The following is a 56,409-nucleotide window of genomic DNA, read 5'->3' on the forward strand; positions in this document are numbered from 1 at the left end:
TCCAATATGCTTCTTGTCTCGACAACTCGAATCATACCGGGGCGGGCCGTGCCCTCCTTTCTTGCCTGGACGCTATTCCGCTGTCAAAGTGCGCAAGAAATTGTACGTTACCTCCGGCCCCGGCTGCGGAAGCGAGCGGTCGCGCCAAAGCGGCAGCGAGAGGGTGAGCGCCACGGCGATGAGGACCTGGATGCCTCCGAGCACCAAAAAGCCCGTCGACCACGTGGCGCCCGACAGGCATTGCGCCATGACGATGGGCCCCGTGCTCGCCCCGACGCCCCACATGCAATGGAGCCAGCTCATGTGCTGCGACTCGTAGTGCACGGCGACATACGAGTTCAAGGCCGCATCGACCGCCCCGGCGCCGAGACCGTAGGGGACGGCGAGCACGCAGAGCTGCCAAAACTCCTTCGCCAGGGAGAACCCCACGAGGGCCGCCGCGGTCAAGACCACGCTGAGCACGGTGACCCTGCCCGTACCCAGGCGCTCCACCACGCGCACTGACATGAAGCTCGAGAATATGGTCCCCAGCGAGATGATCATGGTGACGGCGCCCACCCAGGAAATCCCCGCATGGAGGTCTCCCGCCATGACGGGCCATGCCGACCCGATGGCCGAATCGGGCAGGCCGAGGCTGATGAACGCGAGATAGATGATGGGGAGCAACCCGACAGGCATGGACGACGGACCTCCTGGCAGACCAAGGCGGCACCGCTGGGAGGCGGCGCGCCCTCGACGTACTCGACGACCCGCATATGATAGCAACATGTCCGCACGCCCCGCACGAAGACTGCCAGAGCGGTCCCAAGGGAGGGTCGCAGGCTCGCGTCGCGGGTATAATGGACAGCATTGCTTTGGGAGCATGATGCCAACCTGGAAGAACCTCGCTCCACTGGGGAGGACTTATGAAAAAGACCGCCTTCATTGCGAACTTCATCGCCTGGGCAGCCGTCGCCATCGGCACGACGGCCTTTCTTGCCTGGTACCACGCGACGGATGCCGAACAGCTCTCCGCGTCCTCGGACGCCTCGACCATGGCGCAGCTCGGCGCGATACTCGCCGCCCCCGTCCTGCTCTATGCGATGGGGGCGGTGCTCGGGCTGCTCTTCGTCTTCTTCAAGAAGATCGAGATGGGCCGCACCTCGCGCCTCGTGCTGCGCTGCGCTTCGATCCTCGCGCTCGCGTTCGTACTGCTTGCCGGCGTGCCCATCGTCGCGCCGTCGCTCGCCGACGCCTTCGCCGTTCCGCTCGTGGTGGTGATCTACGTGTCCCGGACAGCGCCCATCCTCATCATGATGTTCGGCTTCTTCTATGCGCTCGGCATGGCGCCAGCAGACCGCACGAAGCGCGGCGCCTTCGCGAAATACCTGCCAGACGACCACTTCGAGTAGGACGCGCAAGAAGACGTCAGCCCCGTTTCTCGCCGGGACGCCGGATGCGCTCGAACTCCTCCCCGCCGCCCATGCGAAACAGGCGCACCGCGACGGCGGCGAAGACGATCACGCCCACGACGCCGATCGCGACGCCGCCCCCTTGGACCACCATGGTGATGCCGGTGTAGACGGCGCAGAACATGAGAAAGACCGATCCCACATAGCATAGCGCCCGCTTGAGGACGCGGGGGATTCCCGCGGGCTTGGCCGCCTTCGGCGCCGAGGCGCCGCCTCGCTCGACCGCCTTTGAACCGTTGTGCCGCTTCTTCGGCGCCATGGAGCCACTCCTTCAGATCTTTGTCGTCGTCTACGCCTCATTCATGATACCCATAGCCTCCGCCCGAGACAAAGGCGCCCGAGAACGGCCGTGCCCGGCATCGGGGCGGGGCCGCGCGCATCCTGTCGCGCATCGACAAAGGCGGCGCACCCCGCACAGGGCGAGGTGCGCCGCCTGGCTTGCCGCAGGTCGCTGCGCGCTGCAGGAGATGCCCGAAGGCTATGACTCCCGATGCGCCCGACGCGTATAGTAGGTGTCGTCGAGCGGCAGCTTCGTGCGGAAGGTCCCGTCGAAGGCATAGTAGGCCCCGGCGACGGCGGGCGCGGTGGGAATCGTCGCGATCTCGCCGATGCCCTTGGCGCCGTAGGCGACGGGCAGGAGCTCGTCCTTCTCGACGTAGATGGCATGGATGTCCGGGATGTCGGGCGCGCGGAACAGCCCCAGCGTGCCGTACTTCACCTGCGGGACGCCGTCGACGCACGGGAAGTCCTCGGTGAGGGCATAGCCCATGCCCATGAGCACGCCGCCCTCGATCTGGCCCTGGATGGAGATGGGGTTCACCACGCGGCCCGAGTCATGCGCCGCGTAGACCTCCGACACCCTCCCCTCGTCGTCGAGGATCGCCACATGCGTGGCGAAGCCGTAGCACACATGGCTCTTGGGGTTGGGGACCTCCGCGCCCAGCTTGTCGGTCGGCTCGAAGTAGACGTAGCGGAACTCGCAGCCCTCGAGCGCCTCGAGCGCCGCCACGGGATCCTTCGCACGTGCGTCGTCGATCCATCCGGGATTGGCCGTTCCGTCAGCATAGGTCGAGGTCACGCCGTCGCCTTCGGCACACACGGGAGCCGAGGGAGCGGCCTCGCCGCGCTCGATGGCGCACATCGCGTCGCGCATGAGGCGTGCCGCGCCGCGCACCGACTCGCCCGTGATGACCGTCTGGCGCGACCCCGAGGTGGTTCCGGAGTCCGGGGCGTTCTCGGTAGAGCACTCGCCGTTCTGGATGCGGCTGAGCGGGAGCCCGGTCGCCTCCGCCACGTCCTGCAGAAACACCGTGTTGCAGCCCTGGCCGATATCGGACGTCGCCGAATAGACCACGGCAACCCCGTTCTCCACCCGGATGTTGCACCGGCCCTTGTCAGGCAGGCCTACGCCCACGCCGGCGTTCTTCATGGCGCATGCGATGCCCGCATGGCCGGGATGGGCGTCGAAGGCGTCCTTTACGGCCTCGAGCGTCTCCTTGAGCGCGGTGGAGCAGTCGGCGATCTGGCCGTTGGGAAGCACCTTGCCCGGCTCGATGGCGTTGCGATAGCGAATCTCCCAGGGCGAGATGCCCACCTCGTCGGCGAGCAGGTCGATGAGCAGCTCGAGCGCGAACTCGCTCTGGCATACGCCGAACCCGCGGAACGCGCCCGCCGGCGGATTGTTGGTGTACCAGCCGTAGCCGCGTATATCGGTGTTCTGGTAGCAGTACGGGCCCACCGAGTGCGTGCACGCGCGCTCGAGCACCGGTCCGCACAGGCTCGCGTAGGCGCCGGTGTCGAAGTTGATCTCGCAGTCCATGCCGGTGAAGATGCCGTTCTCGTCGCAGGCGAGCGTGAACGTGCCCTCCATGGCGTGGCGCTTGGGATGGAAGTTGATGGACTCCTGGCGGGTGAGCCGGCACTTGACCGGACGCCCCACCTTATAGGCTGCGAGCGCGGCGAGGTGCTGCACCGAGACGTCCTCCTTGCCGCCGAAGCCGCCGCCCACGAGCATGGTCTCGACCACGACGCGCTCGGGCGTGTCGTCCCACCCGAACATGTGGGCGCATTCCTTGCGCGTGTCGTAGGCACCCTGGTCTGTGGAGCAGATCTTCACGCCATCCTTATACGGAAAGGCGACGGCGCACTCGGGCTCCAGGAAGGCGTGCTCGGTCGCGGGGGTCGTAAAGGTCCGCGTCACGACGTGCGCGGCGTTGGCGATGGCCGTCGCGGCGTCTCCTCGCACCACGTGGCGGCTCTGGCAGACGTTGCTGTCAAGCTTCACGCGGTTGCCGAAGGCGAGGAAGCCTTCATGGATGAGCGGCGCGCCCTCACGTCGGGCCTCCTCGATGGAGCGGACGGGCTCGAGCTCCTCATAGGTGATCTTGACGAGCTTCTTTGCCTTCTCGAGGGTCGCGGCGTCCTCTGCCACCACGAGGGCGATGGCGTCGCCCATGCAGCGCGTGATGTCGCCCTCGGCGATCATGACGTCCCAGTCGTAGATGAGGTGCCCCACCTCGTTGACAGGCACGTCGGCGGCGGTGAGCACCGCGAGCACGCCCGGGAGCGCCTCGGCGCGCGTGGCGTCGATCGAGACCACGCGGGCGCGCGGATACTTCGAACGCACCGCGCTCGCATAGGCGAGGTCGGGAAAATCGGTCTCGTCGATGTCGTCGGGATACTTGCCGAAGCCGAGGACCTTGCGGCGGACGTCGACGCGAAACGCGCGCTCCCCCACGCCGTAGTCGTCGCCGCGCTCCAGGTCGGGGTCGATCGCGGCGTCGCCGCGCAGGATCGCCGCGGCGAGCGAGATGCCCTCGATGATCTTCTTGTAGCCGGTGCAGCGGCACACGTTGCCGCGGATGGCCTCTTTGATCTGGTCTTCGGTGGGGTCGCTCACATGATGGACGAGGCCCGCGCCCGCCATGACCATGCCGGGGATGCAGAAGCCGCACTGCACCGCTCCCACGGCGCCGAAGGCGTAGACGAACGCCTCCTGCTCGCGCTCGGGAAGCCCCTCGACCGTCACGATGTCGCGCCCTGCGGCAAGCTCGGTGGTGAGCACGCATGCCTTCACGGCGTGGTCGTCGACGAGGATGGTGCAGGTGCCGCACGCGCCCTCGGAGCATCCGTCCTTGGCGGAATGGATATGCAGGTCGTCGCGCAGATACCGCAGAAGCGGCTTCTTCTCGGTGGTCGAACGCTCCTGTCCGTTCACCGTAAAGGTATAGGTCGCACGTTCCTTTGCCACGGCTCTCCCTCCTTTCTTTCAGCTCTTGGCGAAGATTCCGAGCGTGTCATGAATGACATGCTTGGGACACTTGGTGGCGCACATCCCGCAGGAAATGCACCGCGAATAATCGATCGTCGCCTGCTTGTCGATCACATGCATCGCCCCGCACGGGCAGGCGCGCTCGCACATGCGGCAGCCGATGCAGCCCTCGGGGGCGACCCAAATCTGGTGGCTCTGGTCGCTCATGGTCAATCTCATCTCCGAAAAGCGTCTCGATCCGACGTCGCTCGCCTCGCCCGCAGAGTCTCCGCGGACGAGGACGCGCCGGCGCCGGCAGAAGACGCCGGCGCCGGCGATGCCGGGCCGCGAGGACGCAGTCGCGGCCCGGCAAGAAGGCACCTATCCGATCAGCAGGTAGCCATAGCCGTCGCGCACGGCCTTGATGGTCTTGCGCACCAGCTCGGGCAGGCCGCAGGAGGCGTCGTCCACGTCCACGACGCGGATCTCGCCGCCCAGGCGCACCGAGAACGTGCCGTCAGCAAGCTGCATGAAACCGTCGTTCTCGGAGTTGAGCATGTCATCGCCCGGCCAGAAGAGGGTGAGCTTGTCCTTGTAGGGACGGCCCGTCTCATAGGGGCAGAACACGGCGCAGTTGCCGCACTCGTTGCACATGCCGTCGACGTGGACCACCTGGCGCTTGGCCTCGCCCGGAACCTCGATGGCGACGTTGGCGCGGTTGGGGCACACGTCGCAGCACACCTCGCAAACGGCGGCGCAGCCCAAACAGCGGGTCTTGTCGCAGCTCGCGGAGTCGCAGCACAGGTCGCCCTTCTTGGCGATGGAGGCGGCGACGTCGAGCTGCTCGTTGGCGTCGGCGTAGTGGTTGAAGTCGACGTTCGCGATGGCGCGCGCGACCTCGGCGGCGTCTGCGATGGCCTCGACGACCGTCGCGGGGCCGCGGCGGCAGTCGCCCGCGGCCCACACGCCCTCGACGCCGCAGGCAACGCCGGCAGGACGGCCGCGGCGGTCGACCTCGACGCCCGCGCCCTCGTACAGGGACGCGTCGATGCGCTCGCCCACCGCGCAGATCACGGTGGTGGCGGGCACGGTCACGGTCTCGCCCGTCGGCTCGGGCGCGCGGCGGCCGGAGGCGTCCGGCTCGCCGAGCTTCATGACGTTGCAGGTGAGCCGGCCGTCGGCGAGAGACGCCGGGGCGAGCAGCTCCATGAACTCGACGCCGTCGGCGAGCGCGAGGTCCAGCTCCTCCTCGTCGGCAGGCATCTGGGCCTTCGTGCGGCGGTACACCAGGCGCACGTTCTCGACGCCGGCGACGCGCTTGGCCACGCGCGCGGCGTCCATAGCCGTGTTGCCCGCGCCGATGACCACGACATCGGTGCCGAGCGAGAGCGTGTCGGGGGCCTTCTTGGCAGCCTCGAGGAACTCGAGGACGTCCATCTCGTCACCCTCCGCCAAGCCGGCCGAGCCGGGCAGCCAGGCGCCGGTCGCCACGACGACGTCGGTGAAGCCCTCCGCCTTGAGCGCATCGACGGACTCGACGCGGGCGTTCAGCTTGACCTCGACGCCGAAGGCGCGGCAGAGCTCGACGTCGGCATCGATGTCGGAGCTCGCGATGCGGAACTCGGGAATCACATGGCGCACGATGCCGCCGAGCGCGTCTTTGGCCTCGAAGATGGTGACGGGCACGCCGGCACGCGAGAGGAAGAACGCCGCGGCGAGGCCGGCAGGGCCGCCGCCCACGACGGCGACCTTCTTGTCAGAGGCCCACTTGCCTGCCTGGGCCTGCAGCTTGGGCAGCACGGCCGAGAACGCCTCGTGCGCGGCGCGCAGCTTGCTGGCGCGAATCTGGGCGCCCTCGGGCTCGTAGAATGCGCGCTCGCAGCTCTTGCCGCAGGGGTGCGGGCAGATGGTGCCCGTGATGTGCGGCAGGGCGTTGCGCTCGATGATGATGGAGAAGGCGTCCTCGAAGCGCCCCTCCTCCACCGCGGCGAGGTAGGCGGGGATGTCCTGGGAGATGGGGCAGCCGGTGCGGCACGGCGCGGTGAAGCAGTCCATGAGCGGGACGCCGCCGGGAACCTTGGCAGAGGGAAGCTTGCGCAGCGGGTTGCGGTACAGCGGGCTCGCCAGCGAGTCGGCCTGGATCGCCGCGACCGCATCGAGCGACACGCCGGAGAAGGGCTTGCCGTCAAGATCGCCAAAGAGGCCGGCGATCTGGCTCATGCGCTCGTAGCCGCCGGGCTTGAGCACGTCGGTCGCCATGGTGATCGGCCAGATGCCCGCATCGTAGAGCGAACGGATGTTGAACACCGTCGCGCCGCCGGAATACGAGATGCGCAGGCGCCCGTCGAACTGCTCGGTGATGCGACGCGCGAGCTCGATGGTGAGCGAGAACAGCGTGCGGCCGCTCATATACATCTCGGTGCTCGGCAGCTCGCCGCGGGTCACGTCGACCGGGAAGGTGTTGGTGAGCTTCACGCCGAAGTCGAGGCCGCGCTCGGCGGTGAGCTTGATCAGGCGCTCGAACATCGGCACGGCGTCTGCCCACTGCAGGTCCTCGAGGAAGTGCTTGTCGTCGAAGGCGATGTAGTCGAATCCGAGCTCGTCCAGGCGCGCGCGGGCAAAGTCATAGCCCAGAAGCGTCGGATTGCACTTGATGTAGGTGTTGAGGTTCTTCTCGGTGATGAGATAGGTCGCGATCCGCTCGATCTCGTCGGGCGGGCAGCCGTGGAGGGTGGACTCGGTGATGGAGTTCGAGACGCGGGCGGGGATGGCGTCGACGAAGGCGGCGTCGACATGCTCGAAGCGGTCGAGGTTCGCTAAGGCCCATGCGCGGCACTCGGCCCACACCTCGGAGCCGCTCGCGTCCTTCATGCCCTCGATGTAGGCGTCGACCTTGGGGCTCTTGATGCCCTCGAGGTCATAGCCCACGCTCATGTTGAACACGAAGCCGTCCGGCGCGCCCAGGCCGTACTCGCGGGCGATGAGGTGGCAGGCAAACCATGCCTTGACGTACTCGGCGAAGGCCTGGGGCACGGTGAGCTCGGTGGACCACTCGCAGTTGTAGCATTCGTCCGCCGCGGTGATGCAGGGCTTGTTCACGCAGGCGGAGAGCTCCTCGCCGTCCATGATCTGCACGGTCTTGAGCTCGAAGAAGCGCGAGCCCGCCACATAGGCGGCGATGATGTTTTGGGCGAGCTGCGTGTTGGGACCGGCGGCGGGACCGAAGGGCGTCTCGATCTTCTCGTCGAAGATGGGGAGCGCGCCCTCCTTGTTGGCGGTCACCATCTTGCGCACGCCGAAGACGGAGCCCTGGGTCTCATGCTCGGTCAGCACCCAGTCCATCAGGTTCGAAAACGGGATGGGCCTCATGATGTCGCTCATACTGATCTCCTCTGTGCCATGCGGGTTCACTCATCCCGCATGCGTTGCGCCCGCGATGCGCCCACGGGCGAGTACCGATTGCAAGCGAGGCCGCCGGCCGGGGCGCTGCCGGCGATGCAGCGCCCCGGTCGCGGTTGCGCGGCCCCGCGTGATGCCGTGTCGTGCAGGCCCGGTCACCGCCGGTGCCGCACAGGGCGCCCCCGCCTAGTAGACGCGCTCGTTGAGCGTGCCCCAGAGCTTCTTGGACTGCTCGAGGGTCCAGGCGTTGATGCGCTCCTCGTCGAAGGCCACGAACTCGCGGTCCTTGTAGAGGACCTTGCCGTTCACGATGGTGGTGCGGCAGTTCTTGCCCATCATGCCGAAGAGCATGTGGCCGTCGATGTTCTCGTCCGAGAAGGGCGTGAAGGCCGGGTAGTCCATCACGATGACGTCGGCCGCCGCGCCAGGCGCCAGCACGCCGACCGTGCGCCCGAAGTACTCGCTCGCCATGGCGGGGTTGTTCTTGAAGAGCATGTCCATGTCCTCGACCCAGCCCACGTTGGGCATCGCGGCGTTATGGCGCTGGATGATGAGGAAGACCTTGAGGCTCTCGAGCATGTCGTGCGTGTAGGCGTCGGTGCCCAGGTGCACGGGGATGCCGCGACGGTAGAACTCGAGCACCGGCGCGCAGCCCACGGCGTTGCCCATGTTGGACTCGGGGTTGTTGACGATGTGGGTGCCGGTCTCCTTGATGATGTCCATCTCGGCGGGCGTCACGTGAATGCAGTGGCCGAGCATGGTCTTGGGGCCGAGCAGCCCGTGCTGCAGCAGGCGCTCGACCGGCGAGATGCCGCCACGGTTCTGTCGGGAGTCCCAGACGTCGTTCATGCCCTCGCAGACGTGGATGTGGAAGCCCGTGAGGCCGTCGTTCGCCTCGGCCATCTTGTCCATCGTCTCGTCGGAGAGCGTGAAGGTGGCGTGCCCGCCGAACATCGCGGCGATCATGGAGTTGCCCTCGGCCTGGGCCTTTGCCGCCCAGCGGGCGAACTCGGCGTTCTCGGCGATTCCCTGGTCGCGCTTCTCCTCGCCGCGGCGGTCGGAGGTCTCGTAGCACAGGCACGCGCGGATGCCCGTCTCCTCGCAGACGTCCTTGATGGCGAAGAGCGACCCCGGGATCTCGCAGAAGCTGGCGTGGTGGTCGAAGATCGTGGTCACGCCGTCGCGCAGGCTGTCGAGCACCGTGGCGTAGGCGCTCGCGCGGGTGCCGTCGAGCGTGAGGTTGTCGTCGATCTTCCACCACTGCTGCTCGAGGTTCTCGAGGAAGTTGGTGGGGTTGCAGCCCTTGATGGAGAGGCCGCGGGCAAGACCGGAGTAAATGTGGGTGTGGCAGTTCACCAGACCCGGCATGATGACGCCGCCGTGGGCGTCGACGTAGTCCGCATCGGGATAGGCCGCCTTGATCTCCTGCTCGTCTCCGACGGCGACGATCGAGTCGCCGTCGATGGCCACCGCGCCGGCGCTCAGATAGGGGTTCTCGGCATCGCGGGTGATGACCGGTCCGTTGCCAACAATCAACATGACGCTCACTCCTTCCCCACTGCCTCTGACGCAATGGGCTCGTCGGGGCTTACAACGACGCCATGGGCATCCACGCCGATGGCGGGAACGTTCTTGGGCGGTTCGCCCGCGCCGACCGCCTCCTCGATGCCGATGGCCATGTCTTCGGCCTTCTTCTCGTCGACGGAGAGCTGGATGGTGGGCTCCTCCTTGGGGAGGATCAGGTTCAGCAGGATCGCCATGAGGGTGGCGACGACGAGCGCCGAGGAGCCAAACACGGTTCCGACCCAGTCGGGCATGCCGGTGCCGGCGAGGCAGCCCGCGACCTGCTCGATGCCGAGGCCGAGCGCCACGGAGGTGCCGGCGATGGTGGAGTTGCGCGGGGTGAGGCCGCCCTGGGTGATGAGGCGCACGCCGTTCATGGCGATGGTCGCGAACACGGACACGGTGGCGCCGCCGATGACCGGCTGCGGGATGGCCACGAGCACGGCGGAAAGCTTGGGGACCATGCCGGCGACCACGAACAGCACGCCAGCGAAGGCGATGACGTAGCGGTTGATGACCTTGTTGGTGAGCACGATGCCCACGTTCTGGCCGAACGTCGAGGAGGGCATGCCGCCGATGAAGGCGCCCACGATGGCCATGACGCCCACCGAGAAGATGCCGCCCGAGAGCTCCTTGTTGTTAGGGTCGCGATCCATGGCGCCCACCGTGGTGGAGGTGAGCTCGCCGATGACCTGGACGCAGTTCACGATGAAGACGATGGCGATCGTGGCGCATGCCGCGGGCACGAACTCGATCTGGAAGGGCATGATCTGCGGGAAGGCGACGATGCCGGCCGAATCGACCGACGAAAGGTCGAGCATCCCGAAGGGGATGGACACGAGCACGCCGACGATGATGCCGAACAGCAGCGACCCCAGCTTGAAGATGCCCTTGCCGAAGTTGTTGAGCGCAAACACCACCGCGAAGGTGACGATGGCCACGATCCATGCCGCCGGGGTGCCGAAGATCTCGGTGCCCTGGCCTCCCGCCATGTAACGGATGGCGGTGGGATACAGCGACACGCCGATGGTGAAGATCACCGTGCCGGTGACGATGGTTGGGAACAGCTTGCGGATGGGCTTCAGGAACACGGCGAAGACGAGCGCGACCACGCCGCCGATGATCTCGGCGCCGAGAATCGCCCCGTAGCCAAACTGCACGCCGACCGACTGCAGGGCGGGCACGTAGGCGAAGCTCGTGCCCATGACGATGGGCAGCGCAGAGCCCAGGCGCCCGACGATCGGGAACGCCTGCAGGATGGTGATGATGCCCGAGAGCACGAGCGCCGCCTGGATGAGGGTCGTCTCCTGAGCGTCAGTCATGCCGCAGGCGCTCGCCACGATCAAGGCGGGCGTCACGACGCCGACGATGGCCGCGACGACGTGCTGCAGGCCGAGCGGCACGATCGATCCGATGGATGGCCGCGCGTTCCACTGGAACAGCGCCTCCGATTCTTGTTGTTGCGTCTTTTCCACGGGGCATCCTCTCTCTTTGACCGCGGCATGGCACAGCCCCGGCACTCCAGTTAGGTCAATTGTAAGAAAGGTTTTTCACCGATTCAATAATAAATTATTATTCGCCGTATCAAACAACGCGCTGACCTGCAGGTTTATCAGAGGTGGTAGAAATGGCTCGGTGAACGGCAGATTCGCCTGCCGTTCAGCGGCAATAAGAAACCGTTCGCGGAAACCGGCCAAACCGGTCGGCTATACTCGTAGGGCGCACGTGAGGACAATTCCTTATTATCATTGTGTCAATATCACGCATCGCCCATCGATCGGAGGAGAGGACGTTGAACAGCGAGGTCGCCAAGTATTTGCCCATGGTCGATTTCCTTGAGACCGTGCTCGGCTCCAACAACGAGATCGTTCTGCACGACTTCAGCGATCTGGAGCACTCGGTGGTCGACATCCGCAACGGGCACGTCTCGGGCCGCCACACCGGGGCGCCTGCGACCGACTTCGTCCTGAAGGTGCTCAACGACGACGAGCTCGCCGGCGGCGACCACACCACCAGCTATCTCTCGCACAGCGTGGCCGGAAAGCCCCTGCGCTCGGTGTCGTACTTCATTCGCGACGGGGGCAAGATCGTAGGCATGCTCTGCATCAACACCGACACCTCCCTCATCGATGAGCTCCAGTATCTCACCGCGCAGATCGGCTCGGTCTACCACTCGCTCACCAAGGGGCCCATCCTGGACGCCGAGAGCGGGCCGGCGGGCATCGAGCATTTCTCGACCTCGACCGACGACCTCGTCAGACGCAGCGTGAGCGCGATCGAGGCCGCGACGGGCAAGGCGATCGAGGAGTTTTCGGCAGACGACCGCCTGGAGGCCGTGCGCCAGATGAACGCGGACGGGGTGTTTTTGCTCAAGGGCGCCGTCGCCCAGGTCGCCGAGGCCATGGGGATCTCGGAGCCGAGCGTCTACCGCTACCTGCAAAAGGCGCGTCGCGAGTCGCAGGGGTCCTGAGGCGCCGCACGCGGCGAAGGGCGCGTCGACCGTCTTGCACGCAAAAGGCGCCCCGCACATCGTATGCGGAGCGCCTTCGACAGAAAGGATGCAAGGGGCGCGGGCATGGCCCGCCGCGCGACGTGCCGCTATGCGCGGACGGCGATGACCTCGATCTCGACGAGGCCGCCCATGGGGATGTCCTTCACCGCGAAGCAGCTGCGCGCGGGATACGGCTCGGTGAAGCAGGAGGCATAGACCTCGTTCACCGCGGCGAAGTCGGCGATGTCGGCCAGCAGCACGGTGGTCTTGACGACGTCGGCATACGTGAGGCCCTGGCTCTCGAGCAGCGCGCCCACGTTGGCGAGCGACTGCTTTGCCTGCTCGACGACGCCCTCGGCGAGCTTGCCCGTCTCGGGGTTGAGGCCGAGCTGGCCAGACAGGAACACCATGTCGCCCGTCGCGATGCCGGCGGAATAGGGGCCAACGGCCTTGGGAGCGTTCTCGGAAGTCACAACGGTCTTGCTCATGGTTGCTCTGCCTTTCTCGTATACGCTGGCGAGTGGACGCCACAATAGAACATCTTAACTATAATAAATTTTTATTATCCGTCAAGGCCAGGCCCGCCGGCAGACGCGAGAACGCGCACATGGGCGCCGCCGCGATACTCCCCCACCTCGCCGACGCGCTGCACCGCGGGCACCTTGCCCTCGAGCCCTGCCACAAGCGCCGGGGCGTCGGTGGCCGCAACCGAGAACAGCAGCCCGCCCGAGGTCTGGGGGTCGAACAGGGCGTCTGCCACCGCGAGCGGGACCGCGGGGTCGAAGTCGACCTCCGCCTCCGCGAAGCGCCGGTTGCGATAGACGCCTGCCGGGAGGATGCCCATGGCGGCAAAGTCGAGGGCGCCGGGCAAAAAGCGGAAGGCGTCCGCATGGAGCGTGACGCAGGTGCCGGAACCCTGGGCGAGCTCCAGGCAATGGCCCAGGACCGCAAAGCCGGTGATGTCGGTGCAGGCATGGACCTCAAAGCCGCGCGCAACCTCGGCGGCGGCGCGGTTCAAGGTGCACATGAGCCCCTCGACCTCGCGGCGGGCGGCATCGTCGGCAAGGCCCCCCTTGAGCGCGGTGGTCATGATGCCGATGCCCACCGGCTTCGTGTAGACCAAGACGTCGCCCGGACGCGCCGCATCGTTGCGCAGCAGGCGCGCAGGGTCGATGACGCCCGTCACCGACAAGCCGTACTTGGGCTCGGGGTCGTAGATACTGTGCCCGCCCGCCACGACGGCGCCCGCCTCGGCGACCTTCGTCGCGCCGCCGCGCAAGATCTCGCGCACGGCGTCTTTGGGCATGTCCTCGGGCACCGCCATGATGTTGAGCGCGGTGATGGGCCGCCCTCCCATGGCGTAGATGTCCGACAGGGCGTTTGCCGCGGCGATCTGCCCAAAGGTGAACGGGTCGTCGGCGATGGGCGGAAAGAAGTCGAGCGTCTGCACGATCGCGAGGTCGTCGGCGAGCCGGTAGACCGCCGCGTCGTCGGCATGGTCGAAGCCCACGAGCAGATTGGGGTCGCGCATGTCGGGGAAGCCTTCGAAGAGCTGGGCGAGCTCCCCCGCCCCAACCTTGGCGCCGCAGCCCGCGCAGTCGGCGAGCTTCGTGAGCTTGACTTGGGTCTCCATGATGATCGGCGTCCTTTCCTAGTCACAGGGCAAGGGTGTAGATGCCCTCGGGGACGAGGCTTCCCTCGACTGCCGCCATGAACGCCTCGCGCGGACCGGCGCCCTCGGGCATCGCCCACGCCAGGCCGCACTCCGCCGTGATCTCGACGGGGAGCGGGATGATGCGTCCCGGCACGCCCGCCTCGCCGCACAGGCGCTCCGCCTCCATGGCATCGAAGGTGCTTCGAAACGAGACGACGGCGCGCTCGCGGCGCGGGCGCGGCGGCAGCATGGCCTCCCCAGGCATCAGGCCACCTCCCGGGCAATGGCGTCGAGCGCCTCGAGCGCCGCATCGACATCCGCCGCGGTGGTATACCAGCCGAAGGAGAACCTGACGGCGCCGCGGTCGAGGGTGCCGAGCGCGGCGTGCATGCGGGGCGCGCAGTGGAGTCCCGCCCGCGTGGCGACGCCATGCTCATAGGCGAGACGGTCGGCAACCGCCGAAGAGTCGAGGCCGGCGAGATTGAGCGCGACCACGCCGGTGTGGGGGTGCCCGTCATGCTCGCCATAGACGATCGCCGGCAGCCCGCGAAGGCCGTCCAGAAAACGCCTGCGCAGCCCCTCCTCATGCTCCGCGACGCGCTCGACCCCGAGCGCCAGCAGGTAGTCCAGGGCCGCGGAGAGGCCCGCGAGGCCCTGCGCGTTCATGGTGCCCGCCTCCAGGTGCTCGGGATAGCTCTCGGGCTGGAAGGGCTCGGCGCTTTTGACCCCCGTGCCGCCATGCACGAGCGGGGCGAGCTCCACCTGCGGAGATACGACGAGGCCGCCGGTTCCCTGCGGCCCCATGAGCGCCTTGTGGCCCGTGAAGCACAGGACGTCCGCCCCGATGGCACCCATATCAACCGGCAGGCAGCCAAGCGACTGCGAGGCGTCGAGTATGAACAGCGCCCCGTGGCTATGGGCGGCGCGCGCAAGGGCCGCCGCATCCGTCACCGCCCCGGTAAGGTTCGAGGCGTGGGTCGCGACGACGGCACGCGTGCCGGGACGGAAGAGGCCGTCGAGCTCCTCCATGCGAAGGCGTCCCGACGCGTCCGCCGGCAGGTGGTCGAGCTCGATCGCGCCGCGCCGAGACAGCTCGTTGAGCGGACGCAGGACCGAGTTGTGCTCGAAGTCGGTCGTGATCACATGGTCGCCCGGTCGCAGCAGCCCGAAGATGGCGGTGTTGAGCGCCATCGTCGCATTGAGCGTGAAGGCCACCCGCTCGGGATGGTCGAAGCCGATGAGGCGCGCCAGGCGCGAACGTGTTCCGGCGACCGCGCGGGCGGCGGCGAGGTCGTCGGCCGAGGCCCCGCGCGACGAGCTTCCCGCCCCCGCCATGGCCTCGATGACGGCGCGGGCGACCTCGGGCGGCTTCTGGATGGTCGTGGCGGCGTTGTTCAGATAGATCATGGCCGCGCCGCCTAGAGCGTCACCTTGCGATCGGACCCCAGCAGGATCTCGGAGATGGCGTAGAGGTTGGTGACCCCACCCACGGCAAGCTCGTCGCGCAGCCCATGGAAGTCAAGGCAGGTGCCGCAGGTCAAGATTTCGCAGCCGCGGCGCTCGAGCTCGCGGATGTCATCGAGCATGGGCGAGCCCTCGCAGGTGAGCGGTGCGCCGCCGTTGTAGAAGACCATGCGGCTCGGCGGGTTTTCCGCCTGCGACATGGCGTAGACCAGACCCTTGATAAGGATGCCTCCGAGCTCCTCCGAGCCCTGCCCAAAGGAGGCAGACCCGACGAGCACGGTGGTCGCCGCCGGTGCCGGCTCGGGCACGGGGCATGCGATGCCGGCCTCGGCGAGCGCCGCCTCGTCGCCGGCGGGATTCTGGGCGGCCTCGGCAGCCACGCCGGAGATCTCGACGGCCCAGCCGCCGTCGACCGCATCGACCGAGACCGAGCCCGCCTTGCTTGCCGCCAGGCGCTTCAGGTTCTCGACCGCGACGGCATTGTCCACGAGCACCCGAACCGCGCCGGCGGCCTCGGGGCGCTGCAGGGCCTGCATGGCAAGGATGACGGGCTTGGGGCATGTCATGCCAAAGGCATCGATGTCGATCATGGTTGGTCCTTTCTGACGTGCGGGCGGTGCATGGCGACGCCCCGCAGGCTTTCTTCTTGATGATAATAAATTATCAGCGCAAAAGGCCCACAGGGCGCAAGCGGCAGCAATCAGACGGCAAGCGGCGAGGCTACGCCTCGGAAGGCGCCTTGTCGTCGCGATGATAGACGAACCAATACCCGAGGGCGACGACGAGGGCGCCGCCCACGATGTTGCCGATCGTCGAAGCGCTCAGATTGACGAGGATGCCCGCGGCGTCGAGCGCCACGGCGCCGGCGACCTCCGCACCAAAACCCTGCGACGCCATGAGCGCGCCCATGGGCAAGAAGTACATGTTGGCGACGCAGTGCTCGAAGCCGCAGGCAACAAACGCCGTGATCGGCAGGAGGATCCCCACGACCTTGTCGACGACGGACTTGCCGGCAAAGCCGATCCACACCGCCAGGCACACGAAGACGTTGCACAGGATGCCGCGGAAGAAGATCTGGGACCACGTGAGCGCGACCTTGCCCGCCGCGACCGAGACCATCGACGTCGCGACCGCCTCGCCGTTCAACGTGAAGATGCCTGCAACATAGACGAGCGCGACCACCGCGAGGGCGCCCACGAAGTTGCCCAGCCACACGATGGCCCAGCTGCGCAGGAGCTCCCCCAGGGAGATGCGGCCGGACCGCAGGGCGCACACCATGAGCGAGTTGCCGGTAAAGAGCTCGGCGCCGCACAGCAGCACGAGCACGAGGCCCAGACAGAAGCACAGCCCTCCCACCACACGCTGGGCGCCCCAGCTCAGCGAGGCATCGGAGAGGAACACGGTGAAGAAGAGCCCTCCAAACGCGATGAAGGCGCCGGCGAACATGGCGAGCACGAACGCCTTGCCGAGAGGCAGGCGCGCCTTCGTCACGCCCGCAGCCTCGACCTTCGCCTCGATCTCCGCGGGGGCGAGGCACGCCGGCGAGGGAATGTCGGCCTTCGTCGGCACCTGGTCCTGTGAAGTCATGGGGTCTCCCGTCCTTACGTCATCGTGGCGCCATGCAGCGGGCGCCGGTCATACAACATGCCGCCGTCCAGCATACCGCGCCTTGCCGCGGCGTGGGAGCATGAGTTTCATATATGGGAGCGCGCTCGACCCGCAATCCCTGCCCGCCTTAGCGGCATACGAGATGGATGCGGCTCGCATCGAAATGCATGCGCAGCACGTCGCCCGCACGAGGCAGCGCGTCGGGGTCCGCGTCCACCAGGTTCACGCGCCACTGCAGGCGGCTGGGAGCGTCCGGGCGCGGCGGGTCGAGCAGCACCAACCGCTCGAAGCGCGAGTCGCTCACGCGGGCGACGACCAGGTCGTAGGTGTTCCTGCCGGGCTCCGTGCGGTTGTCGCGATGGAAGTAGGACGCGCGCACGCCCAGATAGGCGACGTCGTCGGGCACGGGGGCGCCCACGTCGAAGACCATGCCCCACTCCGTCGCCTCGACGCTCGTGGGACCGACCTTGCGGGCGCGCGAGGTGTTCTTGCAGCCGGTCAGGCGCAGCGTGGCGAGCGTCTGCGGACGCCTCATGAGCTCGGCGGGGGTGCCCACCTCCTCGACGCGGCCGTCGTGCATGACCACGATGCGCTCGCACAGGCGGCACGCCTCGTCGATGTCGTGGCTCACGTAGAGCACCGTCGAAGGGACCACCTCGAAAAGGTCGAGCATGTTTTGCTCGAGCGCGCTCTTGAGATAGGAATCGAGCGCCGAGAACGGCTCGTCGAACATGTAGATGCCCGGTCGCGCGGCGATCATGCGCGCCAGGGCGACGCGCTGCTGCTGCCCGCCCGATAAGCGCGTGGGATAGCGGTCGGCGAAGCCCGCCATGCCAAAGATCGCGAGGTAGCGGCGGGCAAGGTCGCGTCGGGTCGCCGCCGGGACCTTGGCATCCATGCCCGCGCAGACGTTGTCGGCGACCGTGAGGTTGGGAAAGAGCTGGTAGTTCTGGAAGAGCAGCGCCGTCTTGCGCTCCTGCGGGCTCAGGTTGACGCCCTCGCGGGAGTCGAAGAAGACGATGCCGTTCACCACGATGCGGCCCTCGTCAGGGGTCTCCACGCCGGCGATGCAGCGCAGGGTGCAGCTCTTGCCGCAGCCCGAGGCGCCCAGCAGCGCCACGCGCTCCTCCCCCGCCTCAAGCTGGATGTCGAGCGAGAAGCCCGGGTAGGCCTTCTTGATATCAAGGGAAAGCGACATCAGCGGCCCCCTTTCGAAGACCCGTCGCCCGCGCTGCCGCCCGAGCCGGCGCCCGCGTCTCCCAGAAGCAGCTCGCGCAGCGCCTCGCGGTCGATGACCAGGGCGTCGCCGCCCTGCTCTTCGAGCCCGTCGCCAGAAGGCGCGCCCTCCCCCGGCGCGCCATCCGCGCCCCTGCGGCGCGTGCCCGCCGCCAGCTGCTTGCGCTCGGCGCGGGTGAGGCCGCGATGGCGGTAGGCCTGGGAATGCCCCGTATACAGGTTGATGAACAGAATCACCAGGAAGCTGAAGACGATGACCACGACGACCCAGAACAGCGCGACGGCGCTCGAGCCGCCCATCCATTGGAAGTAGATCGCGATGGGGATGGTCTGGGTGACGCCGGCATAGTTGCCCGCGAAGAAGAGCGTGCAGCCGAACTCGCCCATGGCGCGGGCGAAGGCGAGCACCGTTCCCGCCGCGATGGATGGCCAGGCGAGCGGAAGCATGAGGGTGCGGAAGATGCGGGTCTCCGACCAGCCCAGCGTGCGCGCCGCATCGAGCATGGCCGGGTCGAGCGCCTCGAAGGCGCCGAGGGCCGTGCGATACATGAGCGGGAAGGACACCACGATGGCGGACACCACCGCCGCGGGCCAGGTAAACACGATGTCGATGCCGTGGGCGATGAGCCAGCGGCCGATCGAGGTGGATTGCCCGAAGAACAGCATGAGTAGAAAGCCGCAGACCGTGGGCGGCAGCACCATGGGAATGGTGAAGATGGAGTCCAGCACGCCCTTGAGGCGGCTCGAGGTCCCCATCGTCTTCCATGCGGCGACAAGGCCGAGCACGAAGGTGAAGACGAGCGCGATGACCGAGGTCTTGAGCGAGACCCAGAACGGCCGGTAGTCGATGCCGCCGAAGAACTCGCGCGCCTGGTCGATCAGGCTGGGCACGGCCTCGCGCGCCACGTCCGACGCCGGCACGAAGGCGGCGTTGTCGCTCCATAGCACGCCGTCGCCCAAATCGATGCCCAGGCTCTCGGCGACGTCGCCCGCGTCCTCCCCCTCGGCAAGGCCGGCCGGCACCACCGAGGTGTAGCGCCCGCCGGCCGCCTCGACGCAGAAGCGGTAGCGGTAGGCCCCGCGATCGACCTCGGGGTCGGTCGTCACGTACCAGGGCTTGTCCTCACCCGAGAGCAGCGCGCCGCCGCGCGAATGCGTCTCGTCGAGCTCCTCGACGAGCGCCCTGAGCGCCTCGACGTCGGAGCCGCTGTCGGGCGAGAACCCCGCGGCGTCCGCCGCGTCGGCATCGATATAGACGAGCACCTCGTCGGGCGTGTTGACCAGCACGAGCGTGCTGCCCTCGGCAAGCGGGATGCGGTAGCCCAGATCCTCGCCACGGGCGGCGCGCGCGGTGCCGGCGTTGTTGCGCACAAACCCGTTCAGGCCGAAGCCCGCCTCGTCATCGACCGCGGAATCCGCCACCGCCTGCTCGCCCCCGGCACCCTCTGCCCAGGCGCGCGGCGGCGCCGCCAGGCAGAACAGCAGGCAGGCGAGCACAACCAGCATGCGCAGCACAAAGGGCGACGCCTGCCGGGCGCCACCCTTGATCGGATAGGTTGTCGAGGTCGCGTCGCGTGGGCTCATGGTCGCAGGCGGCTACTCGGAAAGCTCGAAGCCGTACTGGGACCAGATGGCCAGCGCGTCGGAGTTCTCCATGCAGAAGGTGATGAAGTCCTGCGCGACGTCGGGATTCTCACTCGTAGAGGCGACGGCGCCGGGATAGACGATGGCGCTGTGCGCCTCGGCCGGAACGGTGTAGACGACCTTGAGGCCGTCATAGCGGTAGACGTCGGAGGTGTAGACGAAGCCGATCGAGCACTCGCCCGTGGAGACGTACTGCGCGGCGTTGCCGACGCTCTGGGCGGCGTTCACGCGGTCGGCGATGGAGGCGTCATAGGTGCCGTTCTCGCCGGACTCGTCGCTGTAGAGGCCCACCGAGGCGAGCGACTGGTTGGCATACTTGCCCGCCGGCACCGCGCCCGGCTCGCCGATGGCGATCTGCCCCTCTACGGCGGCGACGTCCTCGAGCGAGTTGATCTGGATATCGGAGTCCGTCGCGGCAACGATCACGAGGTCGTTCACGAACATGTCGACGCGCGTATCGGGGTCGACGAGCTCGCCCTCCTCGGCATCGTCCATGGTGCCGGCGGAAGCGGTGATGAGCACGTCGACCTGGGCGCCCGCGGTCATCTGCTCGACGAGGTCGCCCGAGCCGCGGAACTGCGTGTCGGCGAAGGTGGTGCCGGTCTGCTCGGTATAGAGCGCCTGGACCTCGGGCATGGCCTTCTCGAGCGAGTTGGCGGCAAAGACCTGCAGCTCGACGGCGTCGCCGTCGGTGGAGGCGGCGGGAGCGCTGCCGGCAGAGCCGGCCGGAGCCTGGGCGTCGTTGTTGCAGCCCGCAAGGGCGCCCGCGGCAGCCAACGCGGCGCCCGCCCCAACGAACGTCCTGCGGCTCACCATCTGGTCGGTCATGACCTTCCCCTTTCCTCACCGCTGCGCACGGCGGGTTCGTTATTCTCAGCAAGGATTATACTCACTTGAGAATAATATCGCTAGGACAACGGACGCATTTCTCGACCAAAATCGGCGGCCGCGGCGAATCCGGGCCGCATGTCACACCAGGGGCGAGGCCCCGACACACAGGAGACGCGCCCCGCGCGCACGGGCGGCCGGCGGATGCGGCGCGGCGTCGCGGAGCGGCACCTAGTGGCCGCCGCCCGCCGTCATCATCGCCGCGTGCTCGAGCTGGTCGAAGACGCCCTCCCAGCTCTCGCGGGCCGCCTTCGTGGAGCCGGGGAAGTTCATCACGAGCGTGCCGCCGCGCTGCATGCACACCGCCCGCGAGAGCATGGCGCGGCGGGTCTTGGTCATCGAGTAGGCGCGCATCGCCTCGGCGATGCCGGGGACGTCGCGGTCGCACACCGAGCGCGTCGCCTCGGGGGTGACGTCGCGCAGCGACAGGCCCGTGCCGCCGCAGGTGATGACCACGTCGGCGCGCCGGACGTCTGCGGCGTCCACGATCGCATCGGCGATGGCGGACACATCGTCGGGCACCACCACGTGGCTCGCCACCGTCCACCCCTGGCCGGCGATGAGCCCCTCGAGCACCGAGCCGGCCTCGTCGCGGGCGAGGTCGCGCGTATCCGAGCAGGTGACGATCGAGATGCGAAGTTCCATGGTTACCCCCTAGATGACAGAGCCCTCGGGCAGGTCGATGCGCACGCACGGCGCCTCGTCGCCCTCGTCGTAGCCCACGAGCCCCTCGGGCACCATGAGCAGGCAGTTGGCATGGTGAAGCGTCCCCAGCAGCGCCGAGTTCTGGCTCTTTGCGGAACGGACCACGAGCTCGCCCGCCTCGTCGCGAGACACGCTCGCGCGGTCGTAGAACCGCCGCTCCTGGCGCTTCTCGACCGCATGCAGCACCCGCGCGCGCTGCACCGGGCGCTCAAAGGATGTGTAGCCGAGCATCTTGCGGATGGCGGGGCGGGCCAGCATCTCGAAGCCCACCGACGCCGCGGCGGGATTGCCCGAAAGCCCCAGGAACGGCACGTCGCGGATGAGGCCGAAGGTGATGGCCTTGCCCGGCCTGAGCGAGATGCGGTCAAACAGCACCTCTCCCTCGCGGCGAGCGAGGGCCGTCACATAATCGTAGTCGCCGGCAGAGGCGCCGCCGCTTGTGATCACGAAGTCGCAGGTCTCGACGAGGCCGAGAACCGCGCGCGTGATGGCGGCCTCGTCGTCGGGCGCGATGCCGCCGAAGCGCACCTCCGCGCCCGCCTGGAGCGCTGCTGCGAGGATGGCGGACGAGTTGGCGTCGCGAATCTGGCCGCGCGCGGGCACGGTCGCCGGGTCGACGAGCTCGGTGCCGATGGAGAGCACGCCCACCACGGGCTGCCGGCGCACCCGCACCGAGGAGCACCCGGCAGAGGCGAGCAAACCGGCGCCGGCAGCGGTGAGCACCTCCCCGGCATGCATGACCACCTCGCCGGCATGCGCCTCGAGCCCGGCGGCTCGAACGTTGTCGCCGACGGGGGCGGCCGCGCGGAACGCGACGCGCGAGCCCTCGTTGCCATCGCCCTCGAGCACCTCGACGACCTCGTACTTCACCACGGCGTCGGCGCCGTCGGGCATGGGGGCGCCCGTCATGATGCGCACCGTCTGGCCCGCCTCGACCGTACCCTCGAACACATGCCCGGCGGCCTCGTGGCCTACCACGTCGAGCACCGCCGGGGCGTCGGGACCTGCGGCGGCAAGGTCGGCCGAGCGCAGGGCATAGCCGTCCATGGCGCTGTTTGCAAACGGCGAGAGGTCGATATCGGTCGCGGCGTCCTCGGCGAGCGGCAGGCCCACGGCCCGCCACGCCGGATGCGACACGACGTCAAGCGGCGCCACGTGGTCGAGCACGATCGCGCGCGCCTCCTCGAGCGGAATCATCTTCTCCAACATGCTCCCCTTCCCTGGGCGCGGGAGGTGGCCGCGCCGCACCTAAAAGTATTCTCGTCTCAGTATAATGCGTGCCCGGCGACCTGCCTTCGAGGAACGGCCGCGCCCGGGCCGGTGCCGTATAATGGCCCCGGATAGAGCGGGCCGCGCGGCGGCCCGCATGCGCCCGCGCGCAGGCCCGGGCGCCCGACGTCGAAGGAGTCCCATGTCCACGCCCCCGCACAACACGCCGACCTCGAGCCATCACGGCCATGGCATCGTGGGCCTCGTGAGCCACGAGCTCATCCGCACCGAGCGCGCGCTCGCCGCCGACACCCGCCGCGACCTGGGAAACATGCGCGCCACCCTGCGCACCCTCGCGCTCACCATGCTGGTCGCCGTCCTCATGGGAGGCGCCGCGTGGGCGTTTCTCGCGGCGCTCGACCTGGTGACCGCGGCGCGCGAGCAAAACCTCGCGCTCTTTGCCCTGCTGCCCGTCGTGAGCGTCGCCACGGCATGGGTCTACCGCAACCATGGCCTGCGCGCCGCGCGCGGCAACAACCTCGTCATCGACAGCTCGCTTGAGGGGACGCCCATCCATGCCCGCATGGCGGTCCTCACCTTCATCTGCTCGGTCGCCACCCACCTCGCAGGCGGCTCGGCGGGACGCGAGGGCACGGCGGTGCAGATCGGCGGCACGATCGCGAGCAACGTCGCGGGCGTCTTCAAGCTGCGCGACCGCGACCGCCAGGACCTGATGCTCGGGGGCATCTCGGCCGCGTTCGGCGGCGTCTTCGGCACGCCGCTCGCGGGCGCCTTCTTCGGCATGGAGATGTGCACCGTCGGCAAACTCAACTATCGCGCGGCGCTCTACTGCCTCGCCGCCTCGTTCATCGGCGACGCCGTGGCACGCGCGCTCGGGGTGTCCCATGGCGCCCACGCCATCGAGTCGGTTCCGGCCATGCAGGCGGGCACGCTCGCCGCGGTGGTCGCGGCAGCGGTGGCGTTTGGCCTGGTGGCACGCCTGTTCTCGCTTTCCATCCGCACCGTGAAGCGCTTCTACTCGCAGCGGTTCCAAAACTACCTCGTCGCCGCCCTCGTCGGGTCGCTCGTGCTGCTCGGCGTCTACGCGGCGGGCGGGCTCTTCCGCTATGGAGGCCTCGCCGAATGGCTCACCGAAGCGGGCTTCAGAGGTGAGACCACCTGGCTCGACGCCCTCATCAAACTCGTCATGACCGCGCTAACGCTGGGCGCCGGCTTCCAGGGCGGCGAGGTGACCCCGCTGTTTGATATCGGCGCCTCCCTCGGCGGATGGATCGGCACGCTCTCGGGCCTCGGCCCCAGCTTCATGGCGGCCCTTGGCATGGTGGGCGTCTTTGGAGCCGCCCTCAACGTGCCCGTGACCACCATCATGCTTTCCATCGACATGTTTGGAGGCGACGCCGCCGCCTACATGGTGATCGTCGCCTTCGTGAGCTACCTGGTGGCGGGACACCGCGGCGTCTATCCCGCGCAGCGCATCGTCACCCCGAAGCGGCGCTCGCTCGACGCCGACCAAGACCTCACCGTCGACGAGGCGATACAGCGCCATGCCACCGAGGAGCACGCATGAAGACGGACCGTGCCGCGCTGGGACGCGCGCTGATCATCGCCAACCCCGCAGCACATTCCGGCGAGGCGGGTGCCGCCGCCGAGCGCCTGCAGCGCTTCTTGGACTGCTCCGGCGCCTGCGCGGCGGGGTCAAGACTCGTCTATACCGAGCGGCCCCGCCACGCCACGGAGCTCGCCCGCGCCTCCGCAGGCTTCGATACGGTGCTCGCCCTCGGCGGCGACGGCGTGGTCAACGAAGTCGCCTCGGGCCTCATGGACCTGCCCAGGCAGGGCCGCCCCCGCCTGGGCGTGGTGCCGGTTGGGTCTGGCAACGACTACGCCCGCACCCTGGGCATTCCGCACGGCGGCAAGCTCGACGCCGGCTGGCTGCTCTCCTGCACGCCGGAACCCGTGGACGTGGGCCGCATCGAGCTGCTCGACGATGGCGGTCAGGGCGGCGCGCCCCGCTACTTTGTCGAGACCTTCTCGGTGGGACTCGACGCGGCGATCGCCCTGGGCACCCAGGAGCTGCGCGAATCCACGCCCTTGACGGGCACGGCGCTCTATCTGGCAAGCAGCCTTTCGGTTCTCGGCATGCGCTACCGCCGCTATCCCGCGCGCGTCTCCATGGACGGCGCCGAGCCCGAGGCGCGCGACCTGCTGCTCATGGCCGTGCAGCTGGGGCCCACCTATGGCTCGGGCTTTCGCATCTGCCCGGAGGCGGACCCCGCCGACGGGCTGTTCGACACCTGCTATGCGGCGGGACGCATTCCCCGCGCCGCCGCGGTGCCGGTGTTTCTGCGCGCCAAGGGCGGCCACCACACCGGGTCGCGCCTGGTCACGATGGGCCGCGCGCGGCGCGTCGAGTTCTGGTTTGACGGCGACGACTACCCCATCCAGGCAGACGGGGAGCTCGTGCGCTCGAGCCACGTGGCGGTCGAGGTGGTCCCGGGCGCCCTCACGGTGCTGCGGCCGCGCGCGGCGTCTTAGGCCTCGGCGGAATCGTCGATAAAGGCGAGCTCGCCCGTCTCGCCGTCCATCGCGGAGATTCGCGCCAGGGATTCCACCCGAATGCCGCGAGCCCTCAGCGCGTCGCCTCCGCCCTGGAAGGCCTTCTCGATGGCGATGCCGATGCCCTCGACCGTGGCGCCCGCCATGTCGCAGAGCCGCATAAGTCCCTCAAGCGCGCAGCCGTTGGCCAGAAAGTCGTCGATGATGAGGACGTGGTCGTCAGGCGACAGGAAGCGGCTGCCCACGATGACGGGGTACTCGCGCTGCTTGGTGAATGAGTAGATGGTGGTCGCATATTGGTCGCCGTCGAGGTTGATGGAAGGCGCCTTTTTGGCAAACACCACGGGGACGCCGCCAAAGTGCCGGGCTGCGACGCACGCGATTCCGATGCCCGACGCCTCGATGGTGAGAATCTTGGTTATCGGGACGCCCGCGAAGCGACGTGCCCACTCCTCGCCCATGGCGTCGAACAGCTCGACGTCACATTGATGGTTGAGAAACGCATCCACCTTGAGCACGCCGCCCGGTTTGACGACGCCATCGGTTCGGATACGGTCTTCCAACAGCTTCATGGCGCTCCCCTTCGCCCGCGTTTGCAATTGGTAGCAGGATACCATGTCGGGCCTGCCCCGTTGCCGTTAGGGACGGCCCGTGAAGCTTTTGGGCGCCAAACGCCCCCGTCGGGCGCGCCCCGTCGGCGCGTCCCGTGGCAGCCGCCGCGACCGCCTCCGGTCCCCGACCGGTCCGCCGAATCACGCGGCGGGGCGGCCGCCCTCCCGCGGCGCGTCGGGAGCGGCGCAGCCATGGCGGGCAAGCCAATCCAGGATGTCCGCGCAGACCCGGTCGCGGCCCGGCTCGTTGAGAATCTCGTGACGCATATGGGGATAGATGATCTGCTCGACGTCGGAAAACCCGCAGGAGCGATACTGCTCGACCGCCCGCCCGACGCCCCGGCCACGATCGCCGACCGGGTCCTCGACGCCCGAGATGAAAAGAAGCGGCAGCTCGCGCGGGGTATTCGCCAGAAGGTCGCAGCGCTGGGCATCGCCCGCCAGAGCGGACACCGCCGCATAGCCGCCGACCGTGAAGAGCTGTCCGCACCACGGATCGTCGAGATAGGCCTGGACCACCGCCCGGTCGGTCGAGATCCAGTCGACGCGGGTCTTTGCATGGGGGATCGCGCGGGCGTAGGCCCCGACGCCCATCGAGTCGACGAAGGCGCTGCGGAAGCGCTCGCCCCGAACGGCGGCGACAAGACGGGTGAGCAGGCGCCCCGCGTCGGTGAGCAGGCGCGGCTGCTGGCCGGTGCCGCAGATGATGACGCCATCGAGGTCTTCGGGATGGCGCGCGAGGTACACGCGTGCCATGAAGCTCCCCAGGGAGTGGCCGAAGAGGATGTATGGGATGTGTCCGCGTCCGGCGGCGTCGGACGAGACGGGCGCGGCCGCCTCAGGCAAGCCGCGGAGCACCGACCCGGGCGAGGCGTCCCGACCGGCGTCGAGCCGCTCCAGGACGCGCCCTCGAAGCGTTCGCAGGTCGGAGATGAGCATGTCGGCCCCGCCATGGATGGGAATGTGGCCCAGGTCGTCCTCGCTCCGGGCGGTGGCGCCGTGGCCGATGTGGTCGTTCGCGCACACGGCGAACCCCGCGTCGACGAGGATGCCCGCAAACGCCTCGTATCGGCCGATGTGCTCCGCCATGCCATGCGCGATCTGGACCACGCCCCGGAGCTGCGCCGAGGCGCCTGGCGCCCACAGCCGTGCCCGCACGGTCGAAACCCCGTCCGCGCTGGGATAGCTCAGCTCCTCAACCTGCATGAATATCCTCCCTACCATCCTCCCTAACGCATGAGCGCCGCAATCGCCGCGACGTCGAGCGCCGCGACGGGCACCATGAACGCAGCGAAGGTGCTGAGGTCGAGCGCTCCGTCCATGAGTCCGGAGACAAACACGTACCAGACGATCCCCGACGCGATGCCAAGCACCGTCTCGTGGCGCTTGACGAAGCGCACCCACGCCGGTCTGCCCGCGAGCCTGTCGGGATGACGCTCTCCATAATAATAGGCGACGAGCTCGTCGGTCGTCCTCAGCCCGTTGCGTCGGGCGATGAACGCGGCGCGCGCCATCACCCCGACGCACGCCCCCAACGTTCCCACAGAGAGGGCGAGCTGCAGCGAGGCGAGCGGGAATCCGACGGCCGCCCACGCATGCACCGCAAGCGCCGACAGGGCGATGAGGAGCCACCACACCCAAAAGAGTACCGCGAGCTCGCGGCGGTCCGGCGAGGTGCGGGCATTCGGCCGCGCGATGCCCTGGAGCAGCGTATCGGCAGGGACGTCGAAGGCGACGGAGAGGTATGCAAGGTCCTCCGCGCTTGGCTGGGTGCGCCCGCGTTCCCACGAGGAGATCGTCGGACGGCTCACGAGGCAGGCGCAGGCAAGCTCCTCCTGACTCATGCCGGCGGCCTCGCGATGCTCACGAATGCGCCTGCCGATTTCTACGGCAGTCGGCTGAGGGGCGCCCTGCGGGCCATCGGATGCCGGCGCCCCCGCGCGGCAGCTCGGCCTTTCCCTGTGATGCGCCGTCATGCCCATTGGCCCTCCCCGTATCGATGCGAACCTCATCCCGACTATACCGTGGAGGGGCACGCCCCATGCAGCCAAGGCTGTAAAAGGTTGTATCACCGCAGCTAGGGGCCCTTGCCATTCCCGTCGACGGCAAATGTGAAAAAGACCGAGCTTCGAGGGGGCCCACCTTCGCCGAAGCTCGGTAATACTACGAAATCGGCCTCGATTTCGTAAAAAGACCGAGCTTCGGCGAACGGCGAGCCGTGCAGCTCAGAATGCGACAGGGGCCTGTCGGCCAAACCTTGCCGGCCGGCGCTACACCGTCTCGAGCGCCTGGGCGACGTCGGCGATGAGGTCGTCGGTGTCCTCGATGCCGCATGAGAGGCGCACCATATCGGGCGCGATGCCGGCGGCGGCAAGCTCCTCGTCGGTCATCTGGCGATGGGTCGCATTTGCCGGATGCAGCACGCAGGTGCGGGCGTCGGCGACGTGCGTGGCGATCTGGGCCACATGCAGGTTCTTCATGAACTGCTCCGCGGCGGCGCGACCGCCCTCGAAGCCGAAGCTCACCACGCCGCAGGTGCCGTTGGGCATGTACTTCTGGGCGAGCTCGTACCACGGGTCGTCGGGCAGGCCAGGGTACTTCACAAAGCGGACCTTCGGATGGTCGTGGAGGAACTCCGCCATGGCCTTGCCGTTCTTCACATGCTGGGGCATGCGGACATGCAGGCTCTCGAGGCCCATGTTGAGCAGGAAGGCGTTTTGCGGAGACTGGATGGAGCCCAGGTCGCGCATGAGCTGCGAGGTCGCCTTGGTGATGAAGGCGCCGCCCTGGCCGAACTTCTCCGTGTAGACGACGCCGTGGTAGGTCTCGTCGGGCGTGGTGAGCCCGGGGAACTTGTCGGCATGGGCGTCCCAGTCAAAGTTGCCTGAGTCCACGATGGCGCCGCCCACGGCCGCGCCGTGGCCATCCATATACTTGGTGGTGGAGTGCGTCACGATGTCGGCGCCCCACTCGATGGGGCGGCACATGACAGGCGTGGGGAACGTGTTGTCCACGATGAGCGGCACGCCGTGCGCATGGGCGGCGGCGGCAAAGCGCTCGATGTCGAGCACGTCGAGCGCGGGGTTGGCGATGGTCTCGCCGAAGACGGCCTTCGTGTTGGGACGAAACGCCGCCTCGAGCTCCTCGTCGGTGCAGTCGGGCGCCACGAAGGTGCTCTCGATGCCCATGCGGCGCATGGTGTGAGCGATCAGGTTGAAGGATCCGCCATAGATGGCCGAGCTCGCCACGATGTGGTCGCCGGCGCCGGCGATGTTGAAGAGCGCGAAGAAGTTGGCCGCCTGGCCAGAGCTCGTGAGCATGCCCGCGGAGCCGCCCTCGAGCTCGCAGATCTTCGCCGCCACCGCGTCGTTGGTGGGGTTCTGGAGACGCGTGTAGAAATACCCGGCCTCCTCGAGGTCGAAGAGCTTGCCCATGTGCTCGCTCGTATCGTACTTCCACGTGGTGGACTGATAGATCGGCACCTGGCGCGGCTCGCCGTCGCCCGGGCGATAGCCGCCCTGGACACAGGTCGTTCCGATATGCTCTGCCATTCGTTCACTCCTTTGCGCAAGAGGGATTGCATGAGATGCCGGCGCGAACCGGCCCAACGGTAAAGATTAGCCGGTTGCCGTCCTCGCCGACGCTTCAGGAAGCATTCTTAACACAGATGCCACCGACGCGCCTGGAAGGACGCCGGCTTGCAGGCTGCGCAAGAGAGCGAAGGCAAAGGGGCGGCGTGCAGGCGCCGGGCGGAGGAGGCGGCGGGACGGCGTGCGAGCAGAGGGCTGCGAGCAGAGGACGGCAACCCGCCAAAATGTGCCACAATAGACCGACGACACATCGCGCCCGGAGCGCATCGAAGGATAGGAGTCCCATGGCCGCAGCAACCCTTACCGAGCAGACCCCTCAGCTGGTCGAGCAGGCGCTCGCCCTGAGGTCCGAGCATGGATACAACTGCGCGCAAGCCGTCGGCTGCGCGCTCGCCCCCCTGGTGGGCGTCGACGCCGACGCCGTCTACCGCCTCTCCGAGGGATTCGGCAGCGGCATGGGCGGAACCACCGAGACCTGCGGCGCCATCTCGGGAGCCGTCATGGTGCTGAGCCAGCTCGCGAGCGCCGGCACCGCCGAGCCCGGCACCACGAAGGGCAAGACCTATAAGCTGGTGCGCCGGCTCGTGGACGACTTCCGCGCACAGAACACGACCACCATCTGCCGCGAACTCAAGGGCGTCGGCAGCGAGACGGGCGTCTTGCGCACCTGCCCGGGATGCATCGAAGACGCCGTGCGCATCTCGTGCGAGATCATCGACGCCTATCGCGCCTAGGCAGGGCACGCCTCTTGCGCAGGGCGCGCCTTGTGGCTAAAACTCGGCGAAGCGCGCCTTGCCCGCCTCGGCGACCTTGCGTCCGGCAAACCGCTCGGTCAGCTCAGCCAGAAAGGGCGCCTCGTCCCCCTCTTTAAAGACCACGTTCATCCTGACGAGGTCGGTGAACTCGCTCGCGGCAACCTTGCCGCCCGAATGCTCGACCAGGTGAAGCACCTGCTCGTAGGCGGGATAGGCGACCTCGACGTCCACCGGCACCACCGAGGTCATCTCGACGAGCATGCCCTGCTCGCGCGCGGCCTCGACCGCCGCCTGGGCAGCCGCGGTGTAGGCGCGCACCAACCCGCCGGGGCCCAGAAGCGTCCCGCCGAAATACCGCGTGGTCACGCAGCACACGTCACGCAGCCCCGCGCCGCGCAGCACCTCGAGCGTGGGCATGCCGCTCGTGCGCTGCGGCTCCCCGTCATCGCTCGCACGCTCGCGACCGTCGCTTAAGATCCACGCCGGCACGTTGTGCCGCGCATCGTAGTGGCGGCCGCGCACCTCGGCGATATGGGAGGCCGCCTCCTCCTCGGACGCGACATGCACGAGCTGCGCGATGAAGCGGCTCTTCCGATCGACAAACTCCGCGGTGGACTCCACGCCCTCGCGCATCGTGATATAGCTCTCCATGGCACGCTCCTCGCCCGTCTGTGCCCGCAGCATGGCCTTGGCGCCTGCAGCCGCCCGCGGCGCCGCCGCGGGCCCGGCGCCTCTAAAGCAGATGGCGACACCCACCCGGATGTCGCCATCAATCATAATCGAATGTCGCGCTCGGAGCCGTTTAGCTGTTCTTCATCACGATGCTGTCGACCGTGTCTGCCACGCTCTCGCAGCAATCGACGCAGTACTCCAAGAAGGTGTAGACCTCGCGCCACGCCAGGATCTCGAGCGGGTCGGTCGAGGTGGTGTGCAGGTTGCGCATGGCCTTGATGAAGACGTGGTCGGCCTCCTCCTCGATGCTGTTGAGGGCGACGACGTGGTCGTAGAGGGTCTTGGAGCGCTTGAAGTGCGCCATCTCGCCCAGAAGCTCGCGCATCTCCTCGCAGCTGCGGACGATCATGTCGACCATCTCGTGCGCATCGGGGCGCATGGACTGGATGTTGTCGAAGTACATGCGGTGCAGCACGCCCTCGATGCGGTCCGTCACGTCGTCGAGGTGCTGGCTCAGAAGCGCGATGTCCTCGCGCTCGATGGGCGTGACGAAGGCGGTGATGAGCGCGTCGCGAATCTCGTGCTTCTTCTCGTCGGCGGCCTGCTCGATGTCATGCATCGCCTCGAGCGCCTCGACGATGCGCTTTGGGTCGAAGTCCTCCGTCACCTTGGCAAGCAGCTTTGCCGCCTGGCACGAAAGGTCCGCGCACGCGCAGAAGGATTCGAAGTAGAACGCGTCATTCTTCCTGGCCATGTGATATCCCCCTTGGTTGGAGCGTGATCGATCGCGGGATGCCGCCGCGAGGTCCACCCCGCAGCGGGCCGGCCGTGGGGCCGCCCGAAGAATCCGGAGTGGTTAGAACCACATCATGAAGAGCTTTGCCATGACAAAGCTGATGAGGCCGCAGCCTGGGAAGGTGAACACCCAGGTGAGCAACATGTCGCGCACGACGCTGAAGTTGATCGCCGAGATGCGCTTCACGGCGCCCACGCCCATGATGGCGCTCGTCTTGGTGTGCGTGGTGGAGACCGGGATGCCGAAGACGGTGGAGAGCAGGATGCAGAAGGCGCCGGCGAGGTCTGCCGAGAAGCCCTGGTAGCGCTCGAGCTTCACCATGTCCATGCCCACGGACTTGATGATCTTCTCGCCGCCGACGCTCGTGCCGACACCCATGACGGTGCTGCACAGCAGCATGAGCCACACCGGGATGATCGCCCCCGACACGTCGGGCTGGCCGTTGCAGAAGGCCACGCCCAGAAGCAGCACGCCGATGAACTTCTGGCCGTCCTGGGCGCCATGCATGAAGCTCATGGCGGCGGCGGCAAAGATCTGCGCGCCCTTGAAGAAGCTGTTGGCCCGACGCCGGTCGATGCCGGCGCAGAGTATCGTGAGCAGCTTGCTGATGCCCCAGCCGATCGCAAAGCCCAGGATGAGGCTGAGCACGAGGCCGTAGAGGACCTTCACCCACTCGTCCATGTTGACGCCGTCGATGCCGCCCTGGATGGCGATGGCGGCGCCGGTGAGGCCGGCGATGAGGCTGTGGCTCTCGCTGGTGGGTATGCCGAATATCGAGGCGCCCACGCTGTAGACGACGATCGAGAACAGCGCCGCGCACAGGGCGACCAGAGCCATGTTGGTGTCGGCGCCGAAGTCGACCATGTTTGAGATGGTCGATGCCACCGATGCGTTGATGTGCGTCATGATGAGCACGCCCAAGAAGTTGAAGATGGCGCTCATGATGATGGCGGGTCGCACATTCATGCAACGCGTCGAGATACACGTCGCGATCGCATTAGGGGCGTCCGTCCAACCGTTGACGAAGATGACCCCGAGCGTAAGCAAGACCGAGATGGCGAGGATAGGATTGGAGACGATCTCCTGCAAGAACAATCCCAACGACACGTCCAAGGCGTTCCACTCCCCCAGTAGACTCATTCTGGACCCCGACACGCCGGGAACAGGCGCCGTCGGCGGGACGGGCAGCCCGCAGGGACGGCCGAGGCGCAATGTAAAGAGAAAGTTAGCTGTTTACGTGGGTAAACCTGCTCGATTGCGCGCCAATAGGTTAACACTTTACTTTTCTCTAGCCAACAGCTTACACGTATGATTGTATGTAAGGATTTTGTAAGCTCACCCCTGATGTTCAGCTGACAAAGCATATCACGGAGCGCGCCCGGCGCAAGAGGCTGCGCGCACAAGTTGCCCGGCATGCCGTCACGAAGGCGGTGCGTTCTGTGAACGGAGGAGCCTCGGGCGCCCTCGTGCTCCCCTTCGGCCTCCCCCATGCTACAATGGCTCCCGCAAAGCGGGCCAGGCGGTCGCGCGGCGACGCCTCGGCGCCGCCGTGAGGAAAGTCCGGGCTCCACAGGGCAGGATGCTGGCTAACGGCCAGGCGGGGCGACCCGACGGAAAGTGCCGCAGAAAAGAAGACTCCCACCTGCGTCTCAGGCGTAAAGGGAAAAGCTGAAACGGTGGTGTAAGAGACCACCAGCGTCGTGGCAACACGGCGGCTTGGTAAACCCCATCCGGAGCAAGCGCGAATAGGGGCGCCATGGGCCGGCCCGGCCCGCGCCCGGGTAGCGTGCGAAGAGCCGCGCAGCGATGCGTGCGCCAAGATAAATGACCGTCCGCGACAGAACCCGGCTTACAGGCCCGCTTTGCACCTCACTTGGAACATGCTCTTCACGCGGGCATTGAGGGTATAAGATTGCCGACATATCAGCCTCAACCGATGGGAGACCCATGTCGTTTGCAGAACTCACCCGTGCCCGCTATTCCTGCCGCTCCTATGAGGACCGCGCCGTCGAGCCCGAGAAGCTCGCCGCGATCGTCGAGGCGGGGCGCATCGCCCCCTCCGCCCACAACAATCATCCGACGCGCCTCATCGTGTGCGATACGCCCGAGGCGCGCGCAAAGGCAGCCAAAGCCGCCCACAACTTCGCCAAGGACGGCAGCGTCTTTGGCGCGCCCGTGGTGCTGCTCGCCTGCGCCAAGACGAACGACGCGTGGGTGCGTCGCCAGGACCAGATGAACTCCTCGCTCATCGACACCACCATCGTGGTCGACCAGATGGTGATGCAGGCGGTGGATCTTGGACTCCAGACTTGCTGGGTATGCATGTTTGACCCCGCAGTCGCCCGTGAGGAGTTCGGCCTCGCCGACGACGTCCTCCCCGTGTCCATGCTCACCCTCGGTTACGCCGCAGACAGCATTGCCGAGCCCGACAAGCGCGAGGCCCGTTGCATCACCCGCGAGGAGTTCGTACTCTAAACAATGAGCATCCTTTATGCCAAAGAGTCCTCCATAGTCTTCAGTGCCGAAAAACAAGTCTTCGACACTGGAGACCGAGGAACCGGCCTATAAGCCGAACAATCATATTTCGTCCGGTTCAACACATGGCAAAAGCGCCGCCCCGGAAGGAGCGGCGCTTTTTGTGCAGGCTCGTTGTCGATGGGCTCGAGCCTAGTCCAGGTCGTCCATGCCGAAGTTGTCGAGCGGCGCGAACGGGTCGGCGACCGGCGCGGGAGCCGGCGCCACGGGCATGGGCTCGGGCTCGGGGGCAGCGACCGGGGCCGGTGCGGCAGCGGCGGAGCCCACCGGGGTGGAAGCCATGAGCTCAGGCGGGAACGAGTTCTGGGCATCGTCCATGAAATGCTGGATGAGCTTGATGTACTCGGCCTTGAACTCCTCGCGGGAAGCCTTCAGGCGGTCGATCTCCTTGATCTCCTCCTGCTTCTCCTGCAGGGCCTGACGGATGACGTCGCGCGCCTTGGCGTCGGCCTCGTTGGCGATGCGCTCGGCGTTCTGCTGGGCGTCGTTGATGATGGCCTCGGCGGTCTGCTGGGCGGAGATGAGCGCGGCAGAGATCTGGCGCTCGGAAGCGGAGATGCTGGGCTGCACGGGCGCAGGAGCCGCGGCGGCCGGGCGCGAAGAGAGCTGGGCCTGGGCGTCGGCGAGCTGCTGCTCAGTGGCGGTCAGGCGGTTCTTGAGGTCCACGATCTTGGAGAGCATCGCGTCGACCTCAGCGGAAACATGCTCCAGGAAGACATCGACCTCGGCCGGGTCATAGCCACGCTTGGCCTCGGAGAAGGTCTGCGCCTGAATGTCTGCAGGTGTGATAGCCATGTCTGGTACTCCTTTTCGTCGCGTGAGCGAGCCGATCCATGCACGGCCGCCCTGCGTTTCCTAAATGATTATACCTATTACGAATCGCGCTATCAGATTGAGCGCAAGAATCGCAATAACCGGCGAGAAGTCGATTCCGCCCATAGGCGGGATGAATCGGCGGAAAAGCCCCAAGAAAGGCTCGCAGATGGACTGGAGCACCATGGCGATGTCGTATGCCAGCCCGCCCTCACGCAAGGGGAACCAGCGCATGATGATATAGACCAGCACCAACATCTCGTAGAAGTTGACGAGCGTGCTGATGAGCTGGGCGATCGAGTATGCGGTAATGATGAGAGACTCCCTGTGATCTAAGGTACGTTACTTGAGGTAGCCGTCGTCGCGCAGCTTCTGCAGGTCGGAGTTCTTGACCTCGCAGCCGGCGGGCAGCACCATGAAGATGCGGTCGCCCACCTCCTGCACCGACGCGCCCAGGCCGCAGGCGAACCCGTAGCTAAAGTCGAGCACGCGCTTGGCGACCTCGGTGCGCACGCCCACGAAGACGAGCGCCACGGGCTGCTTGGTGCGCACGCGGCGCACGACGGTCTCGACGTCGTCGTAGCTCTCGGGACGCAGGATAAAGGCCGGGAGCTGCGGCGTGGCGTTGAGGATGGCGCTCGCATGCTGGGCAGTCTCCACCGCAGAGGGGGTGGGGGCGGGCGTCGAGGCATGGCTGCGCACCGTCGCCGCGTAGCTCGAAGGCGTGTCGTAGGCGCCGGGGCGATAGCCGCTCTCCTGGCGCGACGGCGGGTTATAGGTGGTGGCATGACGATCGGCATCGCCCACCAGCTGGCCGGAGCGGGTGTACACGGCTACCGACTCGGCCTCGCCGCGACGGGTCTGGCCAAGGATGCCGTTAGAGGGTTCAGAGGAGCCGTAGCCGCCCCCTGCGTAGGAGTCGGAGGAGCCGTAGCCGTCCTGCTGGTAGCCGTCGCCATAGCCGTTGCCGTCGTAATAGTCGTCGGCATAGCCGTCATCCTGGCCATAGCCGTCCTGACCATACGAACCCTGGTTCTGACCGAACGGAAGCCTGCTCTTGATATCGTCTAAGAAGCTCACGTCTCTCAACCTCTCTCGGTGCGCGATGGATGAGCGGTGCGGTAAGGACAACGCTAGTTCGTCTATTCTAGCTCAAAGGACGGGTCAAAGACCACCCTGCCCAGGCGAACGAGCGTCGATCCCTCCTCGAGCGCGACCTCGAAGTCCTCGCTCATGCCGCAGGACAGTTCGGGGAGCTCGAGTGCGGGATGGGCAGCCAGAAGCTCGTCGCGCAGGCCTCGAAGCCCCGCGAACGTCTCGCGGGCACGGTGCTTATCCCCACGCGGGGCCATCGTCATAAGCCCCTCGATGCGGATTCCACGAAGTTCTCGCAGCTCGCCCATGCACGAGCGCAGCTCGTCTGGGTCGAAGCCCGACTTTGACGCCTCGCCCGACACGTTCACCTCGATGAGCACCGGCTGAGGCGCGGCGAGCTCCCCCTGCTCCAGGCGGCGCGCCGCGCGCGACGAGACGGCCTCTGCCAGGTGGAGCGAGCTGATGGAATGGATGCAGGCGGCGCGTCCCAGCACGGCGTTGATCTTGTTGGTCTGCAGGTTGCCGATCATGTCGAAGCGGATGTCGGCCGCCTCGGGCGCCCCCTTGAGGGCGTCGAGCTTGCGCACGAGCTCCTGGGGGCGGTTCTCGCCAAACAGGCGGTAGCCGGCATGGATGGCGTCGAGAACGCGCTCGGTGTCGACGGTCTTCGACACCGCCATGATCTTGACGTCCGACCATGACCTTCCCGCCCGCGTGAGCGCCGCGTCGGCACGGCTGAGAATCTCTTCGCGGCGGCGGCGGATCTGGTCTTGGTAGTCAGTCATACAACGCACCTTTCACGACTTCTTCGAACGCATCCATACTAGCGCAGGGCGCGGCCCCGAGAAGTGGAACCGCGCCCTGGACACGCAAGGTTTATATCGCGGGCGGCCGCCGGGGGGCGCCCCTGTCTGCAAGAAGGCCTAGGCGTCGAAGTCCTCGTCCTCGGCCTCGTCGTCCTCGTCGTCCTCGTCGACGGGGTTCTCGATGAGGGCGCGAAGCGCCGGGGTGACCTCGTCGAGCGGGATCTTCGCCACCGAGGCGGCGTCGACCTCGGGACGCAGGATGACGCCCTCGCCGGACGGGACGCGCAGCGACTCGAGCTCGTCCTCGTCGAAGCCGGCGATGTCGACGCTGTTCCAGCGCTGGCCCGTGAGCAGGAACATGATGCGGCTCGCGGCGTCGATGCTGTACTGGGCGCAGCGGTCGAGGTAGCGCGACACCATGATGACGCGGCGGAAGTCGTCGTAGGAGCGGTCGTCGGTCAGCTCGACGGATGCCATGCGGTTGAAGGAGCGGAAGAACTCCTCATAGATGCTGTGGGCGGACTCCTCCTGGCTGTTCAGGGTGCGCAGCACCGCCAGGTCGTTGGTCACCAGCACGGACGCGGCGGTGCCCATGACCTTGTAGACGCTCGAGGCCTCCTGGTTCACGAGGTCGATGAGCTCGGCGGGCAGCTCGATCTCGGTGGTGGCCTTCAGCTTTGCGGCGCGGGCGACGCGCTGCACCTTGTCGCACATGCGCTGCAGGCAGAAGTCGGTGTAGATGATGGTCTGGAGCAGACGGAAGTCAGAGGCGACCGGGGCCTGGGTGGCGATGAGGTTGTAGCACACGGCCTCGAGGTTCGCGCAGCGCGCGTCGATCTTCAGGGTCTTCTTCTTGGTCTTGGAGGCGAGCTTCTTGTCCCCCTCCACGAACGCATGAACGGCGTCATGCAGAGCAAGGTCGATCGCCTCGTAGATGGACAGCATCTCGTGGCGAGCCTCGATGAGCTGGCGAGAGTACAGTTTGCGCATGTCAAAACTCCAATCAACAGTGCTAGGGGCGTGCTTCCCGCCCGTCAGGTGGCAGCCGGCGCGGAGAGGCGCGTGGGTCGGGCGCGCCTGCGACGAAATCGTCGGCAGGAGCGGTCATACCCGGGTTAAGTGTAGAGACCAACCGTCAAGGATTTGTAAGGAAACGGCCAGCGGACCGTCTGCAATGACGCTCGGACCCTGCATATGGCCGGAAGGCGTCCCTCTCGCCGAAAGACGCACGCCCGACGCCCTCCCCGCCGTGGAGCCCGTGCGAAGCCCGCAGAACCCGCCTCGCGCGGCGGCGCCCGTCAGCCGGCGAGCACCGCCACGGCGCCGTGCCGCCCGCACCGCCCGCTCTCCGCCCGGTAGGAGTAGAACCGGTCGTTCTCCCTCATGGTGGAAAGCTGAGGATCGAAGATCGCATCCGGGGAGAGCCCCGCCTCGACGAGCGAGAAGCGTATGCACTCCGACAGGTCGAGCAGGCGCCCCTTCCCCACCGCGACGTCAGGGAACCGGGTGCGGAAGCGCTCCATGAGCTCGTCCGAGACCTCGTATTCGTCGCCCAGGATATGGGGACCGATATAGGCCGCAATCCCGCTGGGGGCGCATCCTGCGCGCTCCATGAGCACGCGGGCCGCCTTACCCGCGATGCCGGCGAAGGTGCCCTTCCACCCCGAGTGCACGACGGCGAAGGCCTGCGGGGCAACCAGGATGCAGGGAACGCAGTCGGCAAAGCAGAGCAGCACGGGGACGTCGGGGGCCGTGCACACCACGGCGTCGGCGCCGGCGGCCGCCTCGGCGCGCGCCGCCTCAAGGGCCGCCGGCGAGCCGTCGGCGATCGTGACGACATGGTCGCCGTGCACCTGGTTGGGCACGACGAGCCGGTCGGATAAGGACTCCGCTCCGAGGGCGGCCAGCACGCGGCGGCGATTCTCGGCCACGGCGGCAGGGTCGTCATCCACATGGGCGCCCAAGTTCAGCGAGGCGAATGGGGCCCGGGACACGCCGCCCGTGCGTTCGGTGAAGCCGAAGGAGACCGGCCCCTCCACATCGCCCACCAGGGCCACGCCGGCGCGCTCGATCCGCCGCAGCCCGCCCCGCTCGCCGTGTTTCATGAGCTCCTCCTCGATCATGTTGCCTCCCGCTCCCGCCGGAGCCTTCAAAAGACGCTACAGGGACACATGTACCCACTGTCTGGAGCCTGACAGGCGCCCGCAATGCAAAAATGCAAAAAGCCCCCGGCGCGAGCGCCGAGGGCTTGAGCCGGCTATGGTGGGAACGCTTAGAACGAGCCGCGCTTCAGGAAGTCGGGAAGCTCGAACTGGTCGTTGCCGAAGTTGGGAACCTCGGTGCCGCCGATGTTGCGGGTGGGAGCGCTCTTCTGCGCGGGCGCCGCATGCGAGCCCAGCGGGTCGCGGTCGCTCGACTTGGAGGAGCTGGACGTGAAGAGGTCGTCCTGGCGGTTCACGTTGGAATCGGAGAAGCCCGTGGCGATGACGGTGATGCGCACCTGGTCGCCGAGGGACTCGTCCACGACGGTGCCGAAGATGATGTTCGCCTCGGGGTCGACCGCGTTGGCGACGAGGTCCGCGGCGTCGTTGATCTCCTGGATGCCGAGGTCCTTGGAGCCGGCGATGGAGAGCAGGACGCGGGTCGCGCCGTCGATGGAGCTCTCGAGCAGCGGGCTCGAGATGGCCTGCTGGGCGGCGTCGACCGAACGGTTGTCGCCCGAAGCGGTGCCGATGCCCATCATGGCGGTGCCGGCCTGCTTCATGATGGTCTTGACGTCGGCGAAGTCGAGGTTGATGACGCCAGGCACGGTGATGAGGTCCGTGATGCCCTGGGTGCCCTGGGAAAGCACGCCGTCGGCGTTGGAGAAGGCCTCGAGCATGGTGGTCTTCTTCTCGGCGGTGGCAAGCAGGCGGTCGTTCGGGATGACGATGAGGGTGTCGACGCTCTGCGACAGGGTGCGGATGCCCTCCTCGGCGGCCTGCTTGCGCTTGCGGCCCTCGAAGGTGAAGGGCTTGGTGACGACCGCGACGGTCAGCGCGCCGACGTCGTTCATGGCGATGTCGGCGACGATGGGGGCCGCGCCGGTGCCGGTGCCGCCGCCCTCGCCCGCAGTGATGAAGACCATGTCCGCGCCGGCGAGCGCCTCGGCGATGTCGTCGCGCGACTCGTCGGCGGCCTTGCGGCCGACCTCGGGGTTGGCGCCGGCGCCCAGACCGCGGGTGAGATCGGTGCCGATGTGCACCTTGATGTCGGCATCCGAGATCGCAAGAGCCTGCGCGTCGGTGTTGATGGCCACGAACTCGACGCCGCGGATACCCTCTTCGATCATGCGGTTGACCGCGTTGGTACCGCCGCCGCCGACGCCGACCACCTTGATGACGGCAAGATAATTGTTGATCTCGTTCTCGTGCATGTCGGTCCTCCGATAAACGGTACTGCGAAGTTATCTCAAACTCTAAGCCTCAAGTTTACATGAAACGTCGAGGTAAACCGCCTTATATTTGCACAAAATGCAGGTAGCGGTCAAATCTGGCGGCCCGGATTGTGGAATTGTCGAACAATGCGCAGGTGGATGCGGCAACCGTTCGCCGAAAAGATTTGGACACACAGCGTATCCAGCTAGCTATCCGGGGCGCTTCTAAACGAGTAGTTGTCCGGCGTGCGCACATTGATGTAGGTCACCCCCTGCTCCTGCTCGAGCAGCCGCGTCACCACGCGCTCCTTAAGCGCGATGTCCTCGGGCGCGCCGAGCGACACCTCGACGCCCGAATCGAGGTCGGCGGAGATCGCCTCGACGGAGGTGAGCGAGATCTCCTTGATCTGGGCGATGAACTCGCTCGAGAAGCCGCGCGCGTACTCCAGGCCGGCGAGAATCACCTCGGAGGTGACCTCCTGGCCCGAGACAGGCTCCACGTCGGAGGCGATGTCGGTGAAGAGCACGGCCCCGTCGCGGCGGGCGATGGCCTGGGCGGCGGCGATGCCGTTGAGCGTCTGGGTGCCGTCGGGGTTGGTCGTGGTGGTGGAGCCGTCGGTGGTGGTCGTGTTCGCCGTAGCGTCGCCCGACGTGCCGTCGGCGGAGGCGCCGTCCGTTGCGCCGTCGGCCGTAGCGTCGGTCGTGCCGTCGCCCGTCGCGGCGTCGCCCGAGGTGCCGGCGGAGGCGTCGCCTCCGGTCGCGGCGTCGCCGGCGGCGTCGTCTCCGGTCGCCCCCGTCTCGGCGTCGCCGGCGGCGCCTGCGGTGGAGGCGCCCTCGGACACGATGTTGCCCTCGGCGTCCACCGTCACGGTCAGCGATATGGGAGAGATCCACTTGTTGTCGCTCGAGATGGCCCAGGCGACGTCGCTCGCCGTGATGTAGGCGATGGCGGAGACCTCCCATTCGGTGGGCGTGATGATGAGCGTGTCGGGGAACTGGCGCTCCACGGTGACGCCGCGCACCCACGGATTCGATTCGAGCGATGACGCGATCGCCGCCTCGTCCACGTTGAGCAGCGTGGTGCCGGCGGGGACCTCGATGAGCTGCTCGGCGGTCTCCTGCGAGACGTGCCCGCTGCCGTTCACGATGATGTTGGTCGCCGTGAAGAGCGCCGAGTTGACGACCAGGAGCGCCACCACGGCCACGAGCGCGAGCACGGCCGCGGCGCCTGCGACCATCTTGCCCGGGATGCGGGGGTGCGGGATGCGTTCCAGCACGCCTCGCACGAGCGCGACCGGGGCGGCGACGACCGCGAGCACGCCCGAGCCCCCGCGAGCACCCGGCGCCTTCTGCGCCTTGGCGCCCGAGACGCGCGGAGACGCCACCGAGGTGAGCGAGCGCCCCGGCGTCATGCGGGGCGCGGTGCGCTTGCGGGCCGAGGACGCGCCCATCGTGGAGCCGATGACGGCAGAAGGGCCTGCAGGGCCCTTGGCACCTGAGGCGGGCCGGCGCTGCGCGGGGGCGGAAAGCGGCCGCGAGGCGGGGCGAGAGGCGCCCGCGGCAGGGCGGTTCTTGGACGGCGAGGGCTTCGGCGAAAGCGAGCGCGCGGGGGCCTTGGCCGGCGCTTTGGCAGGCGCCTTGGGCGCCGACATGCGGCGCTGCGGCTGTGCCTGGGGCCTTGCCGCAGCTGGCTTGCGCTTCGGGGACGCCGTGTAGGACCCGATGGGTTTGGATGCGGGCCTGGCCGCAGATGACGGCTTTGCCGCGGGGCGGCTGGCGGGGCGCGGCGCCTGGGCGCGGCGCGATCCCGACGCCTTGCGGAAGGTGGGCTTTGAGGCGTTAGAACCCGAGGAATTTGACTTCCGGTTGAAGTTCGACGCCATACGCCTCCCGTACCTTCCCATAGACGTGTCGGATGACCGCCGCGACGTCGGAGGCCGTCGCGGTGCCCGTGTTGACGATAAAGTTACCGTGAACCGTCGAGATTTCCGCGCCGCCGACGGAAAAACCCTTCAATCCACAGTCCTCGACCATCTTACCCACACTTCTGTCAGGAGGATTCTTGAAGACCGAGCCGCAAGACGCGCTGCCGATGGGCTGCGTGCGGCGGCGGCGCGACAGGTAGCGCTCCATCTTCTCGCGGATGTCGGCCTTGTCGGCGGGATGCAGGCGCAGCGTGGCCTCGAGCACGATCTCGTCGCGCGGCAGCCCGCATTCGCGATACCCCCACGCGATCTCGTCGTGGGCATAGTGGCGCATGCCGCGGCCCGGCTGGTAGGTCATGACGTCCTCGATGAGCGAGCCGATCCACTCGGTGCGCGTGCCCGCGTTCATGGACACGGCCCCGCCCACGGTGCCGGGAATCCCCATGGCGAACTCGAGGCCCGAGAGGCCCTTTGAATACACCTCGTTCACCAGGCGGGCCAAGATCACCCCCGCGCCCGCCGTGAGCGTGCGCCCGTCCTCGGCGAGCACGGTGCGCATGAACTCGCGGCCGAGCGTCACGACGGCGCCCTCATAGCCCTCGTCGGCCACGAGCAGGTTGGAGCCGCGGCCGATGATGACCCAGGGCACCTGCTCGCGGTCGAGCGTCTCGATGGCGCGGCGCAGGGCGTGGTAGCTGTGGCAGGTGATGAACAGCGCCGCCTTGCCGCCGATGCGGTAGCTGGTGTGGCGCGCGAGGCGCTCATGCTCTATGACATCGGTGTCGATGGCGCCCGAGAGCGACATGACGGCGTTGAACAGTCCCATGCGGGCTACTCCGAGGCCTCGGCAGCGGCGGTCTTATATGCGATGAACTCGGGCCCGACGGTGGTGACGTCGCCGGCACCCATGGTGATCAGCAGGTCGCCCGGCTCGACCACCTCGGAGAGGCGCTGGGAGACGAGCATGCGGTCGCCCACGTAGACGACCTCCTTGCCGGGATGGCGCAGGCGCACCTTGTCGGCGAGCATGCGGCTCGTGACGCCCGGGATGGGCATCTCGCCGGCAGAGAACACGTCGATGAGCACGAGCCGGTCGGCGTCGGCGAAGGCATCGGCGAAGTCGTCGGCGAAGGCCTCGAGGCGCGAGTAGCGGTGCGGCTGGAAGACGACGTCGACGTGCTTGTAGCCCAGCGCGCGGGCGGCGGCGAGCGTCGCCTTGATCTCGGTGGGATGGTGCCCGTAGTCGTCGACCACGGTGACGCCGTCGACGTCGCCCACATGGGTGAAGCGACGGCGCACGCCCTTGAAGCCGGAGAGGGCCTCGGCGGCCTTCGCGACGTCGAGCCCGAGCACCTGCGCCACGGTGAGCGACGCGGTGGCGTTGAGCAGGTTGTGCACGCCGGGGTTGGCCTTGATGGCCACCTCGAAGGAGGAGCCGTCGGCGAAGCGCACGGTGCAAGACGCCGAAAGCTCGTGGGAGACCATGTGCGGGGTGCACACGACGTCGCAGTCCTCGCTCACGCCGTAGGTGACCACGCGGCGCCCGCTCTCGCGGGCGAGTTCGACCAGGCGCGGCGCGTCTCCGCACACCACCACCGTGCCGTGGTCGCCCACCAGGCGCATGAACTCGACGAAGGTGCGCTCGATGTCCTCGAGCGAGTCGTAGTGGTCCATATGGTCGGCCTCGACGTTGGTGACCACCACCACGTCGGGGTCGAGATAGAGGAAGGAGCTGTCGGACTCGTCCGCCTCGCACACGAAGAAGTCGCCCGATCCGTTGCGGCCGTTGGTGTCGTAGCCCTCGACGATGCCGCCGATGAGGAAGCTCGGGTCGGCGCCCATGCGGTCGAGCATGGTGGCGCACATGGACGAGGTGGTCGTCTTGCCATGGGTGCCCGCAATGGCGACGGTGGTGTGGCCATGGCCCAGGGCGGAGAGCATCTTGGCGCGCGGCCAGACGGGAATGCCCAACTCGCGGGCGCGCACGAGCTCGGGATTGGTCTCGGGGATGGCGGTGGAGACCACCACGACGTCCGGCGAGAGCTCGTCGATGGTCTCGGCACGGTGCCCCACGCGCACCTCGACGCCGGCACGGGTGAGCTGGCGGATGTAGCGCGAGGTCTTGAGGTCGGAGCCGCTCACGGCATAGCCGCGCTCGTGCAACACGAGCGCGATGCCGCTCATGCCGGCGCCGCCGATGCCGATAAAGTGAGCGCGCTTGAACGCCGGAGCGGTGGGCGCGGTCGTAGTGTCTGCCATGCGGATATACTCCCCTTCAGCTACGGTCGATGCATATCTTTGACACTTTACCGCAACTTCGGGCGCCGTGCGAACGCGCTACGCAGACAGCGGCAACTCAGCACGCCGGCGGCAGGCCGCCCCGCACCAGGCGGCCCAGGAGGCGCGCCCCGGACGGCACGGCGCGCCTTCTGCGGCGTCCCTAGAGCTCCTCGAGCGCATCGGCCAGGCGCGCGGCGGCGCGGTCCTGACCCAGCCCGCGAGCGGCGTCGCGCATGGCGGCGCGCGCATCGGCGTCGGCGAGCAGCCCCAGCAGGCGCTCCTTGAAGGCCAGCGAGTCGATCTCGGCGTCGGCGAACATGACCGCCGCGCCCTCGTCCACGAGATAGCGGGCGTTGGTGGTCTGGTGGTCGGCCGTGGCAAAGGGGTAGGGCACCAAGATCGAGGGCACGGCGAGCGCCGCGATCTCTGCCACCGACGAGGCGCCCGAGCGCGACAGCACCAGGTCGGAGGCCGCGAGGACGTCGCCCATGTTCTCGATATATTCCACGACGCGGTAGCGCTCCTGCTCGGCGGGGGTGAGCGCGAGCGCGTCGCGGGTCGCCTCGAAGTCGTCGGCGCCGGCGGAATGCAGCACGTAGGCCCCGTCGAGGGCGAGCAGCTCGTCCTTCAGCTGCGCCATGCGGGCGTTGATGTGATGCGCCCCGAGCGACCCGCCGAAGACCAGGAGCATGGTGGCGTCCTCGGGCACGCCGAGCCCGGCGCGGCCGCGCGCGCGGTCGCCCGCGAGCACCGAGGGCCTCACGGGGTTGCCCACCATCTTGATCGCGTCGGCGCGGGCGCCCTGCTTCTTGAAGACGTCTGCCACGCTCGGCTGGGCGATGCCGATGAGCGAGGCGCCCTTGGCGGACTGCTTGTTGGCAAGGCCCGGCACGGAGTTCTGCTCGTGCAGGGCATACGGGATGCCGAGGCGTGCGGCCGCCCGCACCAGGGGCAGCTCGACATAGGCGCCGAAGCCGATGGCGACGTCGGGCTTCAGGGCGGGGTCGGCCTCGAAGGCGCGCACGAGGCGGCGCTCCTCGTGCGCCAGGTGCACGAGGGCCGTGATGAGGGTCCAGGGCTTCTGGCGGTCGAACCCGGTCACCTCGACCGGGTAGAAGTCAAAGCCCGCCTGGGGCACGAGCCTCCCCTCGAGGCGCCTCGTCTCGCCGAAGAAGCGCACCTCGTGCCCGCGCTCGCGCAGCTCCTCGGCGAGCGCGAGGGCGGGATTCACGTGTCCGGCGGTTCCTCCGGCAGCGATGGCGATCCGTTTCTTATCGGTCATGGCGTCTCCCCCTTGGCGACCCGGTCGCCCGGCCGCGGCCGGGCGCATATCCTCCCCTGTCATACCCCACGCGCGGCCCGGACCGGCGCAGCCGGTCGGCAGGGTCTCGTCCCAAGTCGACGCGCGAGCGGCCCTGGGCGCCGTCTCCCCAGCCGCCACGCGACGAGGCGAGCGGAGCCGAGCGCCGCGGCGCCTGCGGGCGGGCGTCGTCGCGCCCCGTCCCCCGCGGGCGGCCCTGGGCGCCGTCGAGCACCGTGAAGCCCCCCGAGCGAGCCCCGCGCAGGCGCGGCTCGCCGGCGGTGCTCTCCTCCACCACGGCGAAGTCGTCGCGGCGCACGTCGTAGACCGTCTTGGGATTGCTCTCGATCGACACGCGCAAGACGAGGCCCATGAGGATCAGCGACGCGATCATGGACGAGCCGCCGTACGAGGTGAACGGCAGCGTCTTGCCCGTCATGGGCGTGACGCCCAAGATGCCCAGGATGTTGATGAGAAACTGCAGCGCGATGAGCACGATCGACCCCGAGGCGATGAGGCGCCCCTGGATGCTCGGCGACTGCCAGGCGATCTTGAACGCGGCGTACACCATGACGGCGAACACCGCAAAGAAGGCGAGCGTGCCCACGAGCCCCAGCTCCTCGCCGATGATGGCCAGGATGTAGTCGTTGTGCGCCTCGGGCAGATAGTTGTACTTCATGGTCGAGTTGCCGATGCCGCGGCCGAACAGCCCTCCCGAGGCGAACGCCATGATGGCGAGCGTGGCCTGGTAGCCGGTGTCGTAGGGGTCGTCCCAGGGGTTGCCCAGAAACAGGCGGTCGGCGCGGTAGTCGGACGACAGGATGAGCACGACCGCCAGAAGGGCGCCTAAGCCCAGGACGGCGCCGATGAGCTTGTAGGAGAATCCCGCGAAGTAGGCCATGCAGAACACCGAGCCGGCGATGATCAGGCAGGTGCCCATGTCGGGCTCGAGAATGATGGTCAGCAGCGGGGCGCCGGCGCAGGCGATCAGCAGGGCGAGGAACCGCGCGGTGTCGAGCGAGCCCTCCTCGTAGTACTCGTAGAAGATCTTGGCAGCCGTGACCACCACGACCGCCTTGGCGAACTCCGAGGGCTGGAACTGCTGGCCGGCGATCAAGATCCAGCGGCGGGCGCCGCCGGCGTCCTTGCCGACCAGAAGCACGAGCATCAGCAGCACGAGCATGGCCCCCCAGGCCCACCACGCGAGCTTGGAGCGCATGACCACGAGCGGCACCCGGCTCACCGCCAGCATGCCAGCGAGGCCGATCGCGATGAAGATCGCCTGGCGCTGCAGGTAATAGACCGAGCTGCCCATCTCCTTCAGGGCCTCGACGGAGGACGCCGAGTAGACCATGAGCAGGCCGAAGGCGAGAATCGCCACGAGACATGCCAGAAAGACGATGCGCGGGCGCATGATGCGGGCGGGAACCCCGGCGATGAGCCGCTCGCCCAGGGCGGAGTGGCCGCCCTCGGGGCGGCGCGTCCGCGCCTTGCGGGCAGGGGCCTCCTCAGATGTTGCTTCGGCGCCGCGCGGCGCGTCCATGCGCGACATGGCGGCTAGCGCCCGGCGGCAGACGCGCCGCGAAGCTCGTCAAGATAGCCCTTATAGGCGCGGCCGCGCTCCTCGAAGCCGGAGAACTCGTCAAAGCTCGAGCAGGCCGGAGACAGCAGCACCACCTCGCCGCGCTCGGCGAGGTTGCGGGCGACGTCTACCGCGTCGCGCAGGTTGTCGGCCTCGGCGAGGTCGAGCTCGTGGGTGTCGTCGGCCTCCAGAAACGCCGCGAGGAAGCGCTCGCGCGCCTCGCCGAAGCACACCACGGCGCGCACCGTCGAGGAGATGACCGAGCGGGCGAACTCCTCGAGCGGGGTGCCCTTGTCGTGCCCGCCCACCAGCAGCACCACGCGCTCGCGCGGGAACGCGGTGAGCGCCTTTATGACCGCGTCGGTGTTGGTGGCCTTCGAATCGTTCACGAAGCGGACGCCGTCGAGCTCGCCGCAGGGCTCGATGCGGTGCTCGAGCGGGGCAAACGAGCGCAGCCCGGCGCGCACGCCCTCCACGGAGGCGCCCGCGAACAGCGCGGCGGAGGCGGCGGCGAGCGCGTTGGTGAGGTTGTGGCGGCCGGCGATCTTGAGGTCGTCCACCGCGACGAGCGGGGTCTCCTCGCCCGCCAGGCGCACCACGAGCACGCCCTCGCGCACGAAGGCGGCGTCGGCGGTGGCGGGGTCGTCAAGGGCGAGCGAGAGCACGCGCCGGCCGTCGCGGGCGATGAGGCCCATGTGGTCGCGCACGCCCTCGTCCTCGACGTCTACCACGGCGAGGTCGGAGGGGGTGAGGTTGGCAAACAGCCGGCACTTGGCGCGGGCGTAGTTCTCGTGGCTGCGGTGCCAGGCCAAATGGTCGGGCGTGATGTTTAAGAGCACCGCGACACGCGGATGCAGCTCGGAGGTGGTGGCCAGCTGGTAGCTCGACAGCTCGGCCACAAACCACTCGCCCTCGCCGCGCCCGTCGACCCGCGAGATGGCGGTGTCGCCGATGTTGCCCACGGCGGACGAGCGCATGCCCGCGGCGTGCAGCAGATGGTTGGTGAGGGCCGTCGTGGTGGTCTTGCCGTTGGTGCCCGTGATGCCCACCCAGCGCTCGGGCGTGAGGCGGTAGGCGAACTCCGGCTCGCCCATGATCTGGCCGGCGTGGTTGCGGGCGGCGGCGAAGAAGTCGGAGAACTCCGAGATGCCCGGGCTCGCCACGCACACGTCGAAGGAGCCCTCTACGTCCTCGGTGCCATAGACAAAGCGGGCGCCCGCCTCCTCGAGGGCGCGCGTGGCGTCGTTGGCGCCCGACGAGGCGCCGCCGTAGACGACGACCTCGCCCACGCGGTCGGTGTGGGCGAGCGCCCAGCGCACGATGTCGAGTCCCGTGGTGCCCTGTCCCAGCACCAGCAGGCTAAAACGGTCCGGAAGAGCCATGCGTCCTCACTATCCCAACTGGAAGAACAGCGCCAGGCCGAGCGCGCCGAAGGCGGCGGCCACGATCCAGAACCGGATGACCACCTTGGTCTCAGCCCAGCCGAGCTTCTCGAAATGATGATGGATGGGTGCCATGAGAAACACCCGCTTGCCGGTGGCCTTGAAGCTCACCACCTGGATCATGACCGAGAGCGCCTCGATGATGAAGAGCGCCCCCACGATGAGGGAGACGACCTCGGTGTTCGTCATGATGGCCACGCAGGCGAAGGCGCAGCCGAGCGCAAGCGAGCCGGTGTCGCCCATGAAGATGCTCGCCGGGTAGCAGTTGAACCACAGAAAGCCCAGGCAGGCGCCGGCGCACGCCGTGCAGAACACCGACAGGTTGGGGTCGCCGTGCAAAAACGAGATGGCAGCCATGATGAGCATGGCGATCATGGAGGTGCCGCCCGCGAGGCCGTCGAGGCCGTCGGTCAGGTTCACGGCGTTGGAGAGGCCGGCGATGAGCAGCCAGGTGAACACCAGGTAGAGCCAGGGAATCTGGAAGGGCTCTCCTGCGATGGTGAGCGTGGTGGAGAGCACGCCCAGATCGATGCCGAAGCCGCCCGGGAAGCGCACCTCGGGCGCCACGCCGCACCAGTTGACGGCGAGCAGGCAGAAGAGCACGCAGATGAGGGTGAGGCCGATCATCTTGGCGTGGGGCGTGAGGCCAAGCGAGCGCCCGTGCGACACCGACGTCGCGTCGTCGATGAGGCCGAGCACGCCGCAGGCGAGCGTTGCCAGGAGCACGAGCACGAGCTCGGTGGTGAGGCGCCCGAACAGGACGCAGGTGAGGGTCACCGAGAGCAGGATCACCACGCCGCCCATGGTGGGCGTGCCCTGCTTGATGAGATGCCGCTCGGGGCCGTCGGCGCGCACCTGCTGGCCGATGCCCTCGAACTTGAGCAGGCGGATCCACAGCGGCATGAGCACCGCAGCGATGAGCGCGCCCACGCCGAGCGCGAGAAACGCCTGGAACGTGGGGTAGGTCGGGTTACCGAACATCGGCGCACACCCCCTCTACGAAGCGGTCGAGCCCCACGGCGTGAGAACCCTTCACGAGGACCATGTCGGTCGCCGAGAACGTGGAGCCCCAGCGGGCGAGCGCGGAGGCGGTGTCGGGCATGTGCGAGACGCGGTCCTCGGGCATGCCCATGAGGCGCGCGGCGGCAGCCATGCGCCCGGCGAGCTCGCCGCCCACGCACACGAGCTGGTCGAGCTTCTTGGCCGCGGCATAGGCGCCCACGAGCTCGTGGAAGCGCGGGGCCTCGTCGCCCAGCTCGCCCATCTCGCCGAGCACCGCGACCCGCCGGCCGGTCGCGTCGAGCCCGCAGAGCAGGTCGAGGCCGGCGGCCATGGACTCGGGGCTCGCGTTGTAGGAGTCGTCCACGACGCGCGCGCCCGAGGCCGCGCGGCGCAGCTCCTGGCGATGCCCGGTGAGCCTGAGCTCGTGGAAGACCTGGTCGATCTCGTACTGCGCGACCCCCAGGCGATGCGCCACCGCCGCGGCGTAGAGCGCGTTGGGGACGGCCTGGGCGCCCGTGATGGAGAGCCCGGTGTGGTACTGCGACCCGTTCTCGAGCATGATGTCGAACTCGGCGCAGCCGTCGGCGCCCACCTGGATGTCGCGGGCCCAGACGTCGTCGTCCTCGCTCGTGCCGGCGAGCAGCACGTCGACGCCCGCGGGGCGCGCGAAGTGCTCGATGATGAAGGGCGTGTAGTCGTCCTCGCCGTTGAGCACCAGCAGCGAGTGGTGCCCCTCGAAGTTCTCGGAGGAGGCGGGCATGCCGGCGAGCACCTCGGCCTTGGCCCGCGCGATGTTCTCGCGGCTGCCGAGCATGCCGATGTGCGAGGTGCCGACCTTGGTGATGATGGCGTAGGTGGGCTGGGCGCAGCGCGACAGCCGCTCGATCTCTCCGAAGGAGTTCATGCCCATCTCGAGCACCAGGACCTGGGTGTTCTTGGGCGCCGAGAGAATGGTGAGCGGCATGCCGATGAGGTTGTTGTAGTTGCCCTGGGTGGCGTGCACGCGATAGTGCGTGGCGAGCAGCGCGCTCAGGATGTCCTTCGTGGTGGTCTTGCCCACCGAGCCCGTGACGGCGATGACCGTGCACTTCATGCGGGCGCGGTACCCCTGGGCGAGCCGAAGCAGGAACTCCTCGGCGTCGTCGGCCACAAAGACCGCGCACTCGTGGTCGTCTGCGAGACGGATGAGCTTGCGCGAGGGCTCGCGCGTGAGGATGACGGCGGCGGCGCCGGCCTCGATGGCCTGCGGGGCGTAGTCGTTTCCATCCACCCGCTCGCCGGGAAACGCGACGAAGATGCTATCCTGCTCGACCTCGCGCGAGTCGATGACGCAGCCGCGACACACGCGGTCCGCGTTGCCGGTATACGGCCGGGCCCCCGTGACCCGCTCGAGAAACTTTACGGCTATCTCTACCATGCAGCACTCCTTATCAGCCTTTACTGCAGCAGATTATTGTACCTAAGGGGAGCACGGGCGGCGTGCACGCCTTATGGAGCCTGGGCGCGCTCGCCGCACGCGGCGACGGGGCGGGGCCAGAAGGCCCGCGCCCCGCTAGCGCGTCTGCTTGATGCCCAGCGTCGAGAGCGCGCTCGACATGATGGTGCGAAACGGAATCGCCGCCGCGTTCGATCCTGCCGGGGTGCCGTCGAGCGTGATGTAGACGGCCACCGCCGGGTCGCTCGCCGGGGCAAACCCCAAGAACGACGCCATGTATATGTTGGCCTCGTAGCCGCCCGACTCGCTCGCGCGCTCGGCGGTGCCGGTCTTGCCGGCAACGTCGTATCCCGGCACCTGGCCGTAGACGCCCGTGCCCTCGTCCACGACGGTCACCATCATGGAGGTCACCTGCGAGGCGGTCTCCTCGCTGACCACCTGGGTCTCCCCGTCCGACCAGTCGACCTCCTCGCCCTCGCTCGACTTCAAGAAGTGCGGCGTGCAGCACACGCCCTTGTTGGCCATGGCGCACACGGCGCGCATGGTCTCGATGGGGGCGATGGCGATGCCCTGGCCGAAGGACATCGAGCCCAGGCTCGAGCCGTCGTACTCGTCGCGCTCGCGCACGATGCCCGCCGACTCGCCCGGGAAGTCGATGCCGGAGTTGTGGCCGATGCCGTAGGTGTCGAGGTACTCGGCGAAGCGGTCGGCGCCGATCTTCTCGCCCACGAGCACCATGCCCGTGTTCGAGGAGCGGCGCATGATCTCGCGCAGGGTCATGGTCATGCCATAGGGGCGCTTGTCGGCGTCGGCGACCCAGTCGTCGCCCACCTGGATGGTCGCCGGCACCTCGAAGGTGGTGTCGGGCGTCACGAGCCCCAGCTCGATCGCCATGCCCGAGACCAGGGTCTTGAACACCGATCCCGGCTCGTAGGCGTCGGTCACCACGCGCAGGTTCATGTCGGCGGCGTTGGTGTTGGAGAGGTCCGTCTGGTCGTAGGTGGGATACGAGCAGCACGCGAGGATCTCGCCGGTCGTGGGGTCGGTCACGATCGCGGAGCCATACTGGGTGTCGGTCTCCTCCACCGACTGCGCGAGGGCCTCCTCGGCCACGCGCTGGATGTTGATGTCCAGGGTGAGCACGATGTCGATGCCGTCGCGCGCCGCCACCTTCTCGTAGGCGCCGCCGGCGATGTATGAGCCGTCGCGCGCACGCTCGCGCACGATGGAGCCGTTCTCGCCCGTCAGGATGTCGTTGTACTGCGCCTCGAGGCCCGAGACGCCCTCGTTGTCCATGTTCACCACGCCGAGCACCTGCGAGGCGAGGTTGCCGTAAGGGTAGACGCGCTTGATGGTCTGCTCGAACTCAATGCCGGCGATCTCGCGGGCGGCGAGCTCGTCGGCGATCTCTTGGTCGACCTGGCGCTGGATGTAGGCGAAGGTTGTGTCGCGCCCCACCTTCTCGCGCGCCTCGTCCTCGTCGACGCCCAGCACCTCGACGAGCGCCGCCACGGCCTCGTCCTCGTCATCGATGAGCTGCGGGTTCACGTAGACGTTCTGGCACTCGACGCTCGATGCGAGCACGTTGCCGTTGCGGTCGTAGATGGTGCCGCGCTTGGCATAGAGAGTCTGGCTCGACACGCGGCGCTCGTCGGCGCGCTCGCGGTAGGTCTCGGCGTTCACCACCTGGTAGTCAAGCAGGCGCCACACGCCGGCGGCCAGGCCGACCCCCAGCGCGGCCGCGACCACGGTGCGGCGGGAGACCGCCTCGTGGGCGAGGTCGCTATGGAACATGTCGGTCACGGGGCGCTGCGAGCGGCCCGACCTCGGGGGCCTGGGGCCGCCGCCGTCGTAGCCGGAGCCCCCGCCCATGCCCGACCCGCCGCGGGGGCCGGAGCCGCCCGCGTAGCCGGAGCCTCCGCGCTCGAAGCGGCCGCGCGCAGACCCCGAGCCGCCGTAGCCCCGAGAGCCGCCGCGGCCAGAACCTGCGCTGCGAGCAACGCCGCCCCCCTGGGAGCGGCGGTATCCGTTGTCATATCTGTTGTCGTCGCGGCCGCCGCGAGCGTCGCCTCGACGCCCGCCGCCCGGCCCTCGGTATGTGTCCCGCGTCATGTTGCTGGGGCCTCCGTCACTACTGGACCTGTACCGCCGCGTCCGTCGCGCCGTCGGCGGCGTCTTGGGTCTGTGCGTCCTGGGCCACCGGGTCGCTCACGTCCACCGTCACGGTCTCCTCGGGCTCGACCATGCCGAGGGTGCTCGTGGCAAGGTCGCGCACACGGGTGTCGGCGCCGTAGACCGAGCGCATGACCTCGAGGCTCGACGAGGTGTCCTGCGCGGCCTCGAGCTCGTTTGTGGCCGCGGCGCTCGCGTTCAGGGTGGCGGCGGTCGCGCTCGCGATGGTAACACGGGCGACGCCGATCACGCAGAACAGCGCCACCAGGATGCAGAAAATCTTGACCACGTGGGTGAAGGCGGGGCTCACCGCCTGGTTCGCCTCGCGCGCCGCTCCGGTGTATACGTCGAAGCGGGGACGCTCCCCCGCCCGGGGCGCACGGGGCGTGCCGAGCGGGGACATGGGCGCCGGTGCGGCCTGCATATCATAGGCGAATGCTGCGTTTGAGGTGTTGATACCCATGATATGCGGCCTCCCCATCCCTTGGATGTGTGTAGTGCGTTTAAGCTGCGTCTATGGTGTGGCGGGATGGGGCCACGAAGCGCGCCGCCAGGAGGGTCAAATCCGTTGGGCGACGCGTATCTTGGCCGATCTCGCACGCGGGTTGCCCTCGACCTCCTCGGCCGATGCAACCAGCGGTTTGCGGGTGATGACGTCAAGTACCGGCACGTTGCCGCACACGCAGACCGGAATGTCCGGAGGGCAGGTGCAGCCCCGGCTCATCTCCTGGAACAGGCGCTTGACGATGCGGTCCTCGAGCGAGTGGTACGAGATGACGCACATGCGCCCTCCCGGGTTCAGCCAGCGGACCGCCGCCTCGAGCCCCCGCTCGAGCACCTCGAGCTCATGGTTGACCTCGATGCGGATCGCCTGGAAGCTCTTGCGGGCGGGGTGGTGCCCGTGCCGGCGCGCCGCGGCGGGTATGGCCGCCTTGATCGCGTCGACGAGCTCTCCCGTGGTGCAGATGGGCTCCTTCTGCCTGCGGCGGCAGATCTCGCGGGCTATCTGGCTCGCGAACTTCTCCTCGCCGTAGACGCGAAGAATCCGGGCGAGGTCGGCTTCGGTATAGGTGTTGATGACCTCTGCTGCGTTTAAGGGGTTGTTACCCGGATCCATCCGCATATCAAGGGGGGCGTCCTCGTGATACGAGAAGCCCCGTCCAGGGATATCGAGCTGCGGGCTCGAAACGCCCAGGTCGAACAGGATGCCGTCGACGCCCGGCACCTCGGCCGAGCACAGAAGCTCGTCGAGGTCTCCGAAGTTGCCCTTCAGAAGCCGGTGCGGGGTGTGGGGCGCCTCCCGGTCAAGCCGGTCGGATGCCGCCGCGAGCGCCATGTCGTCCTGATCGATACCTATGAGCAGGCCCTCAGCGCCCACCGCGCGTGCCATATGCACCGAGTGGCCGGCGCCGCCGAGCGTGCAGTCGCACACCACGGCTCCCGGGACGAGCTGCAGGGTGTCGAGCACTTCCTGGAGCATGACGGGTTCATGCCGATATGCTTGTGTCAACGTTCCCGTGGCCATGTGCGTCCCCCTTTCGAACCTTACGAGAAGAACAGCGCCATGAGCTTGTCTTGCGACTCAGCAAGGCGCGCGTTCCACGTCGCGCGGTCCCAGACCTCGAGGTGGTCGGCGTTGCCCACCACCGTGACCTCGCGCGAGAGGTGCTTGCTCGCGCGCAAGGTGTCCGAGAGGCCGATACGCGAGGCGGAGTCGATATCCATCGGCGCCGCCATCGCGTTGAGCATACGTCTGAGATCCTGGTCTTCCGGGCTGCGCGGGTTGAATCCCCCACGCTTCTCGAAAAGGCTGTCGACCCAGTTCCCATACTCGCTCTCAGAGAACACGTACAGGGCCTCGACATCCGGAGCGGGCAGAACGCGAACATGCTCACCGAGTTCGTTGCGGACGGCTGCAGGCAGGGAAAGGCGACCCTTGGCATCGAGATTGCGCTCGTATGTGCCGGTCAGCATCACTGCCGCACCCCTCCTCTCGGTTACTCGGCGGGTATGTGCGCGGAGAACCACTCCGCCTGTCGACGGTTTTAATCTTATGGTCTGGCGTCCCCCGGTGCAACACTTTTTCCCACTCTCTCCCCCAGCGGTACTATTTGACCCCTCGGCGTCGCACAGAACACCTATTCGGAGGGTGTCACAGCGATACTAGATATTGTGTTGTTATGCCCGTTTTATGCCCAGATATCGGGCGGCGCACGGGAACCTAAACCTTCGAGTTGAGGTTGAACCGATTTTTGGCACCTCTTCGGGAGTTGTGTCGAAACAAAGAACCCGCAGGTCAGAGCGGTGGGAGACGGTGGGGACGCTGTGTGGCGAACGTGTGGGGCACGCCTGAGGACACACGGCCCGCCGCAGGTGCGATCCGACAACTATATATGGTACCAAACGCCCCCCTCAGGACCCACCGTCGTCCTCCCACCCGCTCCCACCGGCGTGCCCACCTGCTCCCGCAGCTGTGTCCCCATGCTCCGCCGGCACGTCTGTAAGCGCACCCACACGACAAGGGAACCGAATGGTCAATGCAGGCGTCCCCTGGGCACGGCCCGCGCGCCCCCGGAGCGGGCTGCGAGGACCGGCGTTCGCCCTGCCGGCCCCAGCCTCCGGGGATGCGGCTGCTCGCGAGACGGCGCTGCTTTGCAACAGAAACCCGCCCTTACGCCCGGGGGTGCGCCGCGAGATAGACCTCGCGCAGCTGGGTGCGGTCCACATGGGTGTAGATCTGCGTGGTCGAGATGTCGGCGTGGCCCAAGATCTCCTGCAGCACGCGCAGGTCCGCGCCGCCGGCGAGCATGTGGGTGGCAAACGAATGGCGCAGCGTGTGCGGATGCAGCCCCTCGATCCCAACCGTCGCGCCATAGCGCTCGCAGGTGGCATAGACCGTCTGGCGCGAGATGCGGCCGCCGTTCTTGTTGAGAAACACCGCGGCGCCCACGCCTCCCCTGCGGGCGTGCGCGGCAAGCTCGGCGCGCGGTCCCGCCAGATAGTCGGAAAGGGCGCGCTCCGCGCTGCCCATGATGGGCACCAGG

General features: G+C 67.8%; 51 protein-coding genes and 1 other RNA gene (1 of these 52 only partly in view). 7 read left to right on the forward strand and 45 right to left on the reverse strand.

Features of this window, described 5'->3' with window-relative positions:
- Positions 1–72 precede the first annotated feature (72 nt).
- The gene (locus H6A15_RS05595; protein ID WP_204672772.1) at positions 73–678 is read right to left on the reverse strand and encodes an MFS transporter; all 606 of its coding nucleotides are present in this window, start codon (positions 676–678) and stop codon (positions 73–75) included.
- A 227-nt stretch (positions 679–905) separates the two neighbouring features.
- Here H6A15_RS05595 and H6A15_RS05600 point away from each other — a divergent pair, with 227 nt between their 5' ends.
- Positions 906–1,391 carry a hypothetical protein gene (locus H6A15_RS05600; protein WP_204672773.1) on the forward strand — a complete coding sequence of 162 codons (486 nt, stop codon included), beginning with the start codon at positions 906–908 and terminating at the stop codon, positions 1,389–1,391.
- 16 nt (positions 1,392–1,407) lie between these two features.
- Here H6A15_RS05600 and H6A15_RS05605 read toward each other — a convergent pair whose 3' ends face one another.
- The 6 genes from H6A15_RS05605 to H6A15_RS05630 form a co-directional block, all read right to left on the reverse strand.
- Positions 1,408–1,710, reverse strand: a complete 303-nt coding sequence (locus H6A15_RS05605) for a hypothetical protein (protein ID WP_204672774.1) — start codon at positions 1,708–1,710, stop codon at positions 1,408–1,410.
- Positions 1,711–1,929: 219 nt separating this feature from the next.
- Complete coding sequence (gene xdh, locus H6A15_RS05610; RefSeq protein WP_204672775.1) at positions 1,930–4,701, reverse strand: selenium-dependent xanthine dehydrogenase; 2,772 nt, start codon at positions 4,699–4,701, stop codon at positions 1,930–1,932.
- Positions 4,702–4,719: 18 nt separating this feature from the next.
- Positions 4,720–4,929, reverse strand: a complete 210-nt coding sequence (locus tag H6A15_RS05615; RefSeq protein ID WP_239462388.1) for a 4Fe-4S binding protein — start codon at positions 4,927–4,929, stop codon at positions 4,720–4,722.
- Positions 4,930–5,082: 153 nt separating this feature from the next.
- Positions 5,083–8,082 (reverse strand): putative selenate reductase subunit YgfK, encoded by a 3,000-nt coding sequence (gene ygfK, locus H6A15_RS05620; RefSeq protein ID WP_204672777.1) that lies wholly within the window; start codon positions 8,080–8,082, stop codon positions 5,083–5,085.
- Between the two features lie 204 nt (positions 8,083–8,286).
- Positions 8,287–9,639, reverse strand: coding sequence for a putative aminohydrolase SsnA (gene ssnA / locus H6A15_RS05625; protein ID WP_204672778.1), 1,353 nt, complete (start codon positions 9,637–9,639; stop codon positions 8,287–8,289).
- 5 nt (positions 9,640–9,644) lie between these two features.
- Positions 9,645–11,138, reverse strand: a complete 1,494-nt coding sequence (locus H6A15_RS05630; protein WP_204672779.1) for a uracil-xanthine permease family protein — start codon at positions 11,136–11,138, stop codon at positions 9,645–9,647.
- 317 nt (positions 11,139–11,455) lie between these two features.
- Between H6A15_RS05630 and H6A15_RS05635 the strand changes: the two genes are divergently transcribed.
- On the forward strand, positions 11,456–12,133 hold the full coding sequence (locus tag H6A15_RS05635; RefSeq protein WP_239462389.1) for a helix-turn-helix transcriptional regulator: 678 nt from the start codon (positions 11,456–11,458) through the stop codon (positions 12,131–12,133).
- A gap of 128 nt (positions 12,134–12,261) precedes the next feature.
- Here the strand turns inward: H6A15_RS05635 and H6A15_RS05640 are convergent, their stop codons facing one another.
- The 11 genes from H6A15_RS05640 to H6A15_RS05690 form a co-directional block, all read right to left on the reverse strand.
- On the reverse strand, positions 12,262–12,642 hold the full coding sequence (locus tag H6A15_RS05640; RefSeq protein WP_204672780.1) for a RidA family protein: 381 nt from the start codon (positions 12,640–12,642) through the stop codon (positions 12,262–12,264).
- A gap of 74 nt (positions 12,643–12,716) precedes the next feature.
- Positions 12,717–13,787, reverse strand: a complete 1,071-nt coding sequence (selD, locus tag H6A15_RS05645) for a selenide, water dikinase SelD (protein WP_204672781.1) — start codon at positions 13,785–13,787, stop codon at positions 12,717–12,719.
- Between the two features lie 22 nt (positions 13,788–13,809).
- Complete coding sequence (locus H6A15_RS05650; protein WP_239462390.1) at positions 13,810–14,073, reverse strand: DUF3343 domain-containing protein; 264 nt, start codon at positions 14,071–14,073, stop codon at positions 13,810–13,812.
- Positions 14,073–15,215, reverse strand: a complete 1,143-nt coding sequence (locus H6A15_RS05655) for an aminotransferase class V-fold PLP-dependent enzyme (protein WP_204672782.1) — start codon at positions 15,213–15,215, stop codon at positions 14,073–14,075. Before H6A15_RS05655 ends, H6A15_RS05650 begins: the two co-directional genes overlap by 1 nt.
- Before the next feature lie 11 nt (positions 15,216–15,226).
- Positions 15,227–15,862, reverse strand: coding sequence for a sulfurtransferase-like selenium metabolism protein YedF (gene yedF, locus H6A15_RS05660; RefSeq protein WP_239462391.1), 636 nt, complete (start codon positions 15,860–15,862; stop codon positions 15,227–15,229).
- A 130-nt stretch (positions 15,863–15,992) separates the two neighbouring features.
- The gene (locus tag H6A15_RS05665; protein WP_204672783.1) at positions 15,993–16,859 is read right to left on the reverse strand and encodes a formate/nitrite transporter family protein; all 867 of its coding nucleotides are present in this window, start codon (positions 16,857–16,859) and stop codon (positions 15,993–15,995) included.
- A 148-nt stretch (positions 16,860–17,007) separates the two neighbouring features.
- Positions 17,008–18,078 (reverse strand): sulfate/molybdate ABC transporter ATP-binding protein, encoded by a 1,071-nt coding sequence (locus H6A15_RS05670; RefSeq protein ID WP_204672784.1) that lies wholly within the window; start codon positions 18,076–18,078, stop codon positions 17,008–17,010.
- Positions 18,078–19,700 (reverse strand): molybdate ABC transporter permease subunit, encoded by a 1,623-nt coding sequence (gene modB, locus H6A15_RS05675; RefSeq protein WP_239462392.1) that lies wholly within the window; start codon positions 19,698–19,700, stop codon positions 18,078–18,080. The genes H6A15_RS05670 and modB overlap by 1 nt, the downstream gene beginning before the upstream one ends.
- A gap of 12 nt (positions 19,701–19,712) precedes the next feature.
- Entirely contained in the window at positions 19,713–20,588 is an 876-nt protein-coding gene (gene modA, locus H6A15_RS05680) for a molybdate ABC transporter substrate-binding protein (protein ID WP_204672785.1), read from the reverse strand.
- A 231-nt stretch (positions 20,589–20,819) separates the two neighbouring features.
- Positions 20,820–21,293: a MogA/MoaB family molybdenum cofactor biosynthesis protein gene (locus H6A15_RS05685; protein WP_204672786.1), complete on the reverse strand. Its 474-nt coding sequence runs from the start codon at positions 21,291–21,293 to the stop codon at positions 20,820–20,822.
- Between the two features lie 9 nt (positions 21,294–21,302).
- On the reverse strand, positions 21,303–22,562 hold the full coding sequence (locus tag H6A15_RS05690) for a molybdopterin molybdotransferase MoeA (protein ID WP_204672787.1): 1,260 nt from the start codon (positions 22,560–22,562) through the stop codon (positions 21,303–21,305).
- A gap of 202 nt (positions 22,563–22,764) precedes the next feature.
- On the opposite strand from H6A15_RS05690, the gene H6A15_RS05695 reads away from it, so the two are divergent.
- Positions 22,765–24,150, forward strand: a complete 1,386-nt coding sequence (locus H6A15_RS05695) for a chloride channel protein (protein WP_204672788.1) — start codon at positions 22,765–22,767, stop codon at positions 24,148–24,150.
- Positions 24,147–25,118 carry a diacylglycerol/lipid kinase family protein gene (locus H6A15_RS05700; protein WP_204672789.1) on the forward strand — a complete coding sequence of 324 codons (972 nt, stop codon included), beginning with the start codon at positions 24,147–24,149 and terminating at the stop codon, positions 25,116–25,118. The genes H6A15_RS05695 and H6A15_RS05700 overlap by 4 nt, the downstream gene beginning before the upstream one ends.
- Here H6A15_RS05700 and H6A15_RS05705 read toward each other — a convergent pair.
- The 4 genes from H6A15_RS05705 to H6A15_RS05720 all read right to left on the reverse strand — a co-directional run bounded on the left by H6A15_RS05705 (position 25,115) and on the right by H6A15_RS05720 (position 29,301).
- Positions 25,115–25,711, reverse strand: a complete 597-nt coding sequence (locus tag H6A15_RS05705) for a xanthine phosphoribosyltransferase (protein WP_204672790.1) — start codon at positions 25,709–25,711, stop codon at positions 25,115–25,117. The genes H6A15_RS05700 and H6A15_RS05705 overlap by 4 nt on opposite strands.
- Before the next feature lie 180 nt (positions 25,712–25,891).
- Positions 25,892–26,956 carry a serine aminopeptidase domain-containing protein gene (locus tag H6A15_RS05710; protein WP_204672791.1) on the reverse strand — a complete coding sequence of 355 codons (1,065 nt, stop codon included), beginning with the start codon at positions 26,954–26,956 and terminating at the stop codon, positions 25,892–25,894.
- A gap of 23 nt (positions 26,957–26,979) precedes the next feature.
- Positions 26,980–27,726 (reverse strand): helix-turn-helix domain-containing protein, encoded by a 747-nt coding sequence (locus tag H6A15_RS05715; RefSeq protein ID WP_204672792.1) that lies wholly within the window; start codon positions 27,724–27,726, stop codon positions 26,980–26,982.
- Positions 27,727–28,020: 294 nt separating this feature from the next.
- Positions 28,021–29,301 (reverse strand): O-acetylhomoserine aminocarboxypropyltransferase/cysteine synthase family protein, encoded by a 1,281-nt coding sequence (locus tag H6A15_RS05720; protein ID WP_204672793.1) that lies wholly within the window; start codon positions 29,299–29,301, stop codon positions 28,021–28,023.
- A gap of 323 nt (positions 29,302–29,624) precedes the next feature.
- Between H6A15_RS05720 and H6A15_RS05725 the strand changes: the two genes are divergently transcribed.
- Positions 29,625–30,074 (forward strand): C-GCAxxG-C-C family protein, encoded by a 450-nt coding sequence (locus H6A15_RS05725; RefSeq protein ID WP_204672794.1) that lies wholly within the window; start codon positions 29,625–29,627, stop codon positions 30,072–30,074.
- A gap of 36 nt (positions 30,075–30,110) precedes the next feature.
- Here the strand turns inward: H6A15_RS05725 and H6A15_RS05730 are convergent, their stop codons facing one another.
- From H6A15_RS05730 to H6A15_RS05740, 3 genes are all read right to left on the reverse strand, one after another.
- Positions 30,111–30,746 (reverse strand): IMPACT family protein, encoded by a 636-nt coding sequence (locus tag H6A15_RS05730; protein WP_204672823.1) that lies wholly within the window; start codon positions 30,744–30,746, stop codon positions 30,111–30,113.
- Between the two features lie 151 nt (positions 30,747–30,897).
- Complete coding sequence (locus H6A15_RS05735; protein ID WP_204672795.1) at positions 30,898–31,521, reverse strand: DUF47 domain-containing protein; 624 nt, start codon at positions 31,519–31,521, stop codon at positions 30,898–30,900.
- A 102-nt stretch (positions 31,522–31,623) separates the two neighbouring features.
- Positions 31,624–32,703 carry an anion permease gene (locus tag H6A15_RS05740; protein WP_428840695.1) on the reverse strand — a complete coding sequence of 360 codons (1,080 nt, stop codon included), beginning with the start codon at positions 32,701–32,703 and terminating at the stop codon, positions 31,624–31,626.
- Positions 32,704–33,070: 367 nt separating this feature from the next.
- Here H6A15_RS05740 and rnpB point away from each other — a divergent pair.
- An RNA gene (rnpB, locus tag H6A15_RS05745) (RNase P RNA component class A) lies at positions 33,071–33,431 on the forward strand.
- Between the two features lie 79 nt (positions 33,432–33,510).
- Positions 33,511–34,038, forward strand: coding sequence for a nitroreductase family protein (locus H6A15_RS05750; protein ID WP_204672796.1), 528 nt, complete (start codon positions 33,511–33,513; stop codon positions 34,036–34,038).
- 192 nt (positions 34,039–34,230) lie between these two features.
- Here the strand turns inward: H6A15_RS05750 and H6A15_RS05755 are convergent, their stop codons facing one another.
- From H6A15_RS05755 to xerD, 20 genes are all read right to left on the reverse strand, one after another.
- Positions 34,231–34,893, reverse strand: coding sequence for a DivIVA domain-containing protein (locus tag H6A15_RS05755; RefSeq protein WP_204672797.1), 663 nt, complete (start codon positions 34,891–34,893; stop codon positions 34,231–34,233).
- A gap of 60 nt (positions 34,894–34,953) precedes the next feature.
- Entirely contained in the window at positions 34,954–35,226 is a 273-nt protein-coding gene (locus H6A15_RS05760; RefSeq protein ID WP_342635822.1) for a YggT family protein, read from the reverse strand.
- 27 nt (positions 35,227–35,253) lie between these two features.
- Positions 35,254–35,991 (reverse strand): cell division protein SepF, encoded by a 738-nt coding sequence (gene sepF / locus H6A15_RS05765; RefSeq protein ID WP_204672799.1) that lies wholly within the window; start codon positions 35,989–35,991, stop codon positions 35,254–35,256.
- Positions 35,992–36,053: 62 nt separating this feature from the next.
- Positions 36,054–36,791, reverse strand: a complete 738-nt coding sequence (locus H6A15_RS05770; protein WP_204672800.1) for a YggS family pyridoxal phosphate-dependent enzyme — start codon at positions 36,789–36,791, stop codon at positions 36,054–36,056.
- Between the two features lie 138 nt (positions 36,792–36,929).
- Complete coding sequence (locus H6A15_RS05775) at positions 36,930–37,802, reverse strand: phosphate signaling complex PhoU family protein (RefSeq protein ID WP_204672801.1); 873 nt, start codon at positions 37,800–37,802, stop codon at positions 36,930–36,932.
- Between the two features lie 308 nt (positions 37,803–38,110).
- Positions 38,111–38,935: a polyphenol oxidase family protein gene (locus H6A15_RS05780; protein ID WP_239462394.1), complete on the reverse strand. Its 825-nt coding sequence runs from the start codon at positions 38,933–38,935 to the stop codon at positions 38,111–38,113.
- Positions 38,936–39,084: 149 nt separating this feature from the next.
- A complete protein-coding gene (ftsZ, locus tag H6A15_RS05785) occupies positions 39,085–40,227 on the reverse strand; it encodes a cell division protein FtsZ (RefSeq protein WP_204672802.1) in 1,143 nt (380 codons plus the stop codon).
- Positions 40,228–40,433: 206 nt separating this feature from the next.
- Positions 40,434–41,879 carry a cell division protein FtsQ/DivIB gene (locus H6A15_RS05790; RefSeq protein ID WP_239462395.1) on the reverse strand — a complete coding sequence of 482 codons (1,446 nt, stop codon included), beginning with the start codon at positions 41,877–41,879 and terminating at the stop codon, positions 40,434–40,436.
- A gap of 187 nt (positions 41,880–42,066) precedes the next feature.
- Complete coding sequence (murB, locus tag H6A15_RS05795; RefSeq protein ID WP_204672804.1) at positions 42,067–42,978, reverse strand: UDP-N-acetylmuramate dehydrogenase; 912 nt, start codon at positions 42,976–42,978, stop codon at positions 42,067–42,069.
- A gap of 5 nt (positions 42,979–42,983) precedes the next feature.
- Positions 42,984–44,411, reverse strand: a complete 1,428-nt coding sequence (murC, locus tag H6A15_RS05800; protein WP_204672805.1) for a UDP-N-acetylmuramate--L-alanine ligase — start codon at positions 44,409–44,411, stop codon at positions 42,984–42,986.
- Positions 44,412–44,592: 181 nt separating this feature from the next.
- A complete protein-coding gene (gene murG, locus H6A15_RS05805; RefSeq protein WP_204672806.1) occupies positions 44,593–45,714 on the reverse strand; it encodes an undecaprenyldiphospho-muramoylpentapeptide beta-N-acetylglucosaminyltransferase in 1,122 nt (373 codons plus the stop codon).
- Positions 45,704–47,275, reverse strand: a complete 1,572-nt coding sequence (locus tag H6A15_RS05810) for an FtsW/RodA/SpoVE family cell cycle protein (RefSeq protein ID WP_239462396.1) — start codon at positions 47,273–47,275, stop codon at positions 45,704–45,706. Before H6A15_RS05810 ends, murG begins: the two co-directional genes overlap by 11 nt.
- 14 nt (positions 47,276–47,289) lie before the next feature.
- The gene (murD, locus tag H6A15_RS05815) at positions 47,290–48,696 is read right to left on the reverse strand and encodes a UDP-N-acetylmuramoyl-L-alanine--D-glutamate ligase (RefSeq protein WP_204672808.1); all 1,407 of its coding nucleotides are present in this window, start codon (positions 48,694–48,696) and stop codon (positions 47,290–47,292) included.
- Between the two features lie 9 nt (positions 48,697–48,705).
- Positions 48,706–49,737, reverse strand: coding sequence for a phospho-N-acetylmuramoyl-pentapeptide-transferase (gene mraY, locus H6A15_RS05820; protein WP_204672809.1), 1,032 nt, complete (start codon positions 49,735–49,737; stop codon positions 48,706–48,708).
- Complete coding sequence (locus H6A15_RS05825) at positions 49,727–51,175, reverse strand: UDP-N-acetylmuramoyl-tripeptide--D-alanyl-D-alanine ligase (protein WP_204672810.1); 1,449 nt, start codon at positions 51,173–51,175, stop codon at positions 49,727–49,729. Before H6A15_RS05825 ends, mraY begins: the two co-directional genes overlap by 11 nt.
- 135 nt (positions 51,176–51,310) lie before the next feature.
- Positions 51,311–53,305, reverse strand: a complete 1,995-nt coding sequence (locus H6A15_RS05830) for a peptidoglycan D,D-transpeptidase FtsI family protein (protein WP_239462397.1) — start codon at positions 53,303–53,305, stop codon at positions 51,311–51,313.
- A 19-nt stretch (positions 53,306–53,324) separates the two neighbouring features.
- On the reverse strand, positions 53,325–53,828 hold the full coding sequence (locus H6A15_RS05835) for a cell division protein FtsL (protein WP_204672811.1): 504 nt from the start codon (positions 53,826–53,828) through the stop codon (positions 53,325–53,327).
- A gap of 96 nt (positions 53,829–53,924) precedes the next feature.
- Positions 53,925–54,890, reverse strand: a complete 966-nt coding sequence (gene rsmH / locus H6A15_RS05840) for a 16S rRNA (cytosine(1402)-N(4))-methyltransferase RsmH (protein ID WP_204672812.1) — start codon at positions 54,888–54,890, stop codon at positions 53,925–53,927.
- A gap of 20 nt (positions 54,891–54,910) precedes the next feature.
- Positions 54,911–55,339, reverse strand: a complete 429-nt coding sequence (locus H6A15_RS05845) for a division/cell wall cluster transcriptional repressor MraZ (protein ID WP_204672813.1) — start codon at positions 55,337–55,339, stop codon at positions 54,911–54,913.
- 697 nt (positions 55,340–56,036) lie between these two features.
- On the reverse strand, positions 56,037–56,409 hold the 3' portion of the coding sequence (gene xerD, locus H6A15_RS05850; protein ID WP_204672827.1) for a site-specific tyrosine recombinase XerD. Its footprint extends 539 nt past the window's final position; 373 of the gene's 912 nt are visible here — the last part of the coding sequence; its start codon lies off the right edge, out of view — the gene reads right to left on this strand; it ends in the stop codon at positions 56,037–56,039.

Origin of the sequence: Enorma phocaeensis, from assembly GCF_016901575.1 — a bacterium.
Classification (GTDB): Bacteria; Actinomycetota; Coriobacteriia; order Coriobacteriales; family Coriobacteriaceae; genus Limicola; species Limicola phocaeensis_A.

Bases quoted from the DNA above. Each gene is read 5' to 3' on its own strand.
- H6A15_RS05740 (WP_428840695.1), bottom strand. From the start codon at position 32,703: ATGAGTCTACTGGGGGAGTGGAACGCCTTGGACGTGTCGTTGGGATTG.
- H6A15_RS05750 (WP_204672796.1), top strand. From the start codon at position 33,511: ATGTCGTTTGCAGAACTCACCCGTGCCCGCTATTCCTGCCGCTCCTAT.
- H6A15_RS05780 (WP_239462394.1), bottom strand. From the start codon at position 38,935: ATGATCGAGGAGGAGCTCATGAAACACGGCGAGCGGGGCGGGCTGCGG.
- H6A15_RS05670 (WP_204672784.1), bottom strand. From the start codon at position 18,078: ATGTCGCTTTCCCTTGATATCAAGAAGGCCTACCCGGGCTTCTCGCTC.
- H6A15_RS05605 (WP_204672774.1), bottom strand. From the start codon at position 1,710: ATGGCGCCGAAGAAGCGGCACAACGGTTCAAAGGCGGTCGAGCGAGGC.
- H6A15_RS05755 (WP_204672797.1), bottom strand. From the start codon at position 34,893: ATGGCTATCACACCTGCAGACATTCAGGCGCAGACCTTCTCCGAGGCC.
- H6A15_RS05700 (WP_204672789.1), top strand. From the start codon at position 24,147: ATGAAGACGGACCGTGCCGCGCTGGGACGCGCGCTGATCATCGCCAAC.
- H6A15_RS05720 (WP_204672793.1), bottom strand. From the start codon at position 29,301: ATGGCAGAGCATATCGGAACGACCTGTGTCCAGGGCGGCTATCGCCCG.
- mraY (WP_204672809.1), bottom strand. From the start codon at position 49,737: ATGTTCGGTAACCCGACCTACCCCACGTTCCAGGCGTTTCTCGCGCTC.
- H6A15_RS05650 (WP_239462390.1), bottom strand. From the start codon at position 14,073: ATGCCTGGGGAGGCCATGCTGCCGCCGCGCCCGCGCCGCGAGCGCGCC.
- H6A15_RS05655 (WP_204672782.1), bottom strand. From the start codon at position 15,215: ATGATCTATCTGAACAACGCCGCCACGACCATCCAGAAGCCGCCCGAG.
- H6A15_RS05825 (WP_204672810.1), bottom strand. From the start codon at position 51,175: ATGGTAGAGATAGCCGTAAAGTTTCTCGAGCGGGTCACGGGGGCCCGG.
- H6A15_RS05595 (WP_204672772.1), bottom strand. From the start codon at position 678: ATGCCTGTCGGGTTGCTCCCCATCATCTATCTCGCGTTCATCAGCCTC.
- H6A15_RS05685 (WP_204672786.1), bottom strand. From the start codon at position 21,293: ATGGAACTTCGCATCTCGATCGTCACCTGCTCGGATACGCGCGACCTC.
- yedF (WP_239462391.1), bottom strand. From the start codon at position 15,862: ATGATCGACATCGATGCCTTTGGCATGACATGCCCCAAGCCCGTCATC.
- H6A15_RS05690 (WP_204672787.1), bottom strand. From the start codon at position 22,562: ATGTTGGAGAAGATGATTCCGCTCGAGGAGGCGCGCGCGATCGTGCTC.
- H6A15_RS05715 (WP_204672792.1), bottom strand. From the start codon at position 27,726: ATGACGGCGCATCACAGGGAAAGGCCGAGCTGCCGCGCGGGGGCGCCG.
- H6A15_RS05835 (WP_204672811.1), bottom strand. From the start codon at position 53,828: ATGGGTATCAACACCTCAAACGCAGCATTCGCCTATGATATGCAGGCC.
- ygfK (WP_204672777.1), bottom strand. From the start codon at position 8,082: ATGAGCGACATCATGAGGCCCATCCCGTTTTCGAACCTGATGGACTGG.
- H6A15_RS05845 (WP_204672813.1), bottom strand. From the start codon at position 55,339: ATGCTGACCGGCACATACGAGCGCAATCTCGATGCCAAGGGTCGCCTT.
- murC (WP_204672805.1), bottom strand. From the start codon at position 44,411: ATGGCAGACACTACGACCGCGCCCACCGCTCCGGCGTTCAAGCGCGCT.
- H6A15_RS05695 (WP_204672788.1), top strand. From the start codon at position 22,765: ATGTCCACGCCCCCGCACAACACGCCGACCTCGAGCCATCACGGCCAT.
- H6A15_RS05710 (WP_204672791.1), bottom strand. From the start codon at position 26,956: ATGCAGGTTGAGGAGCTGAGCTATCCCAGCGCGGACGGGGTTTCGACC.
- ssnA (WP_204672778.1), bottom strand. From the start codon at position 9,639: ATGTTGATTGTTGGCAACGGACCGGTCATCACCCGCGATGCCGAGAAC.
- H6A15_RS05790 (WP_239462395.1), bottom strand. From the start codon at position 41,879: ATGTCGGCGCCCAAGGCGCCTGCCAAAGCGCCGGCCAAGGCCCCCGCG.
- selD (WP_204672781.1), bottom strand. From the start codon at position 13,787: ATGGAGACCCAAGTCAAGCTCACGAAGCTCGCCGACTGCGCGGGCTGC.
- H6A15_RS05735 (WP_204672795.1), bottom strand. From the start codon at position 31,521: ATGGCCAGGAAGAATGACGCGTTCTACTTCGAATCCTTCTGCGCGTGC.
- H6A15_RS05600 (WP_204672773.1), top strand. From the start codon at position 906: ATGAAAAAGACCGCCTTCATTGCGAACTTCATCGCCTGGGCAGCCGTC.
- H6A15_RS05770 (WP_204672800.1), bottom strand. From the start codon at position 36,791: ATGACTGACTACCAAGACCAGATCCGCCGCCGCCGCGAAGAGATTCTC.
- rsmH (WP_204672812.1), bottom strand. From the start codon at position 54,890: ATGGCCACGGGAACGTTGACACAAGCATATCGGCATGAACCCGTCATG.
- murG (WP_204672806.1), bottom strand. From the start codon at position 45,714: ATGACCGATAAGAAACGGATCGCCATCGCTGCCGGAGGAACCGCCGGA.
- H6A15_RS05830 (WP_239462397.1), bottom strand. From the start codon at position 53,305: ATGACGCGGGACACATACCGAGGGCCGGGCGGCGGGCGTCGAGGCGAC.
- murD (WP_204672808.1), bottom strand. From the start codon at position 48,696: ATGGCTCTTCCGGACCGTTTTAGCCTGCTGGTGCTGGGACAGGGCACC.
- H6A15_RS05810 (WP_239462396.1), bottom strand. From the start codon at position 47,275: ATGGACGCGCCGCGCGGCGCCGAAGCAACATCTGAGGAGGCCCCTGCC.
- modB (WP_239462392.1), bottom strand. From the start codon at position 19,700: ATGAGCCCACGCGACGCGACCTCGACAACCTATCCGATCAAGGGTGGC.
- murB (WP_204672804.1), bottom strand. From the start codon at position 42,978: ATGGGACTGTTCAACGCCGTCATGTCGCTCTCGGGCGCCATCGACACC.
- H6A15_RS05640 (WP_204672780.1), bottom strand. From the start codon at position 12,642: ATGAGCAAGACCGTTGTGACTTCCGAGAACGCTCCCAAGGCCGTTGGC.
- modA (WP_204672785.1), bottom strand. From the start codon at position 20,588: ATGACCGACCAGATGGTGAGCCGCAGGACGTTCGTTGGGGCGGGCGCC.
- H6A15_RS05730 (WP_204672823.1), bottom strand. From the start codon at position 30,746: ATGGAGAGCTATATCACGATGCGCGAGGGCGTGGAGTCCACCGCGGAG.
- H6A15_RS05705 (WP_204672790.1), bottom strand. From the start codon at position 25,711: ATGAAGCTGTTGGAAGACCGTATCCGAACCGATGGCGTCGTCAAACCG.
- H6A15_RS05665 (WP_204672783.1), bottom strand. From the start codon at position 16,859: ATGACTTCACAGGACCAGGTGCCGACGAAGGCCGACATTCCCTCGCCG.
- H6A15_RS05615 (WP_239462388.1), bottom strand. From the start codon at position 4,929: ATGAGCGACCAGAGCCACCAGATTTGGGTCGCCCCCGAGGGCTGCATC.
- H6A15_RS05775 (WP_204672801.1), bottom strand. From the start codon at position 37,802: ATGCGCAAACTGTACTCTCGCCAGCTCATCGAGGCTCGCCACGAGATG.
- ftsZ (WP_204672802.1), bottom strand. From the start codon at position 40,227: ATGCACGAGAACGAGATCAACAATTATCTTGCCGTCATCAAGGTGGTC.
- H6A15_RS05725 (WP_204672794.1), top strand. From the start codon at position 29,625: ATGGCCGCAGCAACCCTTACCGAGCAGACCCCTCAGCTGGTCGAGCAG.